Source organism: Mesorhizobium sp. BH1-1-5 (assembly GCF_020165615.1).
GTDB lineage: Bacteria > Pseudomonadota > Alphaproteobacteria > Rhizobiales > Rhizobiaceae > Mesorhizobium.
The window spans coordinates 56,684-114,354 of record NZ_JAIUIM010000004.1; the positions used below are offsets into that span (position 1 = coordinate 56,684).

Here is a 57,671-nt window from a genome sequence, read left to right on the forward strand (position 1 = left end):
AAGGTAACTAGGGCGGTACGCGGGTTGAATCTTTAATAGTCTGATAGCACTTTCGGTACGGCCAGCTAGGCCTTCGAGTTGGCCGCTAATCGCGAGAGCGGTGTTGCTCCTTGAATGCAAGAGGCGGCTTTCTAACACGGCTATACTACCGTTCGTTTTCGGCCCCATTCACGACATCAGCAACTCGACGTAGATGCCCGTCACTGGCGTTATCATCACCTTCAGGCAGCACTGTGGAAGCTTCTTGCCAGCCATCGGGACACCTTTGAGCGAGGCGCATTTGGTCGACTGGGCGTAGCAATCTTTTGGGTGGGACAAAAAGATTGAAAAGCATTGGAACAGATTTGAATGCCGGATGGTCCCACCGGATTCTAACCTGTTGATTATGTTCGTTTTCCAAGCATCCTCCGGGCCCACCACTATCGTTATTTATCAAGGCTTTATAGGGTGGTTTGCCACGAGGTTCGCCAATAGGTTCGCCAAGCATCGGCTTGCGCGTCACGAGACGCACGACTCGATCCATCCCTTGGACTGCCAGCCGTACCTGCGATGCCTCGCGCGAATAGAGTTCTGCATGATCGATGTCGTCGTGACCGAGCACGTCCATGAGCTGCCTGGTCGAAGCCTCTGCCTCGGCCAGACAAACACCGAGAGACTTCCTTAAGCCATGGAGGGTCAGGCCCTTCGGCATGCCGGCAAGCTTGCACCAATGCGCCATCATTCCAGTCAGCGACTTGGCGGAGAAAGGCTCTCCATAGCCGTTGACCAGGACAGTCTCGCCGCGCCTGTCGGCCGCATCTAGAATCTCAGACAGCATCGGTGTGATCGGCACGAAGAGCCGTTTGCCACCAGTTCGTCCCTTGTTCTTGGCCTGAACGATATCAAACCCATCGAAGTGACGCTCGATGCCATCGATGAACACACGACGAGTGACTCTCTGATCCCAGCGCAGGCCCGCGACGTCGCCGCGGCGGTTGCCGAGCCAAAGTGCCAACCCGTAGCAGGTGCGCGCTGCGGTGCCGAACTGCCAACGCTTTTCAGATAGCAAAGACCTTGGGCACGATGGAGAACGATCGCGCTTGATACACGGTTTGCCAACCATACTCTCACGCTGGACGGCGCAATGTTGGATGCTGTGACGGTGAGCGGCCCGGCAGCCGCCGTCGGGTGTGCGGCCAGCGATTGCCGGGCCTGACCGGGCAGTTGTGAGTCCAGCCGGCTGACAGCATCATATCAGCAACATCTAATTCTTTATCCTGCGAATAGGGGAAAGCCACGCAAGCGACACGCGGCTTGAGCTTGTTAGCCCGGCATGGGCCGAGGCGTTCCAGACTTTGCACGATATCGCAATTGCCGAAATGGCTTTCAGCAAGCTCCAAGATACCTGACCATCTCGGTCTTGATGGAGCCCGCAAGCGGGTCGTGGCAGCTCGTCCGAGTGGAGGTCCCGCAATCAGCACGCCCTCGCGTCCCGCCGGCGGCTGGTTCAAACGTCCTTCGTTCGAAGGGCTATTATTTTAGCATAAGCTGATATGACAAATATCAGCCGGCGCCCTGTATCTAGTCCGTGCCCCGCCGGTCAGGCCCGGCTCGTGGGCACCCCCCGCTTTCGAGCCGGGCCGCTCGGTCGTCGACCTGGTATCGTTTCGGCGCTATCGGTTTGGGCGGTCTTCGCGCACGATGTTGTAGAGAAGAAGCCCCGCCATCAAAGACACGACAGCGCCTACCATGTCGTGGCCCGTCAGCCCCGAAAAATACACGAACGCAAATGCCAACTCGGCCATGGTCCACCCGGGAACGCGATGCCTCCTGAGAAAACCCCTAGAGCAAGCCGATGTTCCTGACGTCAGCGCCAACACAGGCAACGGCCCCGCGTTTCTGGAGACTAAGACGCGCGAAGGCGGGGAGTGGTGGCTGCGACCTGCGGAGGGGGCAGTGTCGGGAATCACCTAGGTTAAAGCAGAGCGCGCAAAGGTGGCGCAATGTACATTGCCTTGCCACCCTCAGGCGAGGTGAGATCCGGCTGTCTCAAACACATGGTCCGGTCGGGTCTCTTGGGAGGACACTTATAGGCCTAGACGCGCGCATTCAGAATGTTCTGCATGGCCGATTCATTTTGGGGGGACGCAATGGCTTTGTCCAATCGCCTGTTCGACCAGGATCTGACCTTCCAATGTCCCCGCTGTCACGTCCTGCTGGTCAAGAAAGGCTCCTGGATCAAGAGCATTACGAGCTTCAAGTGCGAGCGATGCCAAGAAACGGTTCGGCTGCCCTACGGTGACAAGCTCGCCATTTTCGAACGGCATCTGCGACTGGTGGGATGATTTAATCCGATCGCCGGGTGCCGCCTTGCAGGCCTTCGGAGGCGCCGAATTGGACTCTATATTTGCCTACCGGAAAGCGCGTGACATCTGGTCGGTGAGCGGCTTCAACAGATAAGACCAGACACTGCGCCGGCCTGTGCTTATGTGAACCTCGGCCGGCATGCCGGGCTTGAGCACCTTCGCGTCCCTCAGGCAACCCGTCCTGTTCTCGACGCTGATGCGTGCCGAGAAATAGGGCGCTTGGCGCTGCGGGTCCTTGATCAGGTCTGCGGAAATCCACTTCACCGCGCCTTGGCAGGCGGGTGTCGTACCGGCATCGAAGGCCGGGAAACGGATCGAGACCGGTTGACCTGACCGAATGTCATCTACCCGCGCCGGAGGAATGAGCGCGTCCACGACCAGATTGTCCGCATCGGGGACAACTGTCATCAGCAGTTCCCCGGGAGCGATTACACCGCCAATCGTGTGGACGGAGGATTGCTGTATCGTTCCCGATTGCGGGGCGCGGATTTCAGTTTTGGTCAGCTCGTCCTGAGCCACTATCTTACGTTCGTCGAGCTCGGTCCGCTTGGCTTCCGTTTCGCGGAGCTCCTTCGTCACTTCGCTTCGCCTTTGTTCGTCAAGCTGCAGAACCTGCAGCTCGGTTTCGGTGATCTTGACCTGGGCTTCCGCGACGGCCGCCGCCAGCCGCCCGGATTCGCCTTTGGCCCTTGTCGCGTCCAACCTGACGTTGCTGAGTCTCTCTTTCGAAACCAGCTTCTTGGAGTAGAGAGAATCCACATCGGTGAGATCGCGGCCCAGCAAAGCAGCGGATTCGTCCATCGCGGCCTGCTGGGCCTTCAGTCCTTCGAGCTGACGCTCAATCTGCTCGGTTTGGCTCCGCAGCAGCGTTTTTTGACCAGCCAGTTCCGACGCTCGCGTCTGGAGCAAGGCGCGCTCGCCATCGACCAGGGCCGCCACGCCCGGCTTGTCCATCTCCGCCTGAAGAGCAGCTGGAAGCTGCATTGTCGTCAGCCCCTGACGCTCCGCCTCCAGTCGGGCGAGCCGTGCTGTGGCGCGATCGAAATCCTCGCTTATGATCTCAAGGTTTGCCCGCGCCAGCGTATCGTCCAGCCTGAGCAACACGTCTCCGACCCGAACATGATCGCCATCCTGCGCAAGGATGTCGCTGATCGTGCCGCCGGCCTGGTGCTGCACCTTTTTGGTGTTGCTTTCGACCACGACGGTCGCGGGTGCGATCACAGCGCCCGCTATCTGGGTCAAGCCGAGCCACAGCCCTCCGCCAACGACCAGCAAGCAAGTCACCATCAGCCCAAGCGCCAGGCTAGGTCCGAGGTTGCCGGGGGGCGTGAGCACTTTCGTGCCCGTAGAGCGCACACCAGCGTCGAACCGGCTGTACCATGGCAGGAACGCAAAAACGCGAGGCAGAACATCACGCATGTCCGCTCACGCCCCTTTGGATGGGAATCACCGGGGAGGGGCGGTGCGTGGCGGAAGAGGGTGGTCGTGCGATGCTCGCCAACACCTCCTCGCGAGAGCCAAAGGTGCGAACCATGCCGTTGGACATCACCAGAACCTGATCGATGTTGGTGAGAGCGGACGGACGGTGTGCAACGACAACAACGATACCTCCGCGCTGGCGGACGGCCAGAATTGCGCCAGCAAGCGCGGCGTCGCCTTCGACATCGAGATTTGAGTTTGGCTCGTCCAGGACAACGAGAAACGGCTCGCCATAGAGCGCCCTGGCAAGCCCGATCAATTGTCTCTGGCCTGCCGACAAGGCCCTGCCTCCCTCGCCGATACGAGTTTGAAAACCTTCCGGCAGATGCATGATCATCGAGTAGACGCCTGCGGCCCTGGCGGCCGCGAGCACACCCTTGGAATCGCTCTTGCCGCCGAACCGGGAGATGTTGTCCGCTACCGTCCCGTCAAAAAGTTCAACATCCTGCGGCAGATAGCCGATATGAGCGCCGAGCGAGTGCGGGTTCCACTGATCGAGAGGGGCGTCGTCCAACCTTACGTTGCCGTTGAGCGGTCTCCAGGCCCCGACCAAGGCCCGCACCAGCGTCGTCTTCCCGGAACCGCTCGGGCCGACGATGGCCATGCCCGCGCCGCGCGACAGCTGAAAACTTACGTCGAGCACGGTTGGCTTTCGCGCGCCGGGCGGCGCTACCGTCAACGTCTCGACGGTCAGCCGCGTTTGCGGCCGGGGCAGTTCCAAAGGCTCGATCGGGTTTTCGAACGAGTCCAACATGGCCTTGAGTTGGAAATAGCTATGCCGTGTCGCCAGAAAGCCTTTCCAATTTGCGATCGCCGCATCGACCGGAGCAAGCGCGCGGCCCAGCAATATCGATGATGCGATGATCACGCCGGGGGACGCTTCGCCCCCTATGACTAGGTACGCGCCGAGGCCCAGCACTGAAGACTGCAGCGCCATCCTCAGCGCTTTCGACAATGAGCTGGTCCCTCCTATGATGTCGGAGAGCCGCTCCTGATGCGCCAGATAGCCATGAACGATGTCGCTCCAGCGCCTCGCCAGCCTGGGAGAGAGGCCCATCGCCTGGATGACCTCGGCGTTGCGACGGCCGGACTCGGCCAGCGCGCGCTGCGAGATCATGGCTTCGGATGTCAGTCTGGCAGGCCTGCGGCCGAAGATTTCCGCGACTGCGGTTAGCGCCACCACCGCAAGAGCGCCGATCGTGGCCAGCACGCCGAGCGAGGGGTGCAACATATAGATGATTAGCAGATAGAAAGGGATCCAGGGTGCATCGAAGATGACTGTCGGCCCGGATCCCGCAAGAAAGCCACGCAGGTGGTCGAGGTCCCGCAACGGATCGAGCCGGTCTGCTTCCCGACCTGCCTTGAGCGGCAAAAGCACCGAAATGGCGAATGCCCTTTGATGCAGGTTTCTGTAGAGCCGGCTGGAAATACGGACCAACAGGCGAAGCCGAATGAAGTCGAGCAGTCCGTAAGCGGCATAGAGGCCCAACATTCCAATCGTCAACCCGACGAGGGTCGGAACACTCTGCGAGGGCAGCACCCGGTCATAGACCTGGAGCATATAGAGAGACCCGGTCAGCGCCAGGAGGTTCGTCACCGCGGAAAAGAGCCCGACGCCAAACAAGCCCTGGGCGCAGTCCGACATCGCGATCCGTAAAAGGGAGGAGAATTCTTGCTTGGTCTTCATTGCCATCCGATTTCACGCGGATAACCGCGCGGCTTTGTTGACGCTGCCCGAGATGAGAAACCTTGATTGCATGGATATGCAGGTCCGAGCGATTACCGGACGTGAGGCGTCGCTAATGCAGCCTACTTTAACCCAAATGAAGCGAAATCGTGGCTCTGTCCCAAAATGGGGCAGTAAATCGGTGAAAAGCGGGGATAACGTTAGGAGAAAGCTTCGTGATAACTCGATTGACGAAGCGAGATTGCACTGAAAACATTGAGCTTTTCTTCGAGGGTGCCAAGGAAGATGCGGAACTTGATCACTTATTTTGACCGGCGAAATCGGTATGTGATTTCTGTCTAATATACCTTTCGTCTAGGCAAACGGTGCAGGGGGCGTTGCCGAATTACAAGAAGGAACAAGCATGGCAACTCTGCACTATGCGTCTGGCGGTTCGGCCGCCGCGGTTGCGACCGCTGGATTCAACCTCGTCGACGTTCAATACCTTTCCCAAGTGAATGAACTCACCGACGGAATGAAGGCGCTGGTCTATCTGGGCGCCCATGACGGCGTCACCCAGTCTTTCATCGATCAGGTCACCCCTTTTCTCAACAATCCGAAGGTGTTCGGGTTCTATCTCATGGATGAGCCGGACCCTACGGGCAAATGGGGAACCTATGCCAGCGCGGCAACTTTGAAGGCCGAATCCGACTGGATACACTCACACTTCCCAGGCGCGAAAACCTTCATCACGATGATGAACATGGGGTCTTCGACCAATCCGGATTTCACCAACACCTATAATCCCGCAAACACCGGTATCGACTATTATGGTGTCGATCCCTATCCGGTGCGCACCGGCACAACCACCGTCGACTACGACATGATCGACAGAGCCGTGGCCGCGGCCGTGAAATCCGGCATCCCGACCGATAAGATTGTTCCTATCTATCAGGCTTTCGGCGGCGGCGGCTGGATGACCGACACGGGCGGAAAACATGTCATGCCTACGGCGACTCAGGAGCAGGTCATGGTCGATCACTGGTCCAAGCTCGTTCCGTCGCCCGCGTTCGACTATGTGTATGCCTGGGGCTCGCAGAATGGCGACACTGCGCTCGAAAATTCGCCGGAACTGCAGACTTTCTTCCGGCAGCACAATGCCAGCACGACAGCGTCGACGCCGCCGACGAGCGCGGAGCCGACACCGCCTCCGACCTCCCAGCCCGCGCCGACAACCTCAGACGCGACGCCGCCGACGACGACCACGGACCCTTCTCACAGCGATCACGTCATCCATGGCGGCAAGGGCAACGACACTTATCATATCAACAATGCGCATGACAAAGTCATGGAAGCTAACGGTGGGGGCTTCGACAAAGTGATGGCCTCGGTCAGCTACGCCCTGTCCACCGGCTCGCATATTGAGCAGATCTCCACCGCCAGGACGGGCGGCAAAGCCGCCATCGATCTGACGGGCAACGAGTTCGGCCAGACCATCCTCGGCAACAACGGCGACAACAAGCTGAACGGCGGCGGCGGGTCGGACCTGTTGAAGGGTTACGGCGGCCACGATGCCTTCGTGTTCAACACGGCCCTTGGCCCGAACAATATCGACAGGATCGCCGATTTCAACGTTTCGCGAGACAAGATCTATCTGGACCACGCCGTGTTCGCTGGGCTTCAGGAGGGAGCGCTTGCGGCAGGCAGTTTCCATGCCGGTCATAGTGCGCATGATGCGAGTGATCGCATCATCTACAACAGCACGACAGGAGCACTCTCCTTCGACGGCGATGGAATTGGCGGCCACGCGCAGACTCAATTTGCGAGCCTGGCACCGCATCTCCACTTGGGCGAAAGCTCCTTCCTCGTAACCTGACAAGGCGCCTTGCCGGTAGGAGCGACCAATGCTCCTGCCGGCCGTGGAGACCGGATTTAGGTCCTTCACGGTATAAGCAAGTTGGCAAGGCCGAAGTAATCCGAGCTGAATGGAGCTAGGCTCTCGGCTCTCGGCTATCGGCGTTCAGCCTTCCCGTATGATCCCTGCGATCGGTAACTGCCGCATCCCCTGGACATCAAGTCCACCTTTGAAATTCCATGATCGCTGCGTCTGCGGGGCCGGAGCCCTCCGCTCACGGGAACATTTTGCCGCGATCGAGGTTGATGGTTGTGGTGGCGGGACAAGGGGTGCGGGAGGATGGCATGCCCAACTACGAGGTCGAAGAGATTTTCGCGGGAAAGGTGATCATCTCACATCGGATCGCTGCGCCAACGCCATTCCGGGCTGCAAAGCTCGCAACGAATCGGGACGTTACGCTGCGGAACTCTGAAGTCCGGTGGATACGGGTCTTTGAGGAAGACCGACGACACCGGGCCTATGAATACACTGTCATCGAGCGACCGCAGCCTGCATCGCGCGCTGGGCCATCATAGAACCTCGGCGTCCCGTCGGCGTCGCATTTGGAATCAGCTTCCTCCGAGGAGCAATGCTGTAGCTCCGCTTTCCACGCTCGATAGCGGGTAAGATCTCTCGTCCAGCCAGCGGCAAACCGCCTGCGCGATTATCGTCTACCCCGCATCGGTTGCCGACACCCATTGCCCTGATCACCGCGCCGAACCGGCTGGTCCCCTCATTCGAACAGACGAGGACAACTCTAGGGGCCGCCCGTAGCTTTGATGGCCTACTGAACGCATTCCGCAGAGACGGCGGGCCATGAGAGACCATCCAAGTTCCAGCCATTTCGGGCAGCTGGGGACCGCAGCTTTTTTGGGAGTGGCGAAATGAAGCCGCACCTAGTCTGTGTCGGCGGCGAGGATCACGCGCTCAGAATTCCATTTTTCATGGAGGTGCGCGACAGGGGCTTTCAGATCACGGCGGTTTCAACCTGCGACGGCGCCTCGTTCCTAAGACATGGGATCGCGCACAGGCGCTATGGATTTGACCGCTTCAGCAGCGGCGGCGGGAAAGCAGGCGTGATCAGGATGCTTCGCGGATTGATGGCGGAGCTGCGGCCCGACATCGCGCAGAGCTTCGACACCAAGCCTAATCTGTTGACCCCACTCGCGGCGCGAGGGCAGGTGCCGGTCGTTCGGACGATCAACGGATTGGGCTGGACGTTCTCATCGCATGCGCCGCGCGCGTTGATGCTTCGGCCGGTTTTCTGCGGCCTGCAGTGGCTGGCATCGTCCTGGACTGCAGCGACAGTGTTCCAAAATCGCGAAGATCAGACGTTTTTCGAAAAATATCGGCTGCTCGGATATAGCGAAAAGCGTATCATCGCCGGATCCGGCATCGACATCGGCGCATTCGCGGCTGCGAGGCACCTTGGGCCGTCGGCCGCGACGATGCGTCAGGAATTCGGGCTTCAATCGGCCGAAGTCGTGATGTTCGTCGGCCGATTGACCCGTCAGAAGGGGATTCCGACCCTCCTCAAGGCCGTGCCAAAAGTTCTCGCCAAAAGGCCGAATGCGCGCTTCGTGTTGATTGGGCCCCGGCAATCCGAAGGGCCATTCGCCGTCGAAGAGTCGGAAATTCGACGACTTGGCGCAGATGTCGCCGTGCTGGGAAAACGCCAGGACGTTCCCGCGCTTCTGGGCATGGCTGATGTATTCGCCTTTCCAACCGAATACCGCGAGGGAATTCCGCGCGTACTGCTGGAGGCCGGGCTTGCAGGCCTGCCCATTGTAGCCTCGAGGATGCCAGGCTGCACGGATGTCGTCCAGGATGGGTGGAACGGCTATCTGGTCGCGCCGCGCGATCCGGAGGCATTGGCAGATTGCATCGTCGACCTGCTCTCGGATCGCGAGCGCGCCAAGGTCATGGGTGGCCGCACCGCCGCGCTTGTCAGGCAGCGTTTCGCCCTCGCAGGGGTGGTCGACCAATATTGCGACCTCTACAGAAGCGTTCTGGCGGCCAAGGCCAGGGGTGGCCTTGCGCAATCACCGGCGACGGACCGCGTCGCCAAGCGCCGATTGGGCGAGGCGCGCCGATGACGAGGGATGCATTGCTCGCCGCGGGCGTCGCCTTGTCGTTCGCATCTCAGTTATCGGTGCCAGGTTTGCCATTCGGTTACGGCGAGCTTTTCCTGGTGCTCTGGATTATGCTGTCGGTCGGCCGGATATTGGCGGGCGGCGCCATCGAAGCGACACCGGCCTTTCTACAATTGGCGAAGTTCTGGACGCTCCTGTCGCTGACTTTGGCGATCGGCACGATCGTTGGGTATTCCACCACGGTGCTTTACCTCACCGGGCTGGCGCATGATGCGATCGCCTATGCGCTGTTGGCGAGCGTCACCTGCCTTGCGGCATTGGAACCCGACGCCGAGTTCCGTCTGCGGCGCAGCGCCTGGTGGATGATCGTAATCGCCGTCGGCGTCTTCATGGTCCAACTCGGACTCGCCTGGGGTTGGATCCACCAGTCCCGAATAGATCCGTGGTACTGGGATCGCCTGCGTGGCTGGTCGGAGAACCCAAACCAGCTCGCCCTCTATTGCGCGGTCTTCGGCCCATTGGCGCTGCATCTCGCTGTGACCACCAACAGCCGTTGGGCCAGGTTCCTCGCGCTCTCCAGCCTTATCCCGATCTTTTATGTCGGACGGCTGACCAAGAGCGACACCTATCTCTACACGACCGCTCTGAGCGGCCTCGTCTTTCTTGGACTGCGGCTCCGCGCATGGTTCGCATCCGGCGCAAACGGAGCCAGTCTTTCCAGGCAGATTGCGCTTTTGCTGATTGTCGGTGCCGTTCCGTTGGTCGTCGCGGCTGCACCATATGCGATCGCCGAGGAGAGCAGCGTGGCGCAGTTCGCCAAGAGCCTCACCAAGGATGGAGGCGGCGAAGCGACCGCAGAGACATTTGATCTACGGGTCTTTCTGTGGGGCGAGGCGATCGAAAAGGGATTGGGGTCCTGGTCGCTCGGCCTTGGTCCCGGCCCGCATCTGGAACGTCCGCCGGTCGCGGACAGGCAGTTTTTGGAGCGACCATTCGAAGCCCACAACACAATCCTCGATCTCTACCTTCAGGGCGGTCTGGCGGCGGTCTTGGCTTTGGTGTGGATTGTCGCATCAGCCGCCATGTCCGCCTGGCGAAGCCGGTTCGACGCGCTGTCGGTGCTTCTTGCTTCGGTGGTCGTCTTCAGCATGCCACATCTGACCATCCGCCATCCGATCGTGTGGTTCGCGCTGACGTTCTGCCTGGTTGCGGGGATGCGTCCCGACACCCGGCTGCGCCCCCAGCATGCAAGGGCAGCGTGATGTGTGGGATTGTTGGAATTCTGATCTCTCCGGGGCAAATGGACCCAAGGTCGCTTGAGGCGATCGGGCCGATGACAAGGTCGCTTCAGCATCGCGGGCCGGACGGTGAGGGGCTGTGGATGGATTGTGGCGCCGGCATTGCCTTGGGCCACCGGCGGCTTGCCATCGTCGACCTGTCAAGTGCTGGGCACCAGCCAATGCGCTCCGCCAGCGGCCGATATGTGATCACCTTCAACGGCGAGATTTATAATTTCCGCGACATGCGGCGTGAACTCGAGGGCGCCGGTCAGCAATTCCGTGGCACCGGCGATACCGAAGTCCTGTTGTGCGCCATCGAGATGTGGGGCCTTGAGTCCGCGCTGAGGCGCTGTGCGGGGATGTTTGCCTTCGCGTTGTGGGATCTGAAGACCAGGACCCTTCACCTCGCCCGGGACCGGATGGGCAAAAAGCCGCTCTACGTCGCCCTGGCCGGGCGTGCCCTGGTCTTTGCGTCGGAGCTCAAGGCAATCAGGTGCTTTCCGCTCTTCTCTCCAGAGCTCGATCTTGATGCCGCCGGCGCCATGCTTTCGAAGGGATGGGTGCCGGATCGAAAATGCATCTGGCAGAATGCCTTCAAGCTGCCCCCTGGTTCCCTGGTCTCGGTCACATCCACGGATCTCGCTCAAGCGGGCAGTGCGGCATCGATTTTCCAGCGCGTCGAACACTGGTGGTCGCCGGCCGAAGTTGCCATTGGGGGCCGCAAGGACCCCGTGGGCGGCAGCGACGACGATTTAACCGATGAGCTCGACGCGCTGCTTCGGCTCGCAATTCGCGAGCGGATGATCGCCGATGTGCCTCTGGGCAGCTTTCTGTCCGGCGGGATCGACAGTTCCACGGTCGTGGCTCTGATGCAGGCTCAATCCGGAAGTCAGGTGCGCACTTTCACCATCGCATTCGCGGAGGGGGGATTTGACGAGAGCGGTTATGCGGCCGATGTGGCAAAACATCTCGGCACCGAGCATACGGAGCTTCACCTTTCGCCTGAGGCGGCACGCCAGGTCATTCCGGAACTGCCCCGGATATGGGACGAGCCATTCGCAGACGAATCGCAGATACCGACGCTGCTGGTGGCACGGCTCGCGCGCCAGCATGTGACGGTTGCCCTGTCGGGCGACGGCGGTGATGAGTGCTTCGCCGGCTATGGGCGCCACTTCATGGCGGATCGGCTGAGGCGGCAACAAAGCGTTCCCTTGCTGGTGCGGCGCGCGGCAGCCGCGGGCCTGGACTTGCTGGCCCGTGCAGCACGCGAGGATATACTGGGCAGACTGCCCCTTGCCGCAAATGTCCGCCACATGCTGCGCCGCGACCGGCTCAATCGTTTCGCCGGCTTGCTCAGCGCAAGGCATGAAGACCAGCTGTATCAGCGGCTGATAGCGACACCGACCGCAAACCTGGCGCGCCATAATCGGTCCGCATCGGTAGCCGGCGCGCCGAAACTCGACGGATTGCTGTCGCGCGTTCTCTACGACGACATGGTCGGTTATTTGCCAGGCGACATACTTGTGAAGTTGGACCGCGCGACCATGGCCAACGGGCTTGAGGGCAGGTGCCCGTTGCTTGACCACAGGGTTGTCGAGTTCGCCTGGCGCCTGCCGTCGCATGCAAAAGTGCGCAACGGCAAAGGCAAGTGGATCCTTCGCAATCTGCTGCGTCGTCACCTTCCAGACCGGCTGATCGACCGGCCGAAGCAAGGGTTCGATGTTCCTGTTGGTGCATGGCTGCGGGGTCCGCTGCGCAATTGGGCGACCGATCTTCTCGCAGAGATCCGGCATGATGGCGACGTGCTGGACAGCGCCAACGTAGGCGCCTGCTGGCGCGATCACATGCGAGGGCAGGATCGTTCACGCGAATTGTGGTCCGCGTTGATGTTTCAGGCCTGGCGCAACGAGGCAAGGCGAGCCCCTCTCGTCATCCCACCACGCGAACTCGACACGGCAGGAGTGTGAAAATGGCAGGTTCCGCCATCAGCCGGATGAAGCTTCCGCGAGCCGCCGCTCAGCCTGCCCCAGCAGTGGTCGAACACAGGGATCGCATGCGGCCGCCGCGCGAATATCAATCACCTACGCCCACGCATGAACTGACGGCTGTCATGGCACGAAGAAAATGGCTGATCCTTGCCTTTGCGCTTGTGGGCGGGATCCTCGCGGCGCTTATAGGCCTGGCTCGGCCCGTGATGTTCGAGGCCACCAGCCAGCTGATAATCGATCCGCCGTCGCGCAGCTCGCTTGCTCCCGGCGGATCCTCCGCACAGGACCTGATTGATTCCAGTATCGACGATCATATCACCATGCTGTCGTCGCAAGGCCATCTGCGTCGCGTCGCGACGGCGCTGCATGATATGGAGACCGTGGCGCCGGGGCAGGGCACACCAAAAACCCAAACGCCCGGTCGAAACTCAGGTCCGGCGGCGACAACAAGGTCACGTGCTGCCGAGCTCATTGAGCGACTTTGGCCGCAGAGTGCGCAAGCGGCGATCGACCCCGACCTGAAGTTGCTGAGGAATAGGATAAGGATTGGGCAGGAATTGCGCTCGAGGGTGATCTCTGTCGCCTTCGCTGACGAAGATCCGACGCGGGCTGCCATGGTGGCCAATACATTCTCCCAAGTCTATATCGACGACCTCGCGAAAAAGCGGCAGGCCGAGGATGGGCTGGAACTCAAGGCAGTGGCTGCCAGCCTTCCGGCTGTTCAAAGCGATCTCGTCACGGCGACCGATCGCCTGGAGCAATACCGGTTGAGCCATGGAGCCGTCGATCAAGGTGCGGCCGACAACGCAGCCAGGGAACGGGCTGATCTCAGCCAGCAGATATCGATGTCCAATGCCGATCTCGCGGCAATGGAATCGCGCCTCCAGCGTATCCGGGATCTCCGCAAACAGGGTGCGCCAGTCGCCTCGTTGGCCGAAGCTATGGGCGTGCCTGACCTGGCCGACCTTGCGGCTCGCGAGGCCAAGGCGCCGGCGGATAAGGATTTGAGTGCGAGGATCGACAACGAGATCCAGCAGGGCCTGGCGAGTGTCGAGACGCAGGCGAGCACCTACCGGGCGCAGGTCGATGCCCTGGAAGATCGAAAAAATGTTCTCGACGTTGTCGTAGCCGACACCGCCAGCCGGCTTTCCGGCTTGCGCGCGTTGGAACCCCAGGTCAACCTGCTAACCCAAAGATACAACGAGCTCCTGAGCCGGCAGCAGGATCTGACGCGGCGCATCGCCGCTCCTTCGGCGGGCGTCTCGATCCTTTCTCCGGCGTGGCCTCCGGCCAAGCCGCAAACCCTGCCGCCGATTTTCCTGGTGCCGCCGGGGATGATTGCGTTCGCTATACTTGGCGCGGCCTTCGTTCTGTTCCGCAGCAGGTTCAATCGCACCCTGCGTGGCGAGGCGGAGACCGAAGCCGCTCTCAGGGTGCCCTGCGTTGGCCTTATTCCTGAACCTGGCAAGATCGTCCTGAAGCAGTTGCGGGAATTGATCCTGGATCAACCCAAATCAGCCTACAGTCGTGCCGTGACGTCGCTTTTGGTTACGGCGGCACCAAATCAAGCCAGGGCACGTTTCCCACACACCATCCTTGTCACTTCCAGCTTGCGCCATGACTGTGCGAATGAGCTTGCTTGGAGCCTGGCGCTGGCCGCTACACGGTTGGGCCGCCCGGTTCTTCTGATCGACCTCGAGCGCACGCATCATCCGCTCACGCAAGAATTCGTTCGTCAGGGCGGCGGACCGAAGGCTCACCGGTCGTTCGGCGATTTTGTCCGCAATCGCTGTAGTCTGGAGGATGCAGTTGTGAGCGTGCCCGGCGCGGGCGTCGACCTGATGACCGTTGCGCCTGCCGAAGATTTGCTTGAGCTTCTTGCGCGCGCGGACAGCCTCGAATGCAGGGATGAGCTGCAGGCTGAATACAGCCTCGTCATCATCAACGGGCCGTCCGGCCTTGTCGGCCCGGAAGCGAGCCTCCTGACAAGTTGGGCGGACGCGATCCTTCTCGCCATTCGCTGGGACAAGACGTCGCGCGATATCGCTCGCGGCGTTTTGGAGCTGCTTCAAAGGGATCGCGCAAGCTCAATTGCCATCGGGAGCGTCCTTACCCGGGTCAATCTTAAACGGCATGCCAAATATCGGTTCGGTGACAGCGGGAACCTGTTGCTTGCGCGGATACCGTGAGTCCGGCCGCGAGGCGCCATGTCGAGTGCTGAGTCGTGATCGTCGAGCTCTTCGGTCCGCCTGGTTCGGGTAAGACGTTTTTCGCCCACGTTCTTGCCAGCAGATTGCGCGAGGACGGATACCGAGCCGAGGTTGTCCGCAGTTACCGACCGGCGATCAGGTCCGGGCCACTCGATCTGGGCGTCTTCCTGTTCGTCGCAAGAATCGTCTCGGCGACCATCTCCACGGCCCATGTCATTTTTTTCCCGCGAAACGGCGCGTCAAATCTATCGAAATCCCTTCTGATGCTCAGAGCGATACCCCCGAAAAAACCAATCTGGCGTGCACGGATTTTGCAACAGATACTAAAGCTGTCGCACGCGTGGGATCGAGCCAGGCTGGCTCAAGATATTCTCGTCTTCGACGAGGGTTATGTTCAAGCAGTTGGATCTCTGGCGTCGCTCAACGGGAACGCGGACAAAGCCAATCTCGAAACGGTGCTAAGCAATATACCGGTTGCGGATCTCACGATCAGAGTTGTGGTGCCGCGAGCGACGGTGGCGGCTCGTCTTCGCCGGCGCATGGAAAGCGAGCCCCCGGGGGAGCGACTCTTCGAGGCCGATTTCGAAGTCAATATGCGTTCCCTGAGCGTGTTCAAGACGATAAGCGATATGCTTGCCATGTCAGGGCGGGACGTCATCTATGCGAGAACTTCAAGTCAACGCTCGACAATCAAAAGCATGCAGGTCGTCGAGCAGGCGATTATCGCCAAGTACGTGCTGGGGCAAAATGGATGGTGAGCGCCAGCGGGTTGCGCAGTTCATCCGAAACACTGGAACTCTACGGACCATAGTCGAGCGCCTTGCAGTCATCCCATCTGCGGATCAAACTCGAACCAGCAGCAGATAGTTGCCGGTCGCTAACAGCGCCTCGTCACATTCGCCACCGACAATTCATCCCCCTCATTGCGGACTCGAACAGGCATTGGGACGCTCGCCATCATTCACCTGAATGATGGCGCGGAGCGCCTGCCTCCGTATGCTCTCACCCCAGTCGTCAGCCGTTTCTCGGAATCGCGAACCAATGTCCCACAGCGACTTTCTGAGATCCAGGGAGGGGCGAATAGCAGCAAGCCCGATTGGCAAGATCGTCCGCGCGGCGAGCGGTGTTTCGGCAATGGCGATTGCAGGGCAACTCACCCTGGTCGCCACCATTCCGATATTGGCCCGCCTCTATTCCCCTGCCGACTTCGGGGTCTTCACGATCTATCTCTCAACGGTGAACATACTCGGCGCGGTCGCGGCGCTGCGCTTCGAGCCCTCACTCTACGGGGTCAAGGAAACCGAACAGACCTACGTCACCGTAAAGCTGATCGTGCTGGCCGTATTGACGACTGGTGTCCTGACCTTTGCGGTCGGACAATTGCTTTTGAGCCTGGCGCCTGCGCACCTTAGACATCTGTTCTGGCTCGTTCCGATTGGGATGAGCGGCGCCGCCCTCGTCGAGACGATGAATTGCTGGGCCTTGCGCGCGGGTCTGCTGCGCGATTTCGCTTTCGGCCGGTTGATCCTGCCTGCCACCATGGCGCTGCTGCAATTGGTTTTTGGCCTTGCCCATCTCGGGGGCGAAGCGATGGTGCATGCGCATGTCCTCAGTCAGTTCATTTTTCTCGCGTTCCTGGGCTTTCGCATTCTGAGTTGGGACGACGTGCGTGGCATCTATCGAGCGCCATGGAGAAACGCCCTCGACAAGGCAGCCAGGGAATACAAGTTCCCATTGTTCGATATCCCCGCGACCCTCGGCAGCTATGCCATCAACAATCTTCCGGCAATTCTCGTGGGTTCGTTGTTTGGCGCAGCTTTCGCCGGCTACCTCGGCGTTGCGACACGACTGGTGACCGGGCCCATCGTGCTGATAGCCACCCCGCTAAGCAACGTATTCGTCGCCGAAGCAAACAAGTGCAACGATCGCGGGCATATGCTCGGCGTCGCGCGTGGTCTCCTGATCCTGGTCACGGGCCTCGCTGCGTTGCCGATACTGGCGCTTGGGCTGACTGCTCCGTATCTTGTCGTCCCGCTCCTGGGCGAGGCTTGGATCCCGACGGCTCAAATCATGACTGCCTTGGCGTTCATGGGCGCCATACAGGCCTTGTCGACTCCGCTTAGCGAAGTTCCCGCCCTGTTGCGACGGCAGGAGGTGCGGCTCGTCGTCGACGCGGCGCGGATGGTACTTGTCTTTGCTCCGCTGCTCGCCGGCGCCAAGGTGGGGTGGGAACCTATCGACGTCATCTATCTCATGGCCATTGGCGGGATGGTTGGGTTTGCCATCAAAACCGCGGTGTCATTGTACCTTCTGAAGCGGAACACCGAACCGGCAAGGGCAACCCTGCCGAGCCCGCATCCAATCGCGAGGAAACAGCACGATGAGGCTCCTGTTGAGTAGCGGCGCGCGTCGCGAAGGAACCGTGCCTTCCGCAGAACCGGTGACCGCCAGCAAAAGTGAGACGAAACTGTCGGCGCTTAGTCCTGTGCCCGATTTCGCTCATGCTTCCGACGCGACACCCGCACGTCCGTTCATTACCGTCGCCGTCCCGACATATCGCCGGCCGGACACCATTCGACGCACCATCGACAGCGTCGTGGGGCAGGATTTTTCCGACTGGGAACTTGTCGTCAGCGACGACGAAGGACCAAAAGGGCCGAGTTGGCCCATCTTGGAGGAGTATGCACGAAGCGATCCGCGCATCCGAATTGTTGAAAACCAAAGAGGCAGGGGGCAGGTGGAGAACACCAACAACGCCATGCTTGCCTGCACTGGCAAGTGGATCAAGTTGTTGCATGACGACGATTGGCTGGCCCCTGGAGCTCTGAAAAAGTTCGCCGAGGTCTCGACAAAATATCCGTCGGCAGCGTTCATGACCTGTGCGGCTCATGTTGTCGAGGAGAACCGGGTTGTAACGCGAACGGATCCGCCGGAGGAGAACCGGGTTTCGCTCTATTCGAGCCAGGAGTGCCTGACTGATCTCTATCTCGTGCGCATGACACGGAGCCTCGGCATCATACCTTCGACGCTCCTGATCAACGCGGCCGTAATTCACGCCGGATGTCAGATGCGCGCACACAAATCCATCCCTGCCGGCGTCGATCAATTGTTCTTTGTCGATCTGGCCCGTTACGGCGAGATGGTGGCGATCAACGAAGGTCTGATCTTTTATGATGCGACGCACCACCCGAGCATAACGACGTCGAAGAGCTACGAGGACGTGGACGAGGTCACTCTTGCCGTCAAACAGCTCAATTGGCATCTGATCAAGGACAGAAAGGGCCTTCCAAAACCCGAGTCGCTCTTGCGTGCGTTGCGGGTCGCTCGCATCCCGGCCAGGTTCCGACATCAATCTTTGCGAACAACGATGCGAGACGCCGTGCAGATCCTTCGACCGTCCGTCATGAAGATCGCGAACCAGTACGTCCTGGAATATTTGTTCAAAATCCGCCCAAAACTCGGCCCGGTGCAGAACCTTAAACGCTGATGCGACCCTTCAGAGATGCTGGGCCCGTTACAGGAGTGTGCGTAAATGCGTCTAGGACGTTTCACCGTTTCACGGAAACGGCGAAATGTCCTATCTTCTTGTTTTTTAAGCAATTCCGAACGGAAAGCCGCTCACACTTTTGCTAGAATTGCTCTAGACAAAGAGTTGGAGCGGTTCGTCGTTTCCGCGAAACGCTCGACGCAACGTAGAGCGGTGGTGCGTTTTCGCAAGACGCGGCCGCGCCAGATGATCGGAAGGTTTCCTGCACTACGGCAGCACCGAGATGCGCCCCAGAAGAGCGACTAGTTCCGCTTGGCGCCTCGTCTCCGTCTTGGCAAACAGCGAGGCGAGCTGGGTGCGGATCGTGGTCCGGCTGAGCCGGCTGCGCTCGGCAATTTCCAAGGGGGCATCGCCACTCGCCAAGCGCAACGCCAAATGCGTCTCGGCGCCGGTCAATCCGAACATCTTCCGCAGGGTCTCTGGATTGGGCCCTGTTCTCGGCTGGCGATCGAGGAGTGCCACAATGATCGACCCATTAGGGGCGACAACGCCTTCTTCAGTCATGATAACGGGTCGGTCGCCGGCGCTGCGGATCACGATCCAGCACAGCGATCCGGCAGCAAAATGAGCAGGCACGCCAGCTACCAGACTCCTCAGTGCCGCCGATAGGTCACTGGGCGGATCCAGAGAATCCTCACAGGCCTTGAGGATGGTTTCGGCGGCCTCATTCCATTCGAGCACCCTCTTTGCCTCACTCAGCACCAGCCACCCGCATCCAATGCGCTCGAGCATGCCGGTTATCGAATTAAGGCACGGCCGCACATATGCGCCAGTTGTGACCGGCTTGATGGTTTTACGAGAGGCGCTCCGAGCGAAGGCCATGGTTGTTCGGCTGCCAGCCGCGATCGTGCCAGACCTCGCGATCAACCTCGCGTCATTCCGCCCGCTGACCAGATTCATGGACCATCCATCCCTTGCTCTCTATATCTCGGCTATCAGAGCTTGACGACAGACAGCCGGACGATTGGGTGCTGGCTTCATAAGACCTCGGATTTTGGCGGTCTGAAAGCAAGCAGACGTACTAGCTGCCCACTCGACGGCCTAACCTCAATGACCTAGACCAAAGGTTGTAGTTAGGTTGGACGAGTTATTGAGGAGGTCCAATCCTGTCGCCAACGCACTTGGCCTCGATGGCTGTCCTGGTCGCTACGCTGCTCTTTGAGGTAGCTATTTTCCTCACGGGCGGCGTAGACCCGGCCTTCCTCGAATTTGTTCCCGCTATTGTTGTCATCGCTTTCCTTGAAAACCGTCTGGTGGCGGTCGGATCAACGGTTTTGATGGCGGCTGCCGGCTTGGGTGCCAGGACAATTATGGATGGCCAGTCCCCCGCCGATCAGTGGGTGCGCGCAATCCTGCTTGCGCTTGCCGGGGGGATGATCGCCTTCCTTTTCGATCAGTCCAGGCGAAGCTTACAGGCCGCACTGGACGTCAAGCTCGCCCCGGTCGAAGCTGCAGCGTCGCGTTACCGCGGGGCTTTCGAACGAGCCGAGCTGGGCTTTGCGACTGTGAACGACAGAGGAGAATTGCTGTGGCTGAACAAACGCCTCAGCGTGTTGCTTGGTTACCCCGAAGACGAGCTTGTCGGGCGGCCCATAGATGAAGTTGTCCATCAAGATGATCGAGCGCTACTCAAGAATTCGCTCGTCGCCTTGGTACCCGACGCGCCGTGGTTCAGCTCGGAAACGCGCCTGATCAGAAGCGACGGCGGCACAGTTTGGGCTTGGTTGACGCTTTCTCTTTCTGCGTCGGACACGGTGCCGTCGGACAGCCTGTTTGTGGTCGTAGATGACATAACCGAGCGAAGAGCCGCCCGCGAAGCGCTCGTAGCTCAAAACGAATGGCTCGATCTCGCATTGTCTGCCGGCCGGTTGGGCACCTGGCGAATAGACTACGGCCAGGATGCCATTTCGGGCTCACGTCAGTTTTGGGAAATTCTTGGATTGCCCCAGATGGCATTGCGCCCCCTTTCCGATCTGTCTTCAATCGTCCATCCAGCGGATTGGGATAAGCTCGCATCGCCTCCAGGAACCAGCCGGCGGGGGCCCAATTACGACGTGGAGATTCGTCTCAAGCGACCCGACGGCCAAGTCCGTTGGATCGCCTTGCGGGGACGAGAGGAAAACCATGATGGCCGAGACCAGCGCATCGGCATAGCCGCGGATTTGACCGAGCGCCGTCAAACCACGCTGCTGCGCGCGGCGGTAAGGAAGCAAGAAACCCTGATGCTTGAACTCCGCCATAGGTTTAGCAATCTGTTCCCTGTCATCACCGCGATTGTGAAGATGCAGGATGCGACAGAGGGCAACATCGTCAAATTCAAAGACACCCTCGTCGAGCGAATTCGCGCGCTTGAGGCGACGCACATGCTGCTCACGCGCGGTGCGGATGGGTCATCCACCATTCGGGACTTGGTCGTTCAGGAACTCCAGCCCTTTTCGAAAGATGGCAAGACGATAATCACGGGTCCTGACATCAAGATTTCAGGCGGAGCGGCGGAGAGTTTTGCAATGATCATCCACGAACTCGCAACCAATTCGATCAAGCACGGCGTGCTCGGCGATGCTCAGGGCAAGGTTGAGGCACATTGGGCTTTCACCGCAGGCGGAACAGGCGACGAGATCGTTTTTGAGTGGATCGAAACGGGCCGCCGCACGGCTCCGATCAAGCGCCAAGGTTTCGGATCGATGGTTCTTGGGGTCGACGGAACGCCCCTTGTCGGTCATTCCTCGCAATTCGAAGTCAGGGAGGACGGGTTTCGATATTCACTTCGGCTGTCGTCCAAGGAAGTTCAAGCGTAGCTCACACCGTTCCCAGCCAGGTCTTTATCAGAACCGCCGCTTCCGTTCGGTTTCGAACGCCCAATTCTCGCATGATCGCCGCCGCGTGGATCTTCGTCGTAGCCTCGGCGATGTCGAGGTCTCGCGCTATCTCCTTGTTGGAATATCCTTCCGCCATCAGCCTTAGTACATCCTTTTGCCGGGATGTTAGTTTTTCGAGTGCGCCGGCGCCGGCGCTGCTCCCATGACGGATATCAAGCGGCTGTTCGTGGCTCAAATGCCGGGACAGGAGCGCCGGCACGTAGATGCGGCCTGACAGAATTTCCCTGACCGCCAGGACGACCTCTTCGTCACTTTGCGATTTCACGATATAACCGTGCAGACCGACATTGAGAGCGGTCAGGATTTCGGAACGTGAATCGTTTCCCGAAACGATCGCAAAGCGCGTGTTCGGGTAGGCAGCCAAAACATCGCCAATCACCTCCTGAGAGAAGAGCCCTGGCATGTTCAGGTCGAGCATCGCCAAGCTGACGCACTCGTGTTCGGCAAGAAGCCCAATCACGGCATCGAAGCACGTGGCCTCAAATATCTCGACGCCTTCAATGCCGGCAGTCAACGCCAACCGTAAGCCACGCCTGTAGAGACCGTGATCATCGGCGATGACAATTTTGTACATTTTACCCCAACGCAGACACTTTCGGCCCGGGGACTATGGCTCACGTCCAGAACGTTTTTGCCTACGAACTAATTCTGTGACGATGCGGGACCTGTCCGCCAAACCGGAACCCAACAGAAATGTGCCTCTTCCGGCCGGAAACGCTACTCTGCGTTTACCATAATGCAAAGTCGGACCTTGGTCCCTAGCCATGCGGCGTCCGCATCCCGGCGCAGGCTCCAACGCCGCCTGCTGTCCCGATATCGCTCAGTTGGGCGTGCCATTCGAACGCACGACGACAGACCTACAGGCCCAGCGTATTTCTCGGTCAATTCGGAGCGCGTCCGGCAGATCGGGTGGCGGGACCCCGTATAGCCGCACGTGAGCTTCCGGATGCTGAGCTTGATTGTTGGCCTGTGTCGGCCGTGTGTGCGCAGGGAGTATCAAATGAAAGCGGTTATCCAATGCGGTGGAATGGGCATGCGTCTGCGCCCGTTCACATCGGTTCTGCCGAAGCCTCTGATGCCTATCGGTGCCCGGCCGGTGCTTGAATTGCTGCTCAAATGGTTGCGGCGCAACGGCATCGAGAACGTTTACGTGACGACCGGCTACCTCGGTCATCTGATCCGCAGCGTGTGTGGCGACGGCTCGCAATGGAACCTCAAGATACGCTATACCCAGGAAATGGAGCCGCTCGGCACCATCGGCCCGCTCTCTCTGATCAGGGACGAACTGGATGAACCGTTTCTGGTGCTCAACGGCGATGTGCTTACCGACCTGAGCCTCAGCCGTTTCGTGGCGGCGCACCGGGCTCACAAGGATCTGGTCACCATCGCTACGGCAGCGCGCGTCACCAAAATGGACTTTGGCGTTATCGACGAGGTCAATGACACCGTCCAGGTGTTTCGCGAAAAGCCTGCGCTCACGCATCTGGTGAGCATGGGGATTTACTGCATGAATCCAGCCGTTCTGCAGTTCATTCCATCGGGCATCCCCTTCGGCTTCGATGATCTCATGCTGCAAATGCTCCAGGATGGACAGGTCGTGCACGTTTACAAGCACGAGGGACTTTGGCTGGACATCGGCCGCGTCGAAGACTTCCAGAAGGCGCAAACGGTTTCCTGGGAGGAGCAGTCGGCTTCGATCGAGGTCGCCGCGGCTGCAGCCTGAGGCTATCGAGGTCCGCGTGAGTTCGCCGGGAGGTTGGGATGCTCTTGGTTAGTGCCCCCATGCTGGGTGTGCCGGAGAAAGCCGCTTTGTCGAAGGTGATCGACAGCGGCTGGCTGACGATGGGCGAGCGCGTCAGGGCATTCGAAGAAGCGTTCGCTGCGGAGCATGGCGCTGATGACTGTGTCGCCGTCAGCTCCTGCACCGCAGCTCTCCACCTCATTCTCTATGGACTTGGGATCGGGCCTGGCGACGAGGTTCTGGTGCCTTCATTGACCTTCGTGGCGACGGTAAACGCAGTCTTGTATGTCGGCGCCAAGCCGGTCTTCGTCGACATAGAGTCCGATGATGTGCCTCTGATGTCGGTCGAAGATGCGGAGGCAAGCTGCACCTCCCGCACCAGGGCTGTGATCCTCGTCCATTTTGCAGGCTATCTCGCAAACAAACAGGAGTGGCAGGCATTCGCCAGCGTGCGAGGGCTCTATATAATCGAGGACGCCGCGCATGCTCCCGGCCTGAAAGAGGTTGGGACCTTTGGCGCGGGAGCGGCGTTCAGCTTCTACGGCAATAAGAATATGACCACCGCCGAAGGCGGCGTGGTTATTACGCGCGATCCCGATTTGCGGGAGAAGATCCGCCAAGCGCGTGGCCATGGCATGACCACCAGCACACGTCAGAGACTGAACAGCCGCACGCCGCAATATGATGTGACCATGCTGGGCTTCAACTATCGCATGGATGAAATGAGGGCTGCCATCGGCTTGGTTCAACTGCGCAATCTGCAAGAATGGAACGAAGTCAGACGCGTCCTTGTCACATTGTATCGGCGTCTTATCGCCATTCGCTGTCCGGCCGTGTCGATGCCGTTTGCCGAACCGCGCACCTCTGCCTATCACATCATGCCGATCCTCTTACCTCGTTACGTCAACAGGCAGGAGGTCATTGATGAACTGCGGGCGCAGGGCATACAGACAACAATTCACTATCCACCTTTGCATCAAATGACGCTCTATCGGGAACTCTTTCCCGGAGTTCACCTGCCGCGCACGGAGGACTTCGCCGACCGTGAACTGACCATTCCGCTGCATCCGCAGATCACATCTCCCGTGGCTGAGGCAGTCGTGGACGCCCTGGCATCCGCCCTCAACAGCTGCGCCCGGGCAGGGACAGCAGCATGAACGCGTTCGGCATGCCCATTGGCCGGCTTGCAATGCGCCGCGTAAGTCATGGACTTGGCCGACGCGCCATGGACATCATTGCCGCGTTCCTCGGCCTGATTGTCCTATCGCCGATGATGACGCTTATTGCAATGGCGCTGCTGCTGGAAGGCGGGCGACCGGTGCTCTTTGTTCAGCCGCGCATCGGCGCCGGCGGTCAGCTTTTCCGCATGTACAAGTTCCGAAAATTCTATCCGCGCTGTGATGCTGGAGGCTTTGCGCTGACACTTGCTAACGATGAGCGCATGACGACGGTGGGCAGGTTTCTCGCTTTCAGCAAGATGGATGAACTGCCGCAGTTGTGGAACGTCCTGAAAGGGGAAATGGCCCTGGTCGGGCCGCGTCCGGAGAGTTTGCCATTCGCCGACTGCTTCAGGGATGGCTACGAAGCTGTCCTGCAATACAAGCCAGGCTTGTTCGGCCCTGCTCAGATCATGTTTCGCCACGAGGCACTTTTTTATCCTCAAGGCGTCGAGCCGACCGCTTTCTACAAGGAAGTCCTCTTTCCGGCCAAAGCCAGGATCGATCTTTCCTACTATGCGCGCCGGACCATCGTATCGGACGCGGCACTGATCGTTCGAGGCGTCTTCATCGTCCTTGGCATGGCCGTGGAGCGTCCAGGCGATACGTGAGCTCTCCTCTGTTCGTTCGCGGCATTCGCAAAATCAGGGTCTAAATGCTGCAGGGGATCGTCTGTCATGACCTACAAGGGCAAAAGAGTTCTCGTCACCGGCGCGGATGGGTTCATCGGATCACACCTGACGGAAGCCCTGGTTCGTGGCGGGGCCGATGTGACGGCCCTGGCTCTCTACAATTCATTCGACAGCCACGGATGGCTGGACGATCTTCCGGACGATATCCGCGGCCAGCTTAAGCTTGTCCGCGGCGACGTCCGCGACAGCGCGTTCCTGAACCGGATCGTCCGCGGCCAGGCCGTGGTGTTTCATCTCGCGGCCTTGATCGCCATCCCGTATTCCTACGCAGCCGCGCAGTCCTATGTCGAGACCAACATCATGGGCACCGTGAATGTCCTGGAAGCGGCTCGCCAGTGGGATACCGAGCGCGTGGTGCATACTTCCACAAGCGAGGTTTACGGCACCGCCTTGACCATGCCGATCAGTGAATCCCACCCGTTGCAGGGGCAGTCGCCGTACTCGGCTTCCAAGATCGGAGCCGACATGATGGCGGAGTCCTACGCGCGCTCGTTCGACGTCCCGGTCGTCCTGCTTCGTCCATTCAACGCATTCGGGCCGAGGCAAAGCGAGCGCGCAATCGTTCCGACCCTTATCAGGCAGGCGATCGACCCAAAATGCCCGGCCATCATGGTGGGGGATACCAGTCCGATACGCGACCTTACCTTTGTGGAAGACACTGCCGCGGCGTTTCTGAGCGCAGGTTCCGCCGAACTCGAATTCGGCCATGCCTACAACGCCGGAAGCCAGCGTGCCGTGACCATTTCGGACGTGCTGGATCTGGTCGTGGAGTTGAGCGGCGCCAACAAGCCGGTCCATCGCGACGAGAGCCGGTTGCGCCCGCAAAATTCCGAGGTCCGGGCGCTGCTGGCGGATTCATCCCGGCTCGAGCGCGCGGCAGGATGGAGAGCGCAAACGGACTTGCGCGAAGGCCTGAAACGGACCATCGCGTGGTGGCGCGCGCGTCTCAACCAGGGGCTGGTGCGTCATGAGATGGGCTACATGACATGAAGCAGCCCGCGCTTCCCGCCGCATTACTGCTGGTTTGCGTTGCCGCGCTTGTCGGCCTGCGGACGGCAGGGGGGCATGGAAGCAACGATTCCACCGGCTTCGTGGCGCCCGTGATGATGGATTTGCCTGACTATCTTCGTCCCGCCGCCGACCCCGCATTCGGCACGAGCATTGTCCGCATCACCAAGCCCGGCGCTCTTGGAAATGGCGTCGTCTGCGGCCCCAAATATTGCAGCCATCGCTATTCGAGCGCCCAAGCCTGGAACGCGGACCAGACATTGCTTCTCCTCGACAATGGCTGCAACGGAATGTGCTTTCTCGACGGGCACACCTACGTGGCGCTGTTTTGGCGCAAAAGAGGGGGCGAGTGCGAGTGGCATCCTCGAAATGCGGAATTGATGATCTGCGTTCAGGACCGGGCGGTCTCGACCTGGGCGCCACGAACCAACCACGACGACATCCTTTTTACATCTCCCGATTATCACGATCTGCAGTTCGGCCCGTCGAAAGGCAATCCCAGCCGGGACGGCAGCCGCATCGCGGTCCGCGCGGTCCGCAAGGACGGCGCGGACGTCGTCTTTGCCTTTGATCTGAACCGGCGGCAGAAATTTCCAGACATCGATCTTTCTCAGGTTCCCGGAACGGCCAGCTCCTGCACGATCTCCCCGCTCGGGACCTATATCCTGTGCTTTCAGAACCTGTTGGACGGTACGGAGCAGCGCGCAATCTTCACGGTCGACGGCACTGTGAGCCAAAGATGGACCGACAACCATCGGCCCGGTCACGGGGATCTGACCGTCGACGCCGATGGCAGCGAGGTCTATGTCGGCGTAAGCAAATCCAACCCCGACAAGTTCCAGGTCATCAAGCGCAGGCTGTCGGACGGGAAAGCGACCTCCCTTACCGCCTATGGCCAGGCGGAGCATGCGTCGGCCCGCGCCGTTGCCAGGGGCGATTGGGTCTTCCTCAGCTTTGGCGGCGATCCTGACGCGGTATCGGCCAATCCTGGCTGGGCTCCCTATGCGCGTGAGGTGATCGCCCTTCGTATCGATGGCAGCGGCGCCGTGCGCCGTATCGTGCAGACGCGGAACCCTCCCGCCGACTATTGGAGCGAGACGCATGCCTCGCCTTCTCCGGACGGCTCCCAGGTGATCTGGTCGAGCAATTGGGGCGTGCCGGGCGGTCCGGTCTACGAATTCGTCTCGCGCCTTGACTGGAGCGAACACAAAAGCTCGAAGGAGATTGTTGCCAATGACCAGCCTTAGCCGGTTCTCCATTGCGGTGCTTGCGGTCTTTGGCACCGCGCCTTTGGCTGCGGCGGCCGATACGTCGACCGTCTATCGGATTTCGCCCGGCGATGCGGTCGAGATCGGAATAGCATCCATTTCCGACCGGACGCAACGCGCCGTCGTCCAGGTGGACGGCACGATCGTGCTGCCCGATGTCGGCGCGGTCTCGGTCGGCGGCCTGACACCGCCGGAATTGCAGACGCGCATGCAAACGATCCTGCCGACCAAGCTCTTTCACATCCGCATGCCCGACGGCCGCGAACAGATAGCGGTCGTAAGGCCGACCGACGTGACGGCGATTATCGCCGAGTATCGCCCGATCTATGTGACCGGCGATGTGCTCACTCCCGGACAACAGGCCTACCGCCCGCTGATGACAGTGCGACAGGCGATCGCGGTTGCCGGCGGTTTCAGCCTGTTGCGAGCCCGGACCAACCAGGCGGGCCCGGACCCGACGGATCTGCGACGCGATTACGAGATGATCTGGGGAGAATATACCAGGGACTACTTCCACAGCGCGCGCCTGCGCGCGGAGCTGGACAAGCAGGAGAACTTCGACACGCAGCCCCCGCAAGGATCGCCTCTTTCCCCAGCGCTGGCGGCGGGGATAGCAAAGGCTGAAGCGGAAGCGCTCAAGCTCTCCCTTGATAATTTTAAGCAGGAGCAGAGCTTCGTCGAAAAGGGCGCCAAGGATGCCGCGACGCAGATCGACACGCTGATGAAGCGCGCGCAGGATGAAGCGGATGGAGTGAAGGCCGACGAAGAGGACCTGGAGCAGGTCACCAAGGCGTTCAAGGCCGGCAACCTGACGAACAACAGGCTGGCCGACGTCCGGCGCGCCGTTCTGCTGTCGTCCAGTCGGGCGCTGGAAACATCGGTCGAGCTGATGAGAACACAGCGCCAGCAGGAAGACTTTGCCAGACAGCTTGAGCGCAACGAGAACCAGAGGCGCCTTGGTCTGCTGAACGAATTGCGGGACACCGAGGTTCGCCTGGCCGACATCGGCACCAGGCTTCGCGCCGCGAGCCAGAAGCTGCAGCCCGCGGGTGCGACCGCTGCGCCTCTGTCAATTGCCGGCGAAACAGTTCGAGCTCAGATGACGATCGTTCGCAATGTCGATGGGCAATGGCGCAAGCAGGCCGCCGACGAAGACGCCGAGGTGACGCCGGGAGATACGATCGAAGTCCGGTTCAGCAACGAGCTGGAAAGCGCGGCGGCGCAATAGGCACTGGTATTTTTGCGCCGATCGGCGGTCGCCTGCATTTGAAGCGGAGGCAAGCCTTGAGCGAGGATATCGACGTCGCTGAGGCCTATGGCAGAGGCAACGCGGTCTTCATGGGAATGGAGATGCTCGTTGCTTCCGGTGCGCTTGTCCCGCGGCCGGAAACCGAGCTGTTGGGCTCGACCGCGGTCAATGTTTTGCATGAAATGAAGCTGCCGACGCCGCGCGTCGTCGATATGTGCTGTGGCGCCGGCAATCTTGCTTGCGCCATCGCCCATCATGTTCCGACGGCGCGGGTCTGGGCAAGCGATCTTACCGATGGATGTGTCGCGGTGGCGCGCGGGAATGTCGTCCACCATGGGTTGGCCGATCGGGTGTCGATTCACCAGGGCGATCTGTTCGAAGCGCTGGCCACGCCCGTCTCTCCAGGCTCGATTGACGTTGTCGTCTGCAATCCGCCCTACATCTCGGAGAAACGGCTTCAGGGCGACCGCTCCCATCTGGTCACTCTCGAGCCGCGCGAGGCCTTCGCGGCCGGCCCTTACGGCATCGCCATCCACCTGCGTGTGGTGAAGGATGCCCTGCGGTATCTGCGGCCCGGCGGCGCCCTCCTGTTCGAGGTCGGCCTCGGCCAGGATCGCCAGGTCGCAAGCCTGTTCGAGCGCAGCAGGAGCTATGAGGGTATCCGCGCCATCATCAACCGCGCCGGCGAGGCGCGTGTCGTACTCGGATATACCAAGTCGCAACACTGAACGCCTCGCAGGTCGGGCTCATCTCCTCTTGCGGGCGATGAACTGCGCTATTCCCTGGATAGAATCGAGGTTCTGCGGCAGGAGCTCACTGTCTTCCACAATGACGCCAAAGGTCTCTTCGATGAAGCCGATGACCTCGAGCACGCCGGTGGAATCGACGATGCCCTGATCGAGCAGCGATTCCGTGGCGCTGAGCGATTTCACGTCGGCGATGTAGAAGTTCGAAGCCAGGAAATCGCGAATTTGTTTGGTGTAAATGTCGCCCGCGGGGTTCGTTGCCAAAATCGTATCCATAACCCACCCTCCGATAAAGACCAAATACGGTCGCGCCATCCAACAGGGCGCTATGACAGAGCCACCTTCTTGAGTTTCCCTGTGTCCGTCCTCGGCAGGCTGGGCACAATGACGATAGACTTCGGGACCATGAAGTTTTCCAGCCGCTTCTGGCATTCCATCCGAAGCTGCCGCTCGCCGACAATGCGGCCTTGCTCGATCACGACGAAGGCCTTCACGGCCTGGCCGAGAATCTCGTCAGGCACGCCAACCACCGCGGCCTCCTTGACGCCCGCGATGTTCATCAGCACGTTTTCCACTTCCTTGGGCGCAACCTTCTCGCCCCGTGATTTTATGATCTCGTCGCCGCGGCCGATGAAATAGAGATAGCCCTCCTCATCCATCCGGCAGTAATCGCCGGTGTAGAGCACCTGCTCGCCCGGCAAGGGGCCGGGCTTGAGCTTCCTGGCGGTCGCTTCCGGTTTGCCCCAGTAGCCCTTCATCACCGTCGCGCCACGGATGACAAGCTGACCTACGATCCCGGGCTCGACCCGTTGATCGTTCTCATCGACGATCCACATCTCGGTGTTCGGGATCGCGATCCCGACGCTCAGAGGCTTCCTAGCCAGGTCTTCCGGCGGCAGATAGGTGCAGCGCTTGCACTCGGTGAGCCCGTACATCGAATAGATTCGTGCGCCCTTAAACAACTCCCTGAGCATGGCGATGTGTTTGAGCGGCAGGGCGGCGGCGGTGTTGGTGACATAGCGGATGCCCGAGAAGTCGTGATCCTTCAGCGACTTGAGCTCCGCCAGAGAGGCGAAGATGGTAGGCACGCCGGGGAAGCCCGTGATCCTCTCGTCCTTGATGACCTGAAGGATCTGCGCCGGAAACGCGAAGGAGCGCTCGAGAACCAGCCGCGCGCCGGTGCGGAACGCCATCAGCATCTGATAGAGGCCATAGTCGAAGGCGAGGGGCAGGACATCGAGGATCACCTCGTCTTCGCGAAGCTCCAGATATGACGCGATCGAGGTGCATGCCGTCGTCATGTTGCGGTGCGTCAGCATCACGCCCTTGGGCTCCCCCGTTGACCCGGACGTGTAGATGATCGCCGCAAGATCGATGTCGATCGATTTGCGTTCAGGCGCGGTCGGCATTCTTTCGGCGGCTGTTTCCCAGCGTATCGCGTGCGGCAGCCGGCTGAGCTCGTCGTCCTCAATCGGCCCTGACACGATCACCTGGCGCAGCGAGCGACACGTGTGCGCCGGCTCGCCGAACACTGAGCGCAGATGCTGATCGGTGATCAGCGCCGTCGGCAGGCAATCATTCAGCAGGTAATCGAGCTTGTCGCTTTTGGTGAGCGGGTTGACGATGCACACGACGGCGTTTGCCTTCAGCACCGCCCAGAAGCTGATAACCGTCTCGACCGTGTTGTCGGCGAAGATCATCACCCGGTCGCCGCGTTGCACGCCGGCGCCCACCAGGCTCTGCGCGATCCCGTTGGAACATTCGTCGATTTCGGCGTAGGTGACACGCCGCCCGGTGCAGACCAGCGCCACCTTGTCGCCAAGCCGGCCGGCCGAGTGGGTCAGATAATCATACAGAAGCGGTACGGCGCCGTGGATCATGCTGGCACTCTTTCCTGGCGGTCGTAGTCGACGTCGATGCTGAGATCTGGGTTCGTCACGCCGGCGGGGCGGATCGCGACGAACTGCTGGTGCAGAAGCTGCGTCGACAGCACGCCGACCAGGGCCATGTTGTCGGAATTCGACATGTCGCCGTCGCCGGTTCGAGCCCGGCACTTTCCGACCAGCCGGCTCACCGACTGGGGATCGAAGACGCCGGCCGCCCGCACTGCCGTCTCGGATAAGGCATCATCAATGTAGGCCGGCGCGCCGTCAGCAAAGAAACTCATCGCGTTCGGCGCCCGGTAGGGCTGCTTCTTCCGGGCGACGACCTGCGGCGGCAAGATCGGCGCCGCGACGCGCTTCAGCACGTGCTTCTCGTCGAGGCCGCGCAGCTTGTAGGCATCCGGAAGCGCATTCGCCAAGCTGACGACGTTGTCGTCGAGGAAGGGAAAGCGGCCCTCGATTGAGTGAGCCATCAGCATCCTGTCGCCCTGCGAAGAGAGCAGATAGCTCGACATCAGCGTCCGGATCTCCAGATACTGGTCCTGGGCGAGGGGACTCCAGCGCGGAAATTCGACCGGTAGCGTCGAGATCAGTTCGCTCACCGCATCGCGGCGTTCGGAAGCGGCCCGCATCTCAGGGCAGAACAGGCGCTTGATGGCGCTGGTCGTGCGCCAGCGCGTGTCATGCGCAAAACCGGCTGCGGCGTGGGCCTCCATATTGCGGCCGAAGAATTGCCGGGCCAATGCCTGCTGACGAACCGGTGAGCGTGATAGATACGGATAGAGCCGTTCCAGCAGTCGGGCGCGTTTTGTCGAAGCTGGCTGGCGTCCCCAGAAGCGGCGTACTTTGCCCTCGCGGAACAGGTCATAACCAGCAAACATCTCGTCAGCGCCTTCGCCGGTCAGCACGACTTTGATGCCGCGTTCCCGCACGAGCCTCGACAGCAGATAGAGTGGTGCCGGCGCGGTTCTGAGGATTGGCCGCTCGGTGTGGCGGATCACCTGGGGAAAGACCGCCGCTATATCGCTGCGGGAAACAACTATTTCGTGGTGCTCGCTGCCCGTCATGTCCGCGACGAGCCGCTGGAATTCGGTCTCGTCATATTCGGCATCGGCAAAACGCAGCGAGAAGGTCTGGAAACGCTCGCCGGCGAAGCGCCGTCCGAGCGTGGCGACCAGCGAACTATCCAGTCCGCCCGACAGATAACAGCCAACCGGCACATCGGCCTGCAAAATTCGCAATGCCGTTGCGGCTTCGAGAGCCAGCCGCACCTCCTCGACCGCCTCGTCCAAAGAGCCGCTAAATTGGCCCTGGCCGCGACCGGGGCCTTCCGGGAAGCGCGGTCGCCAAAATGGATATTCTCGCGCCATACCCTTGTCGTAGATGCGCACATGTCCGGGCGGGAGTTCCCGAATGCCATGGAACACGTTCTGCGGAGCGACGGCCGCCCACATGGTGAAGGTCCCATCGATGCCAGCCGAATCGAACGCGCGCGGGATCGCTGCCTCGGCCGCGAAAATGGCTTTGACTTCGCTCGCAAAGAACAGGCGGCCGCCATGCTCGCAAAAATGCAGCGGGCAAATGCCGTAGCGATCGCGCGACAACACCAGCCGGCCGGCGGCCGGGTCCCATATCGCCAGCGCCCATTGGCCGTTCATACGCTCGAAGGCTGCCTGACCCCACTCCCGATAGGCGTGCAGGATGACTTCAGTGTCGCTGCGTGTGCGGAACCGATGGCCGAGGGCGAACAGCCTGTCGCGCAGTTCAAGATAGTTGAAAATCTCGCCATTGAAGACGATCCACGCCAGACCATCGCAGTCGGCGAGGGGCTGCTGCCCGTGCCGAAGATCGACGACCGACAAGCGGGCATGCGCCAGCCCGGCGCGTCTGTCGCGGTAGAGTCCCCGTTCGTCGGGACCGCGATGGGCAAGCGCGCCAGCCATGCGCAACAATGCTTCGCGCGAAGGCGGTTCGGCGGTGGCGTTCAGCGCCAGTATTCCGGCGATCCCGCACATCGGCCTCAGTCCACATCCATCGGCACGGACGGCAAGGGCCGGGCATGCAGATATCGCGCCGCCCGGCGCTTCGCCTCGATGTCCTTGAAGATCTTCTCGACCTGGCCGCCGGTGAGGTCCGTAGCGGCTGCGACCTCGTCGGCACATAACCCATGGTTGACGCCGTAGAGACATAGATCCGTCAGCTGGTAAGGCAGCGCGAAGTAGAATTCCTCCTGGCTTTGCGCCATGGAGAATGTGTCGGTGGTCGGCGGCCTACGGCGGATTTCTTCGTCCACCCCGAGATGTTCAGCCAGCTGGTAGACCTGTGTTTTGTAGAGGTGCACGATCGGCATGACGTCGGCGATGCCGTCGCCCTGCTTGACGAAGAAACCCTGGTCGTATTCGAGCCGGTTCGGCGTTCCGGCAACGGCGTAGCCGAGGCGGTCCGCATGATAATATTCGGTCATCTTGCGGATGCGCTGCTTGTAATTGGTCGCCGCGACGATCTGCAGATAGGCCGCCAGGGGCAGCCGAACCGTGTTGACCTCGCCCTCCGGATTCTGAACCGTAAGGCGGGTGATGTTAAGGCCTTGGCTCTCCAGAACCGAGGTCAGCACTAGCTTGCATTTCCATCCTTCATCATAATCGGGAATGACGGAGCGGATGGCCTCGATCTGTCGGCGATACGCGCCTATGGCATCAAGCGCGGGGGCTATATCTTCAACCAGAGTATCGATGCCGAGCTGGGCTGCGATGACACGTCCAAGCCTCAGCGAGTCGCCGGAGGAATCCCGTTCCGGCATGAATACCCCCAGCACCTTGTCCCTGCCGAAGGCGCGCACGCACAAGCATGCGACGACGGAACTGTCGATGCCCCCCGACAATCCGACCACCACCCCGCGCCGCCGTAGCATGACCAGAACCTGCTCGCGCGTCGATGAGACGATGCGGTCCGCCTCCGCGCCGGCGTCCAATGCCAGTACTTCCTTGGTGAATCCCGAGATCACGTCGACTGGCCCTCCAACTGCAGAGTTTCGGCCGTCGTATATGTTTGCAAAACGGCCTTCTCGATCAGCGGACGGTTGGTCGCGACGTGGGGCTCCACGACCAGATCGATGTGTGTGCCGACGATCGGAACCACTTTCAGCTCACCAAACACCCGATCCCACCCGATGGCGCGGGACATATCCGGGCGGGCGCAGCGAAAAAGGGTTCCTTGGATCGGAAGCGCGGTCTTGGGCTTCACCAGCCAGCGGAAAAACGCCTGCGCCCGCAATACTTCCTGCAGCTCCAGCTTGATCCTGAAACACGCCCCATTGAACTGGCCTGCGGTGTACCGGTCGATGGCGAGCGCGAGGCGGCTTTCGTAACCCAATCCGACCGCGATCTTCGCCAGGGCACGGCAGGCTACGCGATGGAACGAGATGCGGTTGGACCGCAGCCGGCGCACCGTACGGGTGACCGTGTCCCACAGGCGGCTTCGCTCGCCCTCAAGGCTTGTGTCGAGGATGCCGACGAACTTGACCGACCGTCCGGCCCCCAGCAGACGGACCGCGACCTCCAAGGCGACCGCCCCGCCGAGCGAGTGGCCCAGAAGCCTGACATGTCCCGACGGCTGAGCGCGGCTGACTTGCTGGAACGCGGCGTCCGCCATGCTCGCGAGGTCATTCTGTCCGGCGAGGATGAATGCAAGGCCAGGGTACCTGATTGGAACCACTTTTGCGGTTTTTCCCATGGCGGAAGCAAAGGCGGCAAGACTTGGACCGTAGCCGACGGAGCCGGGAAACAGGAAAAGCAGGGGCGGATTGTGCTCGGGGGCGACTTTGCCAGACGAAGCCGCCTGCGCTGCGACGACAGCCCTCACCATCTCGCCTGCGCTCATCCCGACCGTGAAGCTCTCAAGCCCAAGTTCCTGGCCGGTGAGATTCTCGATCTCCATCACGCAATGCAGTAACTTCAGCGAGTCTCCACCAGCCTCATCCCACCTGCCCACGGCTGCGCGCGTGTTGAGGACCTTGATCCATGCCTTGCCCACCACCTGACTTACTGCCGGATCGAAACCGGGATTTGGCGGATCGGCGGCGGTGGCCGGCCTCCTGGCAAGGAAGTCCATCTTTGCAAGCTTGGCCAGGTCGATCTTTCCGCCACTAAGGCGGGGGATATCACTCACGCGATGGAGCCTCAGCGGCCGCAACGGTTGAGGCAGCGTGTTTGCAATCAACTGGCGCAGGTCACCGACAAAGCTCTGGTTCGCGCCTTCGCTTGGAACGGCGAATGCGACAAGTTCGGTCGCCTCCGTCACGATTGCCGCAGCGTCCTGAACCGATGGGGCGGATCGCAGCACCATTTCAAGCTCGGCCGGCTCAATACGTCGCCCGTTGATCTTTATCTGCCGCCCCTTACGGCCAATGATCCTCAGCAGACCATCACCGTCCAACCGCACGAGATCACCGGTCGGAAAAATCCGCTCGCGCGCGTTGTCGGAATCCGGATCGACAGGGATGACGGCGCCGTTTTCCCAGTGCCCGAGGAGGACATAAGGGCTCTTGATCACGAGTTCCCCCGTCTCACCGGGCGGAACGACGTGTCCCTCTTCATTCACGATCGAGAATGCGATCCCGGGCAAAAGGCGGCCAACCGGCACGTCGGGCTCAGTGTTCGGCGGCTCCGGCGGCAGGAACCACTGTGATCCTGTCGTTTCTGTCGACGAATAGCCTATCTGGACGAGGCAATGCGGCGGGACGGCTTTGCGCAGAAGAGCGATGTCGGTCCAAAGCACTTTCTCGCCCCCGACACGGACAATTCTGAGCGAGCTGAACGTATCGGCAGCCACATCTGCCATCAGAGTTCGAAGCAAGGCCGGCACGAGATAGGTGACGGTCACGCCCTGGTCTTTCATCCTCGCGCGAACGCCGCGCAGGCCCACCGCTTCCAACTCAACAAGCTGCAGGGTGGCGCCGTTGAGAAGGGCCGTCAGAATCTCTCGGCAGCCCGCTATCGTGGCCAGCCCAGCCAGGGGAAGAAAAACGTCGTCCGAATTGACGTGACACGCCTCGACATATTGTTTCACGCGCCACAGCAAGCTGCGTTGGCTGTTGACGATGCCCTTGGGGCGGCCGGTGCTGCCTGAGGTATAGAGAATGATCGCCGGCTCATCGACGGAGGGCCGCGGAAGGAGCGTTGCCAACATGTCTCGCGCGGCGGCCGAATTCGCCCCCATGTCGATCCATTGGAGGTCTTGGGCCAGATCGGGCGGAGGGTCTCCCATGCCCAGCATTGTCCCGAGCTTGGCCGCCGACACGATCTCCTTGACGCGAGGGGTGGGATCCCTCGCGTTAAGCGGAATTGAAACCCGTCCGGCTGCCATCGTCGCGAGCATGGCAACGATGCCCCAGACGGAGGATGGTTGCCAGATTCCTACCGGCTTCCCTTCGGGGACGGCGGTTGCAACCCGGCGGGATAGAATCTCGACGGCGGCGCCGAGCGCCGAATAGGAGAGTTCGTCCGCGCCATCATTGATGGCGATCTTGTACGGATGTTGGCTTACGACGGCTTGCAGCCGCGGGCCGATCCCCATATCCGCAAACTCAGCCGGCAAAGGCGGATATGGCCGCAGGACGGGTCCGCCCCGGTCCAGGGCATAATCAGACACCTCTGCCCATTTGGGCGGCCCCGGCGGAAGAGGAGCCCCATCAAGATCCTGGTCCGCTGCTGGTGCCGTCACATATGCCGGGAGCATGGCTTGCCTGAGCTAAAGATGAAGTTCGGTTATGGCTCCGCTCAAGAGACGTTTCATCGATCATTCTGATGATGCTTCCGAGGATAAAGGGAGGCGAGGGTGGAAATGGTGTGAATCTGGTCACAGCTAACGTTAGGGACACGTCGTGACGCCAAACAGGCCTGTTCTTGTCACCGGGGCAGCCGGTTTCATCGGTTTTCATCTATGCCGGAGACTGCTTTCCGACGGTTGGCAAGTTGCCGGTCTGGATTCCATGAATGAATACTACGACGTGAGCCTCAAGCGAGCCCGACTCGATCGGTTGGAGGAATTTCCGCATTTCCGGTTCGAGCATGTCGAACTCGCCGATCGTGAGCGCGTCTCGGTATTCTTTGCGTCGGTCGATCCGGAAATCGTCGTCAATCTCGCAGCCCAGGCCGGCGTCCGTCATTCGCTTACCAACCCCTACGCCTACGGCGAAAGCAATTTGAGCGGATTCCTCAATGTCCTGGAAGGATGCCGCCGCGCCTCAGTCGGCCACCTGGTCTATGCGTCCTCGAGCTCGATCTACGGCGGCAGCACGCGAATGCCGTTCTCCGTGCACGATTCCGCCGATCACCCGCTCAGCCTCTATGCCGCCAGCAAGAAGGCCAATGAGCTGATGGCGCATGCCTACAGCCATCTGCTCGGACTGCCGACGACGGGATTGCGGTTCTTCACCGTCTATGGGCCATGGGGCCGACCGGATATGGCCTTATTCATCTTCACCAAGGCCATACTCGCGGGCGAGCCTATCGATGTCTTCAACCATGGCAACATGCAGCGTGATTTCACCTATATCGACGACATCATCGAGGGGGTAGTCCGCGTCATGCAGCTGCCTGCGACACCCAATAGGGACTGGAACAGCGCGACCCCTGACCCGGCGACGAGTAATGCGCCCTTCAGGATCCACAACATCGGCGGCAGCTCGCCGGTTGAGCTGAACCATTTGATCGAACTGCTCGAAGACGCGCTGGGCAAAAAGGCGAAACGCAACGGCATGCCGCTCCAGCCCGGCGACGTGCCTGCGACCTGCGCCGATGTCAGCTCACTTGAGCAAGCTACCGGCTTCAGGCCGAGAATTCCGATCGAGATCGGCGTCCGGCGTTTCGTGGAATGGTATCGGGAATTTTATCAAGTCTGATCGGGACTGCTTCGGTCGATGCAGTCGCAGTTGGCGACTCCGACCGAAAATACGCCCTCGCAATCATCCAACTTGGCAAGATCACAAGGAAGAATACGGGATTTGTCAGCGCTCGCGCCGTCTGGAGGTGAGGAACATTCAGGCTGTCCCGCGATTAGAGCCGCTTCCTGGCTCCTTGCAGCCCGGAAGTTCAGCAATTGCGAGGACAAGCGGAAGGCGAGCACCATGGGTTTTTTCTCGAAAGACATCAAGACGTTGGACGACCTATTCGTTCACGCACTCCAGGACATCTATTACGCGGAGCAGCAGATTCTAAAGGCGCTGCCAAAGATGATCGAGAAGGCTTCAGACGGCAATTTGAAGGCTGGGTTCGAGAAGCATCTTCGCGAAACGGAAGGCCATGTCGCGCGGGTCGAAGAGGTCTTCGAGATGCACGGCCAGAAGATTAAAGCGATCGATTGCCCTGCGATCGACGGCATTCTCGAGGAGGCTGACGATGTCAGCGCCGATGTCGACGACAAGGAAGTCCTCGACGCTGCGTTGATCGCGTCGGCTCAAGCCGTCGAGCACTATGAAATGACTAGATATGGAACGCTGATAGCGTGGGCCAAGCAACTCGGGCGAGACGACTGCGCCGCTGTCCTGGCCGAAAACCTCAAGGAAGAGAAAGCGGCCGACGACAAGCTCTCGGAAATTGCCGAGCGTAAAGTCAATGCCATGGCGGCGGAATGAAGGCCGGCTGGCTGCGTCTCCCAACTCTCCGAGGAATGCAGGAAGGGAACTTTTGCTTTGATTGCCGGTTGCGCCGGGTGTGTTAACATATGTTATGGGCAGGCCCGTGCGTCGATACAACATGATCCCGATCGAGACCCAAACAGCGGCTCCAAAGCGTTCAACGCTCGACGAAGAACTGCTTGCTGCGTTTGAGATCGTCGCAGACGAACCTGTCCCCGACCGGCTTTTTGAGTTGGCGCGGGAATTGGAAACAGCTGCTCGGATGGCGGCCAAAAAAGCCAACGGCAAGCTACACTGAAAGAGCCCCAATGCGGCCGCAGCGGCAGCCGTGTCAGATCCTGTCTGGCGGTGATGGGTCTCTAGTGTCAAAGCTTGAGTTCGATGCTGCAGGAAAACTGCTTGCCGAGCTCACACTGGAATGGATGCGTAGCGGCGGCACTATGCCTCGGCACGTGCTGGCGAGCGGCGTGATCCTGCCTCCCAAAGCGAAGATCGATCGCTAAAAAATGACAGCGCTCGAAATCTTTGACGACGGCTGGACGTCTATTGAAGCTGTAACAGGAACCTACCTGTTCGCGGCGCATTAGCTTTGGTCATCCAATCCAAGCTATCCTCCAGGAGGCGTTTTTGCGGACGATGAATTCCGGCTCGTCAGCCCTCCAAAGGGAGGCGACGATCGTCGATCTGATCCCGGCCTTGAGAGCTTTTGCGCGCACCTTCTGTAGAGACAAGACCGACGCGGACGATCTCGTGCAGGAAACTCTGCTCAAGGGCATAGCGCATATCGATCAGTTCGAACCCGGAACGCGGATGAAGTCGTGGCTGTTCACGATCATGCGCAACACGTTCTATACAAAGCACAAGGTCTATATGCGCGAGGCGCCAGGAGCGACCGATTGCGCATCAGCCCATTCAATCAGCTATGGCGACCAGGAATGGCATATCCGTAGTCAGGAGGTTCACGCTGCTATCGGCAAATTGCCACCTCAACAGCGCGAGGTCTTGGTGCTGATCGCCATCATGGGCGTGAGTTATGAGGAAACAGCGAGCATCTGCGGTTGCGCTATCGGCACGATCAAAAGTCGATTGAACCGAGCCCGCATGTCATTGATTGAAGATTTGGGTGAGACTTCTTCAGCCACCGCCGTGGATACCTCGCCCAATATCCCGGTGCTTTCCAGTTCGCCCTCCAGCAGGCGTTAAGTGCAAGAACGCATAACGTTTTTGTGGAACAGACGCTTCTGGGTCTATTGCCGCCGTCCGTTGGCGCCCGAGCTCTCCGTTGAATTCAAAGACACGCCTAAGCCAACTCAGCGAACGGAACGAAAGCGAAATCCGGGAATTAGCTACAGGCATTCTCAACCCTGTCCGCAGGAGGAAAGAAATGGGACGAGGTATTCTGCTCTGGCTGCTTGGCGTTCCGATACCGATCATTATTCTTTTGATGCTTTTCGCGCGTTAGGAGCGGGCAAATGACGAACGCTTTTTCCGCAGTCGGCGAACCCGCGGCAATCGAAACAACGTCTTCCGCCGTCAGCTGGGGGCCTATCGTGGCGGGCGCCTTCGCGGCGGCCACTTTGACCGTCATCCTCATGCTCGTCGGTTCAGGCCTTGGCCTGACGATGATGTCGCCATGGGGGAGTGCCTCGCTGACGACATTTGCGGTCTCGACGGCCATCTGGCTTGTCATCGTTCAGTGGCTGTCATCCGCGCTTGGCGGCTACATTGCCGGGCGGCTTCGCACCAAATGGGTCAACGTCCATACCGATGAGGTGTATTTCCGCGATACTGCGCATGGCTTCCTGGCCTGGGCCTTGGCCACCCTGCTGGTGGCCACTGTCCTTGGTTCGGCCATCTCCGGAATCGTCGGGACGGGCGCTAAGGCCACGACGGCCTTGCTGAGCGGCGCCGCCGCCGGTGCAACTGCGCAGGCCTCATCGGCGCCATCGCCATCCGCCAATGACTTGTCTGGCTACTTCGTCGACTCATTGTTCCGGCCGACCGACGCATCCGCTGCAACACCGCCCGCAGCTGGTACGTCTCAGAACAATGCCGATGCGGCTGGGCAGGCGACGCGTATACTGACAGTCAGTGCGGCGAACGGCGAAATGAGCGCGGACGACAAGGCCTATCTCGTTCGTCTCGTGGCGTCGCGGACGAGCCTTCCACAAGCCGACGCACAGAAGCGGGTCGACGAAGTCTTGGCGCGGATCGACGATGCCAAGAATAAAGCCAAGGCGGCCGCCGACAAGGCGCGCAAGGTAAGTGCTACAACTGCACTGGTCGGAGCTTTGTCGCTGGTGATCGGCGCCTTCATCGCGGCGGTTGCGGCGGCGCTTGGCGGCAGGCAAAGGGACGAGGACGAGGCCCGCTTTTCGCGAGCCGGCTGAACTTTCTTAAGGGCGCCTCCGAGCGAAGCTATATGTTGCACGAGCCTTTGCTATGCTAGCGGTTGATAATGGCCCAAAGCGGTATGGCAGCGGTGAAGCTTAGACCACTTGGGGCGGTCTGCAGATCCACGATTGCCCCAAGTTCGTAGGGCAAAGTCCGCTCCAGCACCTCGAAACCAAAGCCGTGGTGCTCGACCGGCTGCAAATCGGGCACGCCGTGCTCGGCCCAGATGAAGTGGAGCGTATCGTCTCCTAGGCGCCACTCGATCTCGATGCGGCCGGCGCGGCCGGAAAGCGCTCCGTATTTCAAAGCGTTTGTAGCAAGCTCGTGGACGACCAGCCCGAACGTCTCGGCCGCCTTGGGGGTCAGCGGCAGGGCAGGGCCGTTGATGGTCAGATTATCGCCTTCGCGGCCACCGGCGGCGCGCAACTCCTCCGCCACGATTGACGCCAGATTGATGTCGAGCGACGGGTGGCGCGTGACCGCCGCCTGCACGCGAGCAAAGGCATTGATGCGTCCTTCCAGATGCGCGGCGGCTTCTTCCAGGCTGTCGCTCTTTTCCATCGTGTGGCGCACGATGGAGCGGATCACCGCAAGCGTGTTGCGCGTGTGATGCTGCAGCTCGGCGAACCTCGCCAGCTGACGCTTCAGGTCCGTAATGTCCTGGCCGATCCCCCCGATATGAGCGACCTTGCCTGCGTCGTCCAGCATGGGGAAATCGGCGTCGCGCAGCCAGCGTATCTCGCCATCCAGCGGCCGGCAGATGCGATATTCGAAGGTTGCGCGCTCGCCCTTGCGTATGCGCTCGATCGCGGCCTGCACATGCTCGCGATCTTCCGGCACGATCAGCTCCAGCCAGGTGGTGAAATTGTCGCCGGCCAACGCCTTTTCGCGGCTCATCCCGTAAATCGAGTCGAAGGCCGCCGTCAGATATTCCCATTGCAGCGTCCGGGCATTGCGGACCCACAGCACGTCCGATGCAGCGTCACCGAAGTCGCGCAGGCCCTCCTCGCTCTCGCGCAATCGGGTCTCGGCGCTTGCGCGGTGGCGAAGCGCCGCCTCTACCTCGCTCAGGCGGCGTTCCAGGCTTTCATTGGGAGGGCTCTTGGACATTACTCCTCATTGGCGTCGAGATGCGTGCCTTCATGGTCCAGGTGCAGATAATTGGCATTGAATAGCGCGACGCTCTGCAGGGCCTTCAGGTTCGGAATGGTCAATGTCCGGTCCTTCAGCACAATGAGGTTCGAGGCGCGCAATTCCTGCAATGTGCGGTTTACGTGGACGGTGGACATGCCGAGCGTGTCGCCGAGTTCGGTTTGCGTCAGCGGAAACTCGCAACTGGAATCGCTGGTGCAGCCGGCGGCCTCGAGTCGGATGAACAATTCGCACAACAGATGCGCCATCCGCTCCAACGCATCGCGCTGACCGAGATTGACGGTCCATTCGCGCTGGATGGCGGCCGCCACAAGCGATTCCCACCACAGTGCCTGGGTGATGCGTGGATGGCCCATCATCATCTCGTCGAAGGCCGTGCGCGATATCTCCGAGATCACCACCGGCGTGACGGCGCCGATCGAATGATCCATCTCTTTCAGGATGAACACGTTGAGATCGCAAAGATCGCCGGGCAGGAAGAACGCAATGATCTGTCGGCGGCCGTCTTCCAGTGTCTTATAGCGGCAGGCCCAGCCTTCGTTGATCAGGTTGATGTACTCCGGCTTCTCGCCTTCATGGATGATGTCCTCGCGCGCGCTGAAGCGGCGAACGCGCTGGCCTCCGATCTTGGCAAGCATGTTCTTGTCGGCTTGCGAAAGCCGCGTGAATTTCTCGAGCTTGCGAATCAGAGGTCGCCTCATCCTTGTCCTCTTGCCCGGTGATACACACAAAGGTCCGGCCGCAACCTTACCTATGTTAATGTCGCCCGTTGCGGGACGCTTCGAATGGCAGCCTTCGCGAGGCATGCCATGGACGAGAAGGTCGCGGGCGCTCGTGTTCTGATCGTGGAAGACGAGTACTTTCTGGCGAATGATATCACGCAAGCGCTGACGGCGCTTGGGCTTACGGCCGTAGGGCCGGTGGGGAACAGGACATCGGCCTTGCAGACTATCGTCGAAGCGGGCATCGAAGCCGCCGTGGTCGATATCTATGTCGAGGCCGGTGCCGACTTTGCGGTGGCCGATGAACTGGTGATGCACAACATTCCGTTCGTCTTTGCCACAGGCTACGGTGCGAAGACGATCCCGGCGCGCTTCGCCGGCATCGCCATCTTTGAAAAACCCTACGATACGAACGAGCTAGCGCGCCGCCCCCTGGACGCGTCAGCTCTTGTCGGCGCCTTCACATGAGTGAAGGATTTCCTGGCTGTCTGTCAGAGGCATTTCAGGTCGAAGCTGACGGCATGGCCGTGCCTGACGGCCGACCTTGCAATCATGTTGCTCAATTGCGGGCCTTCGACCGAGCAATCCGGCATGACGGTCATCAGGGCCTTGGTGGCTGCGGCGACCGATACCGGCGAGCGTTTCGTGGAACGCGTTTCCATATAGTGATCGATGAGTTCGTTCAGTCGTACAGGATGATATTTGATCACGCCGCAACCTCCCTAAGCCGCGCCTTTTTGGTCTTGCAAGGGATGATTGCGCTAAGTTTCGCGGCCATGCATTAACCCATGAGATGCAAGGCTAAGATTCTTTTCACGATAGGTGCCGACCTTGACCGGTGAGGAGAAAGGGCCCGCCACGCCTGGGGGTAGAGTTAGGCGGGCCCTCCGGCTCTTTTGGTTGCCACCGTTTCTTAAGCCAGGGGGGAGATTTATAGAAAGCCGAACAGAGTCGCTTTAACCTGCGTTATTGTCGGGACTCCTCACAAGGCGCAGATGTCTTCGTGCCACCGGTGGACCGGCTGAAAGGGCACCTGGGATCGCGCTGAAGCGCTCAATCGAACGACAAGAAGAACAAAAATGATCTCCGCCCCCAACCCCTATGATTTCGCCGACATCAAGGCCGTCGCGCGTCAGCCGCTGCAATCCGACCCCGCTTTGTCGGTCGAGGATATCGTGCGGTCGCTCCACGAAGATCTGCACGAGGGCGAAACGTGTCCGCCGGCTTTGATCGAGGCCGTCAAGAAGGTTTTGAGCGACACGCCGCGTGGAGATGGATAGCCATGGCGGCTCTCGATGCGTCGCCATTGAGCGACGAAGCGATTGCGTCATATTCCTTCGCGTCCACTGGCTTCGCCACGCCTACGCGGCGTGATTGGCAACCAGTCAATTTGTGCGCCAGTGCGAGATGGATACCGACCAAACCGTCGAGGCGCTGAGACATCGCCTTGAAAAGGCGGAAGCCTCTCCCGGGGGAAGCAGAGGAGCGCCTGCGACGCGCACTGGAGGCTGGCCGGACGGAGTACTGGGATGGGACGCGGCGACCGATCGGGCCCGACGCTCCAATTCCCTCGCCGAACTCGATGGGCTCAATCCGGGCGAGACCTGGCACAGCGCAGCGGAAAGCTTTGTCCTCCTTCATCCAGACGACCGCGACTGGCACGTGAAATGGTGGACGCGGCGCGCAAGAGCCGCACGGGGTGCCATACCGAAGTTCGCATCATCAGTCCGGGGACGACGACGAGATTCGCTGGATACAAGAGCGCGCCGCCCCGACCCGCGACCCAGTCACCGGTGACTTCCGGATCATCGGTTTTACATGGGACATTACCGAGACGAAACGCGCGGAGATCAGCCTCAGTGCTGGCGAAGACCCGGAAGGCGTTCCTGCTGAAATTAAGCGACGCGCTACGCCCGTTGGGCGCCGGCGCGCCCGAGGGCGGAAAACGGCAAGCCGCGCCGGCGCGGTTTCGGCAGCGAGTTGATCGAAGGCCGCATTCCTTACGAGCTCGGCGGCGAGGGCAGCTTTCTGATCGGCGCCGGTGGGGCCAACTGCCATCTGGATTTCCCCCTCAAGGAAGGGGCAAGCATATTGGAGACAGACGCGCCGCAGCGCGCCACGGTGTTTGGAGGAGCACTGGATATGACCGGAGAACCTGACCTCAGCGGCCGCGTCGTGCTGGTCGTGGAAGATGAATATTACATCGCCACCGACGCGTCGCGGGCCTTGCAGGGCGCCGGCGCCGAAGTCTTCGGTCCGTTCCCCTCGGAAGAAGCGGCGCGAGCCGAAATCGCGGTCCGCCGCTCGGATGCAGCGGTGCTGGATATCAATCTGGGCTCTGGCCCATTGTTCAAGCTGGCCGACATGCTTTCCGACCTCGGCGTCGCTTTCGTCTTCATCACCGGCTACGATCAGGAGATAGTGCCGGAACGATTCAGCCATATCGAGCGGCTGCAAAAGCCGGTGCAACTTCGGCAGATTGTTGGCGCGATTGCGAAAGTGCTGCCGGAGCGGGAATAAATCCACCGCACCTGCCACATCCTTTGGAACGTTAACATATGTGAATCGTTTACCGCTTGAAGGGGCGGTTCGATGGAAAATGGCCATAGCCCGCAATTGGACGATTACGTCCGCCAACTCGTGGAAACGACTGGCATCACGAAAGCCGAGGCGCTGGAGTTGATCTATTTGCTCGGCCTCAATTGGGCTTCCCTCGTCAGAGAGGCCAAGGCCATCAAGGCCACGACGGCGACTAGCCCGGGATCGCAGATCTAGGTTTGCGGGCGGTGGCGCGTCAGCTGCCTATCGTTACGCATCGCAAGAGCCCTGATGAATGCCACGGCGCCGACGTCACAGCCATGCCTGGATGGTCCGTTGGAACTAATGATCGCCTTGGCCTGCTTTAGAGTGAGGTCGTATTTGTCGGCGAACGTCTGGGGATCATACGCATCCTTCCAATCGCCAATCGGTTTCATCGTCCGCGCCTATCTGTTGCGGCTACATCAACGTGGCCCGGCTCGGAAAGTTCAACGTCATGCTCAATTGACCGAAGCGGACGCAGGTCGTTTGCCTGCCTCCGATCCAGGGCCGCCGGACCTAACGGCCGACGGAAACCACGACCTTCAGGTGGCGCAGCCATCTTTTGTTGATGCGATCCTCTATTGCGTTGAGGATGTCGGCAAAAACATGCCGAGGAAGCTCCAAGCCTTCGATCGTTCCTTTTTGGTACTGCCGATTTTCTAGCGATTATATATTTGACAAACGGGTAATGCGATAACGAATCCAAAGAGTTATCTATACGTTAATTCTATCCCGCACCTACTTCCACGACTAAGCCGCCGAAGGACGACGAGCCGAAGAAAGGCGTGAAAAACGCTAGCCGTTAACAGGTGTTAGGGCGGCGGAATTATCAAATGATAATTGCGGGCAAAGGAGCGTTCGCGCTCTCGCGCCAACCTCTCAATGAGGCGGCGCTGGCGGGCGATCAACGCCTCGCCTTCGCGGACGTAGCGCTGTGCCATTTCCAGTAGGTTTCGTCGGCGCGCCCGTTGAGTATCGCGTTATCGCCGCCCAGTCTCGTTAACTTTGTTGGCCAGATCCCTCTCGGTCGTTGCCCCGGCTTTGAAGGCAGCAATGAGGACCGTTCCTAACCATTCCCGTTCCGCAGTGTCGGCGTCGGCTGGGAGGAGCTTTTTCAATACCCGCGCAAGCATGGCCATATCATCAGGGCCGATGAACTCCTTGGGCGGTATATGCATGGCACACTCCGGAACCGCAGCGGCCCAGCCTGCTTATCAAGGTGACACAGGATTTGCGGGCCGGGCCTATCCAGCGGCTTGCACCCCTGGATACCTTATTGCTGCATCCGCTCTGCGGCATTTCCTTAACAAATGATATGCGGGCTGGAACCGTCATAGCCCTGTTGCATGAAAGCCACTCGATCATCCGGGTTTGTCAAATGTCGCCGATTTTCTACCCCGGCCGCCGGGTTTTTACGGGTCGTGGCCGCAATGGTTGCCTGTACGGCCCTGGTCCTTTCAGCCTGACCGATACGGTGACCTAAGCGCTATCCGTTGTCGCAATCGCCATCACGGGAGTCGTGCTCCTTCAGGGCTATCGCGAGACTGCCGCCATCCATGCGAAGCTTGATGAAATCATCGTTGGACTGGAGGAGACCAGGAATGATGTCATCGGACTTGAGCATGCCGACCCGAAAGAGATTAAAGTTGAAATTGGATGAGTTGGAAAGGGAGGCGGGGGCCACCGACGCTTGAAGCGCGGGCCGGGGCGAAGACCAAGGAGATACCGACAATGCGTTTCTTTCGGAACAACGGCCTGCTCATCGTTGTCTTCTCAATCTTCCTGGCATGTTTGATAGGTCAGGCCGTGTCGGGCTATTTCGCCGACCAGCAAGACAGAACGATGCATGGCCTGGCAAGCCAGTCCTTTACGTCCTTTCTCGTCTCGGGCGAGTTTCTGGAGAGTGTTTTCGAGAATTGGGAGAGCGAGTTCCTGGAGAAATGGGCCTATGTTTTTCTCACCGCCTATCTGGTGCAGCGCGGCTCGGCCGAGTCCAAGGACCCGGATGCGGATTCGCCGGAAGACAAGAATCTCGCCGATCATCGCGCAGACCCGAATGCACCTTGGCCGGTAAGGCGTGGCGGAGCCATTCTTTGGCTCTATTCACATTCGCTAGGCACCGCGCTCTTCCTGATTTTTGTCGCTACATTCGTGTTCCATCTTTGGCAAAGCACACGTCACGCCGCGGAGCAGGCTGCTCAGCACCACCAGCCGGCGGAGACCATTCTGGCGCATCTCATTTCAGGGCAGTTTTGGTTCGAAAGCTTCCAGAACTGGCAAAGCGAATTTCTGTCGACGGGAGTCCTTGTACTGCTGGCAATTTGGCTGAGAGAGCGCGGCTCTCCGGAAAGCAAGCCCGTACACGCGCCGAATGCGAAGACTGGCCACTGACATCTTAGTCCGCTATTTGCCGGACTCGTCCGGTTGCTTGTGGAACATCCGGCTTGCCCCGCTGTTCGGCATCATGGACGGTCTGCGCTCGCGTCGCAACCAAAGTGATCTGAAATCTTCTCCAAGCCCGCCGACGCGCGGAGCGTCTGATCGGCGAAACCGGCTCGGCCATCGCCGGGAGCCACATTTGCTGCGGCAGTCCCGACTGTTGCTGGATCGGATCGGGGTGACACTAGCCTTTGTCCGCCTTGGCACACTGCACAAGGCGCTCGGCAAGGAGCCCGCAGGAAATAGCGTCAAGCCTTGTCGCCTAGGAAAATCCTTGCATCCTTTGCGGCGGCAACAAAGGCCTCACGCGCCACCCGGGGCGGCTTGCCGTCCCGCAAAACCGACAAACATGCCTTAATTGCATGATGTCGCGCGCTGGACTCCGGCTTCGGCCAAGTGTGCAGAAGCACCTCGGCTGCGTCCAGCACGCTGACCACAACCCGATCACGATCGACCCGGCCTGGCTGCACGATAACCGGTTTGCGAAAACGTTTGGTGCGTTCCGAACGCATGATCGCTTTGCCGCTGACCATTTCGCCCAACAGAAGCGCTCAATTGCCGTCTCCATCAACAACCTATGTTAAGGCGGCGCCGTCGAACGTGTAGCAAAATTACTAGGCCTTTGTGCCCTCACTTAGGCCCGGCCCGGCCTGCGTTCCTGTATCTCGGGCAAACTCGCAGGCCGGGCGTCGTGCGTCAGTCATTTCACCAGCCAGCCTCAGCCATGCGTCACGATGCGGACCGGCACCGACTTTGCTGCCGGCACATGTGCCTTTTCGGCTCGGTGCCATAGTGGAATAAGCGGATTGAGCTCAGGGTAATAACCTGCGCAATCTCCGCACGGAATTGAGTAGGGCGTCACGCGCAGCCCGCGGACACGGCGCTCGACGCCGTCGTCTGCGGCGGATTCCAGATCGATCTCCTCGCCGTCTTGCAGTCCTAGCCGCTCGATATCGTGCGCGTTCATGAGCAGCACCATCCGCGTTCCATTGATGCCGCGCAGCCGGTCACGATAGCCGTAGATCGTAGTGTTGAACTGATCGTTCGAGCGAACGGTAATCAATGTCAGCACGTCCGATCGCGAAACATTGATATCGGGATCCGTCTCCAGCATCGTCGGCGGTTTGAAGTTCGCCTTCTTGTTCGGCGTCTGCCACACTCGCTTCGAGGCCTTGATGTCGCGATGAAATCCGCCCGGCATCAGGAAGCGTTTGTTGAAATCCTTGAAATGGTCGGGGAAGCAGCGCTCGATCTCGTCGCGCACGCGCGCATAGTCTGCCACCCATTCATCCCACGGAATTGAGCTTCTCCCCGCGACCGTCGCCTTGGCAAGCTCGGCAACTATGCGCGGCTCGGAGAGCAGGTTGGCGCCCGCCGGCGGACGATAGCCAAAGGAACCATGGATGCAGGCGGTGGAATCCTCCATCGAGACATGCTGCTCTCCAGCAGCCTGCAAATCTTTTTCGATCCGTGAGAGGCAGGGCAGCAGATAGGTGACGGCTCCCGGTATCAGGTGACTGCGGTTCAGCTTCGTGGCGATCTGGACATGCAATCTCAGATGCCGCCAAGCGTCTTCGACAAGACCGGTCTCGGGAACGGCGCGCACGAAATTTCCGCCCAGCCCGATGAAGGCCTTGACCGAGCCGTCGATCACGCCTTCGCATGTCTCGACGGTGTCGCGGCCTTTCTCGCGCGGCGGATCGAACTGGTAGAATTCGGCGAATTTGTCGAGCGGCACCAGCTCGGGTTTTTCGGAGATGCCGACGGTGCGTTGGCCCTGGACATTGGAATGGCCGCGAAGCGGAGACACGCCGGCGCCCGGTTTGCCGATATTGCCGCGCATCAGCAGCAGGTTGCAAAGCATATGGACGTTCTCCGTCCCGTGCCGGTGCTGTGTCAGGCCCATGCCGTAATTGCCGATGACCGCCGACGCTTTGCTGTAAACGTCCGCCACATGCTCGAGATCGGCGCGCGCGATGCCCGAGCGCGCTTCGATCTTTTCCCAAGATGTGCGCCGCAGATAGGCTTCGAACTCATCGAAACCATGCGTGTGTTCCTCTATGAAGGCCGTGTCGAGAACGCGCTGTGCGCCGGCCTTCTTCGCCGCGTCATCGAGCGCCAGAACGGCTTTCGCAATGCCGGTCATGGCGGCGATGTCGCCGCCGCCGCGGATCTGGAAGAAATCGCTGGACATCCTAGTGCCGGCGCCCGGCGATAGCATCTCGACCGGACTCTGCGGATTTTTGAAGCGCTTCAGGCCGCGCTCCGGCAATGGGTTGAAAGTGATGACGGGTATGCCGCGCTGGCGCGCCTCCTCGATCGGGTGAAGCAATCGTGGCGCGCTCACGCCGGTGTTGTGGCCGAAGAAGAACATCAGGTCGCAATGGCTGAAGTCCTCCAACTGCACGGTTCCGACCGGCGAGCCGATGGACTCGGGCAGGCCGACCGAGGTCGACTCGTGGCACATGTTGGAGGAGTCCGGCAGATTGCCCGAGCCGTAGATTCGCGCGAACAGCTGATACATGAACGACGCCTCGAGCGAGGCGCGGCCCGAGGTGTAGAACACCACCGATTTCGGATCGAGCTTCCGGAGTTCTTCGCCTATATCGCGGAACGCGGCTTCCCACGACACCGGCTCGTATTTGTCGGTGACCTCGTTGTAGCGCATTGGCTCAATCAGCCGGCCCTGTTTTTCGAGATCATGATCGGGCCAGTCGAGCAACTCGTTCACGGGATGGACCGCGAAGAACTCCGGACCGCAGCGCCGTTTCGTCTGGTCCCAGATCGTGGCCTTGGCGCCGTTCTCGCAGAATTCGAAAGGACGCGGCTGGGCAGGCTTTGCCCAGGAGCAGGAGACACACATATAGCCGTCGGCCTTGTTCTGCTTGAGCAGCGTGTTCCAAATGCCCGACATCAGCAGGCCTTCGCCGCGCGCTTTGCGGATCAATGATTTGAGGGATCCCCAGCCTCCGGTCGGGTGATCGTACTTGCGGATTTCAACATGGTCGGAGGTGGAGGGCTGCATGGCGGGACTCGGTGGTTATCGCTTTAAGCCCCAACCTTTCCGGTGCCACTATGTTCCGGTCATCGGCCAGGTTGCCGCGTTCTTCCAATGGAACAGGACAGGGCCGGTCAGCTAGGATTTATTCAACGCGCTCGATACGACCCTTATCAAGGCGAAAGACGCCGTTCTGGCCGCCTTGTTGTTCAAAGTCGGTTTGCAGTTCATCCCATGTGCCGAGATACCGGCCGCAGTCGGTGCACGTGATTTTCGTGGACGGAACGGCATTCGCCGGAATCCGCAGCCTTATTGTAAGGCAGTACGGGCATTCGAGCATGTGGTCGAGATATCTCGGGATTTCCGACAGCGATTTTCTCCCTCAATATGGCGGGAGCATCAAAGTTGGCTACCAAACGTTCGCGTGCCATGCGAAGGCGAACGACGATAGAACGATGCGCATCTGCTAGTATGCATGCAATAACATGCGATAGTCCCTCGGAACAAACTCCGACTAGGTGGTTTCGAACAAACTCCGACTAGGTGGTTTCGCCAGATCGAGGATTGTCCCATGACATCTGAGCGCCTCGTGATCTCGCGCAAAGGTGCTGTCCAGCGGTTGGGTTCGGGAGATCGGCATAACTGAGAAACAAGCGATTGAAGTCGCTATGCTGCCGGGTGCTCAATGTGGCCTCGCTCGTTCGCGAGGCGAAAGTGCTGCTGCGCTTACGCTGATATCACCGCCAGAATTCTGAACCTCAACCCAATTGCGACTTAGGTCGCATCTCGTAGCGTATTAGTCCGGCAGCTGAAACAATCTGACGCCGGTCTCATTTGATCCCGAGACCGGCGAGTAACGAGTCCCTTCATTGCCGGTCACGATTGCAAGCACCCGCTTCGCAGGTGGTGGCGGGTGCTTGTTTTTAAGAAAGTGCAGCCGCATGCATTCGGGGGAATTGATTGCAAACCTCTTTTGCTATCCTTCTCCTAGCATGCGCAATCTGGGTCGTTTTCGTATTTCGCCAGTGAACCGATCTGGCCGCAGCACCATCTGGGAAAGATGGTGATCCTGTTGCCACCAGATGCCACCACCACGTCGTCAATCAAGGCGACGAAGCACCCGCATTTGCCGGATGCTGTCGATATCAGCCGGATAGGGCCGAGACCTAGATAAGGCGCTGGGCCGCCTGTTCCCTGGCGCAGCCGGCCGTCGGCTGAACGGATGTGGGTGTTCGGTTTCTTCAACGCTGATAGGCGCGATCGCCACAATTTTTCCGCCCTCGTCGAGGATGGGCGTCACCAAGAGCAGTCGCGTCGGCGCCTCTCGGCTAGGGCTTGCGGGACGATTACTGCGACCTCGCGTGGAACCGTCTGGTCGCTGGTTGGTTGGCTGAATATGAAGCGACGCGAGAGGTCAATGCTCGCCACGCAAAAATGCCTAAAGGTGAGGAGGCCAGTATGGCTTCGCGACGCAACGGTGCTCCCGGCACCACCGAGCAAAAGCCGCGCTGGGAAGGTCCGCCCGAAAATCGGCCGCCCGGCTATCTGCCCGCGCAAGACAATCCGGACAAGGATCGCGATGCTGCGGGTGAAAACCTGAAAGATCCCGATAGACGCGGACTGCGCGATGCCGTGAAAACGAAACGGAGCAAATAGCAGCGCCGCCTGCGCGATCACCTTCCGGTGACCGAATCAATTTGGTGGAACATTCGCCTTTTCGCCCTGTTGGATTTCCACCAGCAGCGCGGAAAGGAGCATCCCATGGACAATCCGCGATCCACGGCCAGCATAGCCGGCCATCCTATACACCCAATGCTCGTCACCATCCCGATCGCCTGTTTCGTCGGGGCCTTGCTCACCGATATCGCCTACTGGCGAACAGCCGAAATGACCTGGGCCAATTTCTCGGCCTGGCTCCTCACCGTTGGCGTCATCGTCGGCATCCTGGCCGCCATAGCGGGGCTTACCGACTTTCTAGGCGGCCGCAAGATACGAGACCAGCCCACTGCGTGGCTGCACATGGCCGGCAACCTCGTGGTGCTCGTTCTGTCCTTCTTCAACATGCTGATCCACACGCGCGATGCATGGACGTCCGTCGTGCCGACCGGACTGATCCTGTCGGCGCTGGTGGTGATCATCCTGATCTTCACCGGCTGGCTCGGCTGGGCACTGGTCTACCGGCATCACGTAGGAGTGGCCGATGAGACGGTTTGATAGCGCGATAAGAAGGACGACGGCGGCGCTTTGCTGTGCAATGGCCCTGGGCGTTGCCGGCTGCAGCGACGACAACACCGACCCGAACACCCAGATCGGTCCCAATCCGAAGCTGCCGGAGATAAACCAGTACCTGTTCCCGCCGATGCATCTGGCCTCGGTGGTCGGCTGGAAAAACGACGAAAAGCCGACTGTTGCGCAAGGCCTGCAGATCGAGGCGATGGCCAAGGGGCTTCAGCACCCGCGCTCGCTTTACGTGCTGCCCAATGGCGACATCCTGGTGGTGGAGTCGAAGGCGCCGACCGAAGCATCGGTCAAGCGGCCCAAGGACGTCGTCATGGGTTGGGTGGAAGGCTGGGTCACCTCCGGCGGCGACACCGGGCCGAGCAACCGCATCACGCTGTTGCGCGACACCAATGGCGACGGCAAGCCGGACTACCAGGGCGTGTTCCTCGACCATCTCAACTCGCCCTTCGGCGTGGCGCTGGTCGGCAACGATCTCTATGTCGCCAACACGGACGCGATCATGCGCTATCCCTACCAGCCGGGCGACACCAAGATCACGGCGCCCGGCACGGTGCTGACGCAGCTGCCAGGCGGGCCGATCGATCATCACTGGACGAAGAGCCTGGTGGCTAGCCCTGACGGTTCGCTGCTCTATGTCGGCGTCGGCTCGAACAGCAACATCACCGAGAACGGCATCCAGGCCGAAAAGGACCGCGCCGCGATCTGGGAGGTCGACCGCGCCACTGGCCGCTCGCGGATTTTCGCCAGCGGGCTGCGCAACCCGAACGGGCTATCGTTCGAACCGGAAAGCAAGGCGCTCTGGACGGTGGTCAACGAGCGCGACGAGCTCGGGCCGAACCTTGTGCCGGACTACATGACCTCGGTGAAGGACGGCGCCTTCTATGGCTGGCCCTACAGCTATTATGGCCAGCATGTCGATCCGCGCGTGATGCCGCAGCGGCCGGACATGGTGGCGAAGGCCATTCCGCCGGACTACGCGCTGAGCTCGCATGTCGCGCCGCTCGGGCTTGCCTTCTACACCGCAAGCAACCTGCCGCAATCCTATCGCGGCGGCGCCTTTGTCGGCGAGCATGGCAGTTGGGACCGCTCCCGCTTCAACGGTTACAAAGTGGTCTTCGTGCCGTTCAGTGGCGGGCATCCGAACGGCATGGCGCAGGACGTCGTCACCGGCTTCCTCAACGACAAGGGCGAGGCGAGGGGCCGTCCCGTCGGCGTAGCCGTCGATAAATCCGGCGCGCTGCTGATTGCCGACGATGTCGGCAACACGGTATGGCGGGTGACCGCGGCGGCGCCGGCTTCGTGACGAGCTATTACGATCGCTAGATTTGAAACGCTTGATACGTCAGCACTCAGCCTTCGTCCTTGGTTTTCCGGGCTTCATCCTTGGCCTTCGCTTTCCCATGTTCTTTGGCCAGGTCTTTTGCCTGTTTCGGGGAAACGTCGGTTTGCTCGGCTATCCGCAGAGCTTCCTTGTCCGAAATGCGATGATCTTTCGAAGGGGTATTGGCCATCACAAAACTCCATGGGGTTGATTACGGCAAACGCCGTTCCCAAGGCGAACCTTCAGGTGACTTTTATGTTCCAGGCTGCTGCAGATCACCTCAAAAAGTGGGCGGCTGCGGTTGGTGAGCAACCCCGTTGCCGTGCAGGAGAACCCTGCAGTGGAACCTGCGCTTGGCCAGCATGTTGTTCCATCAGGTAACCCCCGTAGCAGGCACCCGAGATGGCCAACGAAGTCCCGACGAACAAAGCTCGACAAGGCAGAACCGGCACGCACGTGCTTTACATCCTCATCGGAGGATTGCTTTTGGCCGGCGTCGCGTGGGGCATCGCTGAATTGTATGGGGAACAGGCTAAATCACCGTCGACGCAGCAACCCAGCCAGAACTCAACTGCCCCAGCTTCCGACACGTCATCGGATCCGGCAATGTCCAAGACAGACACTGTGAACGGCCAGCCGGCAGATCAAAGTACCCAAGTGGATAGGAATCCAACGCCCCAGTCTAGTACAGGTGGCGACCAGCCGCGGACGCCGCCTTCGCCGCCCGCTTCGCCTTAAGCGAATGATGCCGTTCGCGGCAAGTTATGCTCGATCCACTTTATACTGTTGGTCCCCATCTCCAGTCCGCGCCGCTTTGGACCTACAGGCAGAAGTGTATGCGGCACGCCGCCGAACCACTGTCGCCCCTAAATCTCGTCAAACCGGCTGCCTTCCCGGGATGGATCGCGCGACAAAACGCGTTCTTCCTCATCGTCTGGAAGAGCTTCGTCGCTTTCCTGGAACGGGTTGTCATCGTCTTCTTCCGGAAGGTCTCCCTCCGGTTCGGCATCGTTCTTCGGGTCGCCGTTCACCGCGACGCTGTCGGGCAGGATTCTGCCGCCCTCGAGATCGTCCCAATCCTGTTGCTCGATGGTCGGAGCTTCAGTTTCCTCGGGCTTTTCAGGCCGCTTCCTGTCTTGCGGGTCCATGGTCTTCTCCAATGTTGAGCCTCGACTGGAGAACCTCGCGCGGGAAAAGTTGTTCCGACCGTGCCATGGATTGCCAATGCCATCGGTGGGGGGAACGGCATGGCGCGTTGCGACTTATCGTGCGGAACCGGGAACTTTCATGCTTCGCAAACTCGATCTCAGAAGCGGCACACCTGTCTGGTCTGCCTATCGCTCATCCGCGGTGCCGGCGGATCGTCTGACCCGAGATGTAAAGACCGACGTCCTGATCGTCGGCATGGGCATCAGCGGCGCCATGATGGCCGAGGCGCTGACCCGCGATGGCCATTCCGTGATTTGCATCGACAGGCGCGGGCCGCTGAAAGGTTCCACGGCGGCCACGACGGCGCTCGTCCAGTTCGAGATCGACCAGCCGCTCATAACGCTGTCCAATATGATCGGAGGCGATGCCGCTCGGCAAGCTTGGCGGCGCTCACGACTGTCGTTGCTCAACCTGCGCGGACGCATCGCGGAACTCAATATCAGCTGTCGGGCGGCAGGCACGCCGTCGCTTTATCTTGCCGGCAATCGGCTCGATGCGTCGGACCTGCGCCGCGAGGCGCAAGCACGTCGCGACGCGGGCATTGGAGCGTCCATCCTGACACGCCAACCGCTGAGAGAGACTTTTGGGATCGACCGCGCCGCAGCAATTCTGAGCCATGGCAATCTGGCGCTCGATCCGCGCAAATTGACGTCCGGACTGCTGAGCGCGGCCCTGCAACGCAAGGCGCGTTTCCATGCGCCGGCGGAAGCGACTGCGATCGAGGGCAATCGGCTCGGCGTGACGGTGGCGACCCGGGATGGCCCTATGATTAAGGCCCACCATCTTGTTCTCGCAACCGGATACGAACTGCTCGATATCGTGCCGAGTACCGGCCATCGCATCATCTCGACATGGGCGATCGCGACGCGGCCACAGCCGAAAAAACTCTGGCCGCTCGCCGCCATGTTGTGGGAGGCGTCAGATCCTTACCTTTATGTCCGTGCCACATCCGACGGCCGCGTGATCTGCGGCGGCGAAGATGAGGAGTTCACCGACGAGGAACGGCGGGACGCCTTGACCGCGCAGAAGACGGATCGACTGGAAAAAAAGCTCGCGAGCATCTTTCCGCAGCTCGACACGGCGGCTGAATTCGCCTGGAGCGGTTCCTTCGGAGCCACGGGCACCGGACTGCCCATCATAGGCACCCTGCCGGGACATCCGCGCGTGCAGGCGGTGATGGGCTACGGCGGAAACGGGATTACTTTTTCACAGATCGCGTCCGAGATCGTCTCGGCTTCCATCGCCGGCAGGGAGGATACGGATGGAAGCCTCTTCGCGTTCAAGGCCTGAACTTCCAGGCTTACGCCTGGCAGATCGGGCTACTCGATCTGCTCGAACGTGCATTGGCGCGGCGCCTTGTCCGGCCGCCAACGCAGCAACCTTGTGCCATGCCGGAAGCGATCGCCAGTGACATGATCGAAACGAACCTCCACCACGAGTTCCGGCTTTACCGGCTCCCATTCACCGCTGCGCTCGGTGCTCCAGCGGCTAGGTCCGCCGGGGGCCTTGCCGGTGAAGCCCGACCCTCCGCGCAACGCCTCGAGCTTCGTCGTGAGCGCCGCGCGGTCATCGTTGGATATGGTGGATGTAAAGCCGACATGATCGAGCTGCTCATTGTCATTGTAGAGGCCCAGCAGCAGTGATCCGACTTGCCGCTTGCCGTTCAGATAGCGGAAGCCGCCGACCACGCAATCGGCTGTGCGCAGCCGTTTGACCTTGACCATCGCGCGCTCGCCCGGACGATAAGGCTCGTCGAGCCTCTTGGCGACGACACCATCGGTCGAGCCATGACCA

49 protein-coding genes and 2 pseudogenes (1 of these 51 cut by a window edge) are annotated in these 57,671 nt (G+C 60.3%); 33 read left to right on the forward strand and 18 right to left on the reverse strand.

Annotated features, from left to right (window positions below; genetic code table 11):
- Window positions 1-502 precede the first annotated feature (502 nt).
- A pseudogene (locus LB572_RS06615) lies at window positions 503-1,102 on the reverse strand (tyrosine-type recombinase/integrase); the annotation flags it as partial.
- A gap of 1,000 nt (window positions 1,103-2,102) precedes the next feature.
- Here LB572_RS06615 and LB572_RS06620 point away from each other — a divergent pair.
- On the forward strand, window positions 2,103-2,324 hold the full coding sequence (locus LB572_RS06620) for a hypothetical protein (RefSeq protein WP_224667163.1): 222 nt from the start codon (window positions 2,103-2,105) through the stop codon (window positions 2,322-2,324).
- A gap of 66 nt (window positions 2,325-2,390) precedes the next feature.
- On the opposite strand, the gene LB572_RS06625 is transcribed toward LB572_RS06620, so the two are convergent.
- Window positions 2,391-3,764: an HlyD family type I secretion periplasmic adaptor subunit gene (locus LB572_RS06625; RefSeq protein ID WP_140804282.1), complete on the reverse strand. Its 1,374-nt coding sequence runs from the start codon at window positions 3,762-3,764 to the stop codon at window positions 2,391-2,393.
- Window positions 3,757-5,517 carry a type I secretion system permease/ATPase gene (locus LB572_RS06630; protein WP_412033540.1) on the reverse strand — a complete coding sequence of 587 codons (1,761 nt, stop codon included), beginning with the start codon at window positions 5,515-5,517 and terminating at the stop codon, window positions 3,757-3,759. The genes LB572_RS06625 and LB572_RS06630 overlap by 8 nt, the downstream gene beginning before the upstream one ends.
- Window positions 5,518-5,914: 397 nt before the next feature.
- Between LB572_RS06630 and LB572_RS06635 the strand changes: the two genes are divergently transcribed.
- The 8 genes from LB572_RS06635 to LB572_RS06670 all read left to right on the forward strand — a co-directional run bounded on the left by LB572_RS06635 (window position 5,915) and on the right by LB572_RS06670 (window position 18,442).
- Window positions 5,915-7,366 (forward strand): calcium-binding protein, encoded by a 1,452-nt coding sequence (locus tag LB572_RS06635; protein ID WP_224667164.1) that lies wholly within the window; start codon window positions 5,915-5,917, stop codon window positions 7,364-7,366.
- Between the two features lie 902 nt (window positions 7,367-8,268).
- A complete protein-coding gene (locus tag LB572_RS06640; RefSeq protein ID WP_224667165.1) occupies window positions 8,269-9,480 on the forward strand; it encodes a glycosyltransferase in 1,212 nt (403 codons plus the stop codon).
- Window positions 9,477-10,739 (forward strand): O-antigen ligase family protein, encoded by a 1,263-nt coding sequence (locus LB572_RS06645; protein WP_224667166.1) that lies wholly within the window; start codon window positions 9,477-9,479, stop codon window positions 10,737-10,739. Before LB572_RS06640 ends, LB572_RS06645 begins: the two co-directional genes overlap by 4 nt.
- Window positions 10,739-12,724: an asparagine synthase (glutamine-hydrolyzing) gene (gene asnB, locus LB572_RS06650; protein ID WP_224667167.1), complete on the forward strand. Its 1,986-nt coding sequence runs from the start codon at window positions 10,739-10,741 to the stop codon at window positions 12,722-12,724. The genes LB572_RS06645 and asnB (LB572_RS06650) overlap by 1 nt, the downstream gene beginning before the upstream one ends.
- Before the next feature lie 2 nt (window positions 12,725-12,726).
- Window positions 12,727-14,934, forward strand: a complete 2,208-nt coding sequence (locus LB572_RS06655) for a GumC family protein (RefSeq protein WP_224667168.1) — start codon at window positions 12,727-12,729, stop codon at window positions 14,932-14,934.
- A gap of 35 nt (window positions 14,935-14,969) precedes the next feature.
- Window positions 14,970-15,713 carry an AAA family ATPase gene (locus tag LB572_RS06660; protein ID WP_140802886.1) on the forward strand — a complete coding sequence of 248 codons (744 nt, stop codon included), beginning with the start codon at window positions 14,970-14,972 and terminating at the stop codon, window positions 15,711-15,713.
- A gap of 283 nt (window positions 15,714-15,996) precedes the next feature.
- Complete coding sequence (locus tag LB572_RS06665) at window positions 15,997-17,355, forward strand: lipopolysaccharide biosynthesis protein (RefSeq protein WP_224667169.1); 1,359 nt, start codon at window positions 15,997-15,999, stop codon at window positions 17,353-17,355.
- The gene (locus LB572_RS06670) at window positions 17,336-18,442 is read left to right on the forward strand and encodes a glycosyltransferase family 2 protein (RefSeq protein WP_140802884.1); all 1,107 of its coding nucleotides are present in this window, start codon (window positions 17,336-17,338) and stop codon (window positions 18,440-18,442) included. The genes LB572_RS06665 and LB572_RS06670 overlap by 20 nt, the downstream gene beginning before the upstream one ends.
- Before the next feature lie 267 nt (window positions 18,443-18,709).
- Here the strand turns inward: LB572_RS06670 and LB572_RS06675 are convergent, their stop codons facing one another.
- Window positions 18,710-19,402 (reverse strand): helix-turn-helix transcriptional regulator, encoded by a 693-nt coding sequence (locus LB572_RS06675; RefSeq protein WP_224667170.1) that lies wholly within the window; start codon window positions 19,400-19,402, stop codon window positions 18,710-18,712.
- 230 nt (window positions 19,403-19,632) lie between these two features.
- On the opposite strand from LB572_RS06675, the gene LB572_RS06680 reads away from it, so the two are divergent.
- Entirely contained in the window at window positions 19,633-21,300 is a 1,668-nt protein-coding gene (locus LB572_RS06680; protein WP_224667171.1) for a sensor histidine kinase, read from the forward strand.
- 1 nt (window position 21,301) lies between these two features.
- Here LB572_RS06680 and LB572_RS06685 read toward each other — a convergent pair whose 3' ends face one another.
- On the reverse strand, window positions 21,302-21,955 hold the full coding sequence (locus LB572_RS06685; protein WP_224667172.1) for a LuxR C-terminal-related transcriptional regulator: 654 nt from the start codon (window positions 21,953-21,955) through the stop codon (window positions 21,302-21,304).
- A 426-nt stretch (window positions 21,956-22,381) separates the two neighbouring features.
- Here LB572_RS06685 and LB572_RS06690 point away from each other — a divergent pair, with 426 nt between their 5' ends.
- From LB572_RS06690 to LB572_RS06720, 7 genes are all read left to right on the forward strand, one after another.
- Window positions 22,382-23,104, forward strand: a complete 723-nt coding sequence (locus LB572_RS06690) for a nucleotidyltransferase family protein (protein WP_041003405.1) — start codon at window positions 22,382-22,384, stop codon at window positions 23,102-23,104.
- Between the two features lie 38 nt (window positions 23,105-23,142).
- The gene (locus LB572_RS06695; protein WP_140802881.1) at window positions 23,143-24,279 is read left to right on the forward strand and encodes a DegT/DnrJ/EryC1/StrS family aminotransferase; all 1,137 of its coding nucleotides are present in this window, start codon (window positions 23,143-23,145) and stop codon (window positions 24,277-24,279) included.
- Window positions 24,276-24,950, forward strand: a complete 675-nt coding sequence (locus tag LB572_RS06700; RefSeq protein WP_140802880.1) for a sugar transferase — start codon at window positions 24,276-24,278, stop codon at window positions 24,948-24,950. Before LB572_RS06695 ends, LB572_RS06700 begins: the two co-directional genes overlap by 4 nt.
- 66 nt (window positions 24,951-25,016) lie before the next feature.
- Window positions 25,017-26,021, forward strand: a complete 1,005-nt coding sequence (locus LB572_RS06705; RefSeq protein WP_140802879.1) for an SDR family NAD(P)-dependent oxidoreductase — start codon at window positions 25,017-25,019, stop codon at window positions 26,019-26,021.
- Window positions 26,018-27,286 carry a hypothetical protein gene (locus tag LB572_RS06710; RefSeq protein WP_224667173.1) on the forward strand — a complete coding sequence of 423 codons (1,269 nt, stop codon included), beginning with the start codon at window positions 26,018-26,020 and terminating at the stop codon, window positions 27,284-27,286. The genes LB572_RS06705 and LB572_RS06710 overlap by 4 nt, the downstream gene beginning before the upstream one ends.
- The gene (locus tag LB572_RS06715; protein WP_224667174.1) at window positions 27,273-28,535 is read left to right on the forward strand and encodes a polysaccharide biosynthesis/export family protein; all 1,263 of its coding nucleotides are present in this window, start codon (window positions 27,273-27,275) and stop codon (window positions 28,533-28,535) included. The genes LB572_RS06710 and LB572_RS06715 overlap by 14 nt, the downstream gene beginning before the upstream one ends.
- Before the next feature lie 56 nt (window positions 28,536-28,591).
- Window positions 28,592-29,284 (forward strand): N5-glutamine methyltransferase family protein, encoded by a 693-nt coding sequence (locus LB572_RS06720; RefSeq protein WP_224667175.1) that lies wholly within the window; start codon window positions 28,592-28,594, stop codon window positions 29,282-29,284.
- Between the two features lie 18 nt (window positions 29,285-29,302).
- Here LB572_RS06720 and LB572_RS06725 read toward each other — a convergent pair whose 3' ends face one another.
- From LB572_RS06725 to LB572_RS06745, 5 genes are read right to left on the reverse strand one after another with little or no spacing between them, the layout of a single operon-like run.
- Entirely contained in the window at window positions 29,303-29,578 is a 276-nt protein-coding gene (locus tag LB572_RS06725; protein ID WP_140802875.1) for an acyl carrier protein, read from the reverse strand.
- Window positions 29,579-29,628: 50 nt separating this feature from the next.
- The gene (locus LB572_RS06730) at window positions 29,629-31,182 is read right to left on the reverse strand and encodes a class I adenylate-forming enzyme family protein (RefSeq protein ID WP_224667176.1); all 1,554 of its coding nucleotides are present in this window, start codon (window positions 31,180-31,182) and stop codon (window positions 29,629-29,631) included.
- Complete coding sequence (gene asnB, locus LB572_RS06735) at window positions 31,179-33,200, reverse strand: asparagine synthase (glutamine-hydrolyzing) (RefSeq protein WP_224667177.1); 2,022 nt, start codon at window positions 33,198-33,200, stop codon at window positions 31,179-31,181. Before asnB (LB572_RS06735) ends, LB572_RS06730 begins: the two co-directional genes overlap by 4 nt.
- 5 nt (window positions 33,201-33,205) lie before the next feature.
- Window positions 33,206-34,189: an NAD(+) synthase gene (gene nadE / locus LB572_RS06740; protein ID WP_224667178.1), complete on the reverse strand. Its 984-nt coding sequence runs from the start codon at window positions 34,187-34,189 to the stop codon at window positions 33,206-33,208.
- A complete protein-coding gene (locus LB572_RS06745) occupies window positions 34,186-36,759 on the reverse strand; it encodes an AMP-binding protein (protein ID WP_318014011.1) in 2,574 nt (857 codons plus the stop codon). The genes nadE and LB572_RS06745 overlap by 4 nt, the downstream gene beginning before the upstream one ends.
- Before the next feature lie 307 nt (window positions 36,760-37,066).
- On the opposite strand from LB572_RS06745, the gene LB572_RS06750 reads away from it, so the two are divergent.
- From LB572_RS06750 to LB572_RS06770, 5 genes are all read left to right on the forward strand, one after another.
- Window positions 37,067-38,086, forward strand: a complete 1,020-nt coding sequence (locus tag LB572_RS06750; RefSeq protein ID WP_140802871.1) for an NAD-dependent epimerase — start codon at window positions 37,067-37,069, stop codon at window positions 38,084-38,086.
- Window positions 38,087-38,311: 225 nt separating this feature from the next.
- The gene (locus tag LB572_RS06755) at window positions 38,312-38,818 is read left to right on the forward strand and encodes a ferritin-like domain-containing protein (protein ID WP_224667180.1); all 507 of its coding nucleotides are present in this window, start codon (window positions 38,312-38,314) and stop codon (window positions 38,816-38,818) included.
- Between the two features lie 121 nt (window positions 38,819-38,939).
- Window positions 38,940-39,119, forward strand: coding sequence for a hypothetical protein (locus LB572_RS06760; protein ID WP_224667181.1), 180 nt, complete (start codon window positions 38,940-38,942; stop codon window positions 39,117-39,119).
- Window positions 39,120-39,457: 338 nt separating this feature from the next.
- On the forward strand, window positions 39,458-40,024 hold the full coding sequence (locus LB572_RS06765; protein WP_224667335.1) for a sigma-70 family RNA polymerase sigma factor: 567 nt from the start codon (window positions 39,458-39,460) through the stop codon (window positions 40,022-40,024).
- Window positions 40,025-40,293: 269 nt separating this feature from the next.
- Window positions 40,294-41,211, forward strand: a complete 918-nt coding sequence (locus LB572_RS06770; RefSeq protein ID WP_224667182.1) for a hypothetical protein — start codon at window positions 40,294-40,296, stop codon at window positions 41,209-41,211.
- Between the two features lie 55 nt (window positions 41,212-41,266).
- Here LB572_RS06770 and LB572_RS06775 read toward each other — a convergent pair whose 3' ends face one another.
- Window positions 41,267-42,235 carry a sensor histidine kinase gene (locus LB572_RS06775; RefSeq protein WP_224667183.1) on the reverse strand — a complete coding sequence of 323 codons (969 nt, stop codon included), beginning with the start codon at window positions 42,233-42,235 and terminating at the stop codon, window positions 41,267-41,269.
- Window positions 42,236-42,324: 89 nt separating this feature from the next.
- Window positions 42,325-43,068: a Crp/Fnr family transcriptional regulator gene (locus LB572_RS06780; RefSeq protein ID WP_181179274.1), complete on the reverse strand. Its 744-nt coding sequence runs from the start codon at window positions 43,066-43,068 to the stop codon at window positions 42,325-42,327.
- A gap of 108 nt (window positions 43,069-43,176) precedes the next feature.
- Here LB572_RS06780 and LB572_RS06785 point away from each other — a divergent pair, with 108 nt between their 5' ends.
- Window positions 43,177-43,557, forward strand: coding sequence for a response regulator (locus LB572_RS06785; RefSeq protein WP_224667184.1), 381 nt, complete (start codon window positions 43,177-43,179; stop codon window positions 43,555-43,557).
- 23 nt (window positions 43,558-43,580) lie between these two features.
- On the opposite strand, the gene LB572_RS06790 is transcribed toward LB572_RS06785, so the two are convergent.
- Entirely contained in the window at window positions 43,581-43,799 is a 219-nt protein-coding gene (locus LB572_RS06790; RefSeq protein WP_140802864.1) for a hypothetical protein, read from the reverse strand.
- Between the two features lie 369 nt (window positions 43,800-44,168).
- On the opposite strand from LB572_RS06790, the gene LB572_RS06795 reads away from it, so the two are divergent.
- The 6 genes and pseudogenes from LB572_RS06795 (at window position 44,169) to LB572_RS06820 (ending at window position 48,060) form a co-directional block, all read left to right on the forward strand.
- Window positions 44,169-44,369, forward strand: coding sequence for a hypothetical protein (locus LB572_RS06795; RefSeq protein ID WP_224667185.1), 201 nt, complete (start codon window positions 44,169-44,171; stop codon window positions 44,367-44,369).
- Window positions 44,370-45,069: 700 nt separating this feature from the next.
- Window positions 45,070-45,609, forward strand: coding sequence for a hypothetical protein (locus LB572_RS06800; protein WP_224667186.1), 540 nt, complete (start codon window positions 45,070-45,072; stop codon window positions 45,607-45,609).
- Between the two features lie 72 nt (window positions 45,610-45,681).
- On the forward strand, window positions 45,682-45,864 hold the full coding sequence (locus tag LB572_RS06805) for a hypothetical protein (protein WP_140802862.1): 183 nt from the start codon (window positions 45,682-45,684) through the stop codon (window positions 45,862-45,864).
- Window positions 45,865-45,963: 99 nt separating this feature from the next.
- Window positions 45,964-46,332 carry a hypothetical protein gene (locus LB572_RS06810; RefSeq protein WP_224667187.1) on the forward strand — a complete coding sequence of 123 codons (369 nt, stop codon included), beginning with the start codon at window positions 45,964-45,966 and terminating at the stop codon, window positions 46,330-46,332.
- A gap of 708 nt (window positions 46,333-47,040) precedes the next feature.
- Window positions 47,041-47,329 (forward strand): annotated as a pseudogene (locus tag LB572_RS06815) (hypothetical protein).
- A 71-nt stretch (window positions 47,330-47,400) separates the two neighbouring features.
- Window positions 47,401-48,060 carry a DUF6766 family protein gene (locus LB572_RS06820; protein WP_224667188.1) on the forward strand — a complete coding sequence of 220 codons (660 nt, stop codon included), beginning with the start codon at window positions 47,401-47,403 and terminating at the stop codon, window positions 48,058-48,060.
- A gap of 296 nt (window positions 48,061-48,356) precedes the next feature.
- On the opposite strand, the gene LB572_RS06825 is transcribed toward LB572_RS06820, so the two are convergent.
- Both LB572_RS06825 and LB572_RS06830 read right to left on the reverse strand, forming a co-directional pair.
- Window positions 48,357-48,641, reverse strand: a complete 285-nt coding sequence (locus LB572_RS06825) for a DUF982 domain-containing protein (RefSeq protein WP_224667336.1) — start codon at window positions 48,639-48,641, stop codon at window positions 48,357-48,359.
- A 185-nt stretch (window positions 48,642-48,826) separates the two neighbouring features.
- Window positions 48,827-51,133 (reverse strand): FdhF/YdeP family oxidoreductase, encoded by a 2,307-nt coding sequence (locus LB572_RS06830; RefSeq protein ID WP_224667189.1) that lies wholly within the window; start codon window positions 51,131-51,133, stop codon window positions 48,827-48,829.
- Between the two features lie 1,431 nt (window positions 51,134-52,564).
- Between LB572_RS06830 and LB572_RS06835 the strand changes: the two genes are divergently transcribed.
- The 3 genes from LB572_RS06835 (at window position 52,565) to LB572_RS06845 (ending at window position 54,650) form a co-directional block, all read left to right on the forward strand.
- The gene (locus LB572_RS06835) at window positions 52,565-52,762 is read left to right on the forward strand and encodes a hypothetical protein (protein WP_140802893.1); all 198 of its coding nucleotides are present in this window, start codon (window positions 52,565-52,567) and stop codon (window positions 52,760-52,762) included.
- A 105-nt stretch (window positions 52,763-52,867) separates the two neighbouring features.
- Window positions 52,868-53,320, forward strand: coding sequence for a DUF2231 domain-containing protein (locus LB572_RS06840; protein WP_224667190.1), 453 nt, complete (start codon window positions 52,868-52,870; stop codon window positions 53,318-53,320).
- Entirely contained in the window at window positions 53,307-54,650 is a 1,344-nt protein-coding gene (locus LB572_RS06845) for a PQQ-dependent sugar dehydrogenase (protein WP_224667191.1), read from the forward strand. Before LB572_RS06840 ends, LB572_RS06845 begins: the two co-directional genes overlap by 14 nt.
- Before the next feature lie 46 nt (window positions 54,651-54,696).
- On the opposite strand, the gene LB572_RS06850 is transcribed toward LB572_RS06845, so the two are convergent.
- Window positions 54,697-54,858: a hypothetical protein gene (locus LB572_RS06850; protein ID WP_181179270.1), complete on the reverse strand. Its 162-nt coding sequence runs from the start codon at window positions 54,856-54,858 to the stop codon at window positions 54,697-54,699.
- Between the two features lie 676 nt (window positions 54,859-55,534).
- On the reverse strand, window positions 55,535-55,816 hold the full coding sequence (locus tag LB572_RS06855; protein ID WP_140802854.1) for a hypothetical protein: 282 nt from the start codon (window positions 55,814-55,816) through the stop codon (window positions 55,535-55,537).
- Window positions 55,817-55,955: 139 nt separating this feature from the next.
- Between LB572_RS06855 and LB572_RS06860 the strand changes: the two genes are divergently transcribed.
- The gene (locus LB572_RS06860; RefSeq protein ID WP_224667192.1) at window positions 55,956-57,167 is read left to right on the forward strand and encodes an NAD(P)/FAD-dependent oxidoreductase; all 1,212 of its coding nucleotides are present in this window, start codon (window positions 55,956-55,958) and stop codon (window positions 57,165-57,167) included.
- A 29-nt stretch (window positions 57,168-57,196) separates the two neighbouring features.
- Here the strand turns inward: LB572_RS06860 and LB572_RS06865 are convergent, their stop codons facing one another.
- Window positions 57,197-57,671: the 3' portion of an ATP-dependent DNA ligase gene (locus LB572_RS06865; RefSeq protein ID WP_224667193.1), read on the reverse strand. The gene runs 539 nt beyond the window's last position; 475 of the gene's 1,014 nt are visible here — the last part of the coding sequence; the start codon falls outside the window, past its right edge; the stop codon is at window positions 57,197-57,199.

Bases quoted from the DNA above. Each gene is read 5' to 3' on its own strand.
- LB572_RS06620 (WP_224667163.1), top strand. From the start codon at position 2,103: ATGGCCGATTCATTTTGGGGGGACGCAATGGCTTTGTCCAATCGCCTG.
- LB572_RS06625 (WP_140804282.1), bottom strand. From the start codon at position 3,764: ATGCGTGATGTTCTGCCTCGCGTTTTTGCGTTCCTGCCATGGTACAGC.
- LB572_RS06630 (WP_412033540.1), bottom strand. From the start codon at position 5,517: ATGGCAATGAAGACCAAGCAAGAATTCTCCTCCCTTTTACGGATCGCG.
- LB572_RS06635 (WP_224667164.1), top strand. From the start codon at position 5,915: ATGGCAACTCTGCACTATGCGTCTGGCGGTTCGGCCGCCGCGGTTGCG.
- LB572_RS06640 (WP_224667165.1), top strand. From the start codon at position 8,269: ATGAAGCCGCACCTAGTCTGTGTCGGCGGCGAGGATCACGCGCTCAGA.
- LB572_RS06645 (WP_224667166.1), top strand. From the start codon at position 9,477: ATGACGAGGGATGCATTGCTCGCCGCGGGCGTCGCCTTGTCGTTCGCA.
- asnB (WP_224667167.1), top strand. From the start codon at position 10,739: ATGTGTGGGATTGTTGGAATTCTGATCTCTCCGGGGCAAATGGACCCA.
- LB572_RS06655 (WP_224667168.1), top strand. From the start codon at position 12,727: ATGGCAGGTTCCGCCATCAGCCGGATGAAGCTTCCGCGAGCCGCCGCT.
- LB572_RS06665 (WP_224667169.1), top strand. From the start codon at position 15,997: ATGTCCCACAGCGACTTTCTGAGATCCAGGGAGGGGCGAATAGCAGCA.
- LB572_RS06670 (WP_140802884.1), top strand. From the start codon at position 17,336: ATGAGGCTCCTGTTGAGTAGCGGCGCGCGTCGCGAAGGAACCGTGCCT.
- LB572_RS06675 (WP_224667170.1), bottom strand. From the start codon at position 19,402: ATGAATCTGGTCAGCGGGCGGAATGACGCGAGGTTGATCGCGAGGTCT.
- LB572_RS06680 (WP_224667171.1), top strand. From the start codon at position 19,633: ATGGCTGTCCTGGTCGCTACGCTGCTCTTTGAGGTAGCTATTTTCCTC.
- LB572_RS06685 (WP_224667172.1), bottom strand. From the start codon at position 21,955: ATGTACAAAATTGTCATCGCCGATGATCACGGTCTCTACAGGCGTGGC.
- LB572_RS06690 (WP_041003405.1), top strand. From the start codon at position 22,382: ATGAAAGCGGTTATCCAATGCGGTGGAATGGGCATGCGTCTGCGCCCG.
- LB572_RS06695 (WP_140802881.1), top strand. From the start codon at position 23,143: ATGCTCTTGGTTAGTGCCCCCATGCTGGGTGTGCCGGAGAAAGCCGCT.
- LB572_RS06700 (WP_140802880.1), top strand. From the start codon at position 24,276: ATGAACGCGTTCGGCATGCCCATTGGCCGGCTTGCAATGCGCCGCGTA.
- LB572_RS06705 (WP_140802879.1), top strand. From the start codon at position 25,017: ATGACCTACAAGGGCAAAAGAGTTCTCGTCACCGGCGCGGATGGGTTC.
- LB572_RS06710 (WP_224667173.1), top strand. From the start codon at position 26,018: ATGAAGCAGCCCGCGCTTCCCGCCGCATTACTGCTGGTTTGCGTTGCC.
- LB572_RS06715 (WP_224667174.1), top strand. From the start codon at position 27,273: ATGACCAGCCTTAGCCGGTTCTCCATTGCGGTGCTTGCGGTCTTTGGC.
- LB572_RS06725 (WP_140802875.1), bottom strand. From the start codon at position 29,578: ATGGATACGATTTTGGCAACGAACCCCGCGGGCGACATTTACACCAAA.
- LB572_RS06730 (WP_224667176.1), bottom strand. From the start codon at position 31,182: ATGATCCACGGCGCCGTACCGCTTCTGTATGATTATCTGACCCACTCG.
- asnB (WP_224667177.1), bottom strand. From the start codon at position 33,200: ATGTGCGGGATCGCCGGAATACTGGCGCTGAACGCCACCGCCGAACCG.
- LB572_RS06745 (WP_318014011.1), bottom strand. From the start codon at position 36,759: ATGGGGATCGGCCCGCGGCTGCAAGCCGTCGTAAGCCAACATCCGTAC.
- LB572_RS06755 (WP_224667180.1), top strand. From the start codon at position 38,312: ATGGGTTTTTTCTCGAAAGACATCAAGACGTTGGACGACCTATTCGTT.
- LB572_RS06760 (WP_224667181.1), top strand. From the start codon at position 38,940: ATGATCCCGATCGAGACCCAAACAGCGGCTCCAAAGCGTTCAACGCTC.
- LB572_RS06765 (WP_224667335.1), top strand. From the start codon at position 39,458: ATGAATTCCGGCTCGTCAGCCCTCCAAAGGGAGGCGACGATCGTCGAT.
- LB572_RS06770 (WP_224667182.1), top strand. From the start codon at position 40,294: ATGACGAACGCTTTTTCCGCAGTCGGCGAACCCGCGGCAATCGAAACA.
- LB572_RS06780 (WP_181179274.1), bottom strand. From the start codon at position 43,068: ATGAGGCGACCTCTGATTCGCAAGCTCGAGAAATTCACGCGGCTTTCG.
- LB572_RS06785 (WP_224667184.1), top strand. From the start codon at position 43,177: ATGGACGAGAAGGTCGCGGGCGCTCGTGTTCTGATCGTGGAAGACGAG.
- LB572_RS06795 (WP_224667185.1), top strand. From the start codon at position 44,169: ATGATCTCCGCCCCCAACCCCTATGATTTCGCCGACATCAAGGCCGTC.
- LB572_RS06805 (WP_140802862.1), top strand. From the start codon at position 45,682: ATGGAAAATGGCCATAGCCCGCAATTGGACGATTACGTCCGCCAACTC.
- LB572_RS06820 (WP_224667188.1), top strand. From the start codon at position 47,401: ATGCGTTTCTTTCGGAACAACGGCCTGCTCATCGTTGTCTTCTCAATC.
- LB572_RS06825 (WP_224667336.1), bottom strand. From the start codon at position 48,641: ATGGTCAGCGGCAAAGCGATCATGCGTTCGGAACGCACCAAACGTTTT.
- LB572_RS06830 (WP_224667189.1), bottom strand. From the start codon at position 51,133: ATGCAGCCCTCCACCTCCGACCATGTTGAAATCCGCAAGTACGATCAC.
- LB572_RS06835 (WP_140802893.1), top strand. From the start codon at position 52,565: ATGGCTTCGCGACGCAACGGTGCTCCCGGCACCACCGAGCAAAAGCCG.
- LB572_RS06840 (WP_224667190.1), top strand. From the start codon at position 52,868: ATGGACAATCCGCGATCCACGGCCAGCATAGCCGGCCATCCTATACAC.
- LB572_RS06845 (WP_224667191.1), top strand. From the start codon at position 53,307: ATGAGACGGTTTGATAGCGCGATAAGAAGGACGACGGCGGCGCTTTGC.
- LB572_RS06850 (WP_181179270.1), bottom strand. From the start codon at position 54,858: ATGGCCAATACCCCTTCGAAAGATCATCGCATTTCGGACAAGGAAGCT.
- LB572_RS06855 (WP_140802854.1), bottom strand. From the start codon at position 55,816: ATGGACCCGCAAGACAGGAAGCGGCCTGAAAAGCCCGAGGAAACTGAA.
- LB572_RS06860 (WP_224667192.1), top strand. From the start codon at position 55,956: ATGCTTCGCAAACTCGATCTCAGAAGCGGCACACCTGTCTGGTCTGCC.